Here is a 57,671-nt window from a genome sequence, read left to right on the forward strand (position 1 = left end):
GGCATTTAGGAGGAATCTTTGCGTGGATAACGTTATCGGCCTAGAGATCATTGAGGTGGTTGAACAAGCAGCCATTGCCTCAGCTCGATGGATGGGAAAAGGTGAAAAAGATACTGCAGACCATGTTGCAGTGGAAGCCATGCGCGATCGCATGAACAAAATCCATATGCGAGGCCGCATCGTTATTGGTGAAGGGGAAAGAGATGATGCCCCCATGCTCTATATCGGCGAAGAATTGGGGATTTGCACCCAACCCGATGCAGCTCAATTCTGTAATCCCGATGAATTATTAGAGATTGATATCGCGGTTGACCCCTGTGAAGGCACCAACCTGGTGGCCTACGGTCAGAATGGCTCTATGGCAGTCTTGGCCATTTCTGAGAAGGGAGGGTTGTTTGAAGCGCCTGACTTCTATATGAAGAAATTAGCAGCGCCCCCTGCCGCTAAAGGCAAAGTGGATATTAATAAATCTGCCACTGAAAATCTCCAAATTTTGGCTCAAGCGCTGGATCGCTCCATCGAAGAACTGGTCGTGGTGGTAATGAAGCGCGAACGCCACAATGATCTGATTAAGGAAATTCGAGAGGCAGGGGCACGAGTCGCTCTGATTACCGATGGAGATGTCTCAGCTGCTCTGTCCTGTGCCTTCTCCGGTACTAATATTCATGCACTGATGGGCATTGGTGCTGCTCCTGAAGGCGTGATTTCAGCTGCCGCGATGCGCGCGCTGGGTGGGCATTTCCAGGGCCAGCTGGTTTATGACCCCGACATCGTTAAGACCGGACTGATTGGTGAGAGCAAGGAAAGCAACCTCGCTCGACTCAAGGAAATGGGTATTACCGATCCAGATAAGGTGTATACCGCTGAAGAATTGGCCTGTGGTGAAACCGTCCTGTTTGCCGCCTGTGGCATTACCCCCGGAACCTTAATGAAAGGGGTCCGCTTCTTTGGTGGAGGGGCTAGAACGCAATCCCTGGTTATTTCCACCCAGTCTAAGACTGCCCGGTTTGTTGACACCGTTCATATGTTTGAAACGCCTAAACGTCCGAAAGCACTTCAATTACACTAGGCGATAGCCTCTCAATTCTGAAGTTTGTATCTCTCTAACGACGCGGCTAATTAAACAGAGCAGGAGGACACATGAATATTGCGGTTGTCGGTTTAAGCCATAAAACAGCACCAGTGGATGTACGAGAAAAACTCAGCATTCCTGATGATGTTAAAGAAAAAGCCACCTCTCAATTGAGGAGTTATCCCCATTTAGAGGAAGTGGCCATTTTAAGTACCTGTAATCGCATGGAAGTCTATGTGGTTGCACAGGAAACCGACGACGGTATTCGTGAGCTGACGCAGTTCTTATCAGAGTGGAGTCAAATTCCCCTGTTAGAACTGCGTCAGCATTTGTTCATCCTTCTGCATCAAGATGCTGTGATGCATTTGATGCGCGTGTCTGCCGGATTAGACAGTCTAGTGTTGGGAGAAGGACAAATTCTGGCTCAAGTGAAGCAAACTCATAAATTGAGTCAGAAGTATAGTGGTGCTGGTCCGATTCTTAATCGCTTATTCAAACAGGCGATTTCTGCGGGTAAGCGGGTCCGCACTGAAACGAGTATTGGCACAGGGGCAGTCTCTATCAGCTCAGCAGCGGTTGAACTGGCCCAAATGAAAACCGAAGACTTATCTGCCCATCGGGTGGCTATTATCGGCGCAGGCAAGATGTCTCGCTTGTTGGTCCAGCACCTTCTGAGTAAAGGGGCCAATCAAATTGCTATCTTAAATCGGTCCTTGAAGCGCGCCGAACAGCTGGCAGGTCAATTTCAAGATGCGGATCTTAAACTGCATACCTTAGCGGACATGCAGGATGTCTTATCTGATGCTGATTTGATTTTCACGAGTACTGCTTCGACGGAACCCTTGTTGGATCGCGATATTTTAGAGCCGATTGTCGGCGATCGCCAATCTTGCATGATCTTTGATATTTCCGTGCCTCGAAATGTTCACAGCAATGTGAATGAATTAACACAAGTCCATGCCTTTAATGTGGATGACCTGAAGGCGGTTGTCGCCCAAAATCAAGAGAGTCGACGACAGATGGCGCTGGAAGCAGAATCTCTGTTGGAAGAAGAAGTCGCTAGTTTTGATGTTTGGTGGCGGTCCTTGGAGACTGTTCCCACCATTAGCAGCTTAAGGACGAAGGTGGAATCTATTCGGGAGCAAGAGTTAGAAAAAGCTTTATCCCGCCTCGGAACCGAATTTGCAGAAAAGCATCAAGAAGTGATTGAAGCGTTAACCCGAGGCATCGTCAACAAGATTTTGCACGATCCCATGGTGCAGTTGCGGGCTCAGCAAGATATTGAAGTGCGACGTAAGGCTATGCAATCCCTGAATATACTCTTTAACTTGAGTGCTTCGGCTCAAGAAGTGGCGAAACGCAATACTTAAGCGGTTATCGACTGCGTTTGCAGGCCTGCTGAAGCATCTGTTGACTGACTAAAAGGATAAACAGGGGGTTGTTGATCAAGTATCGACGCCACAGTCTCCGTGGTTCAGTCAACAATCGATACAGCCATTCTAGGCCCAGCCGCATCATCCAACGAGGCGCCTGTTGAACGTCGCCACTATGAAAACTAAAGGCGGCCCCAACACCAATCATCACGGCTTTGATTTTGCTCTGTTGGCGGGCCATCCATTGTTCTTGCTTGGGACAGCCAAGGGCCACGAAAACGACCGCAGCGCCTGATGTCTGGATGCGATCGCAATCCATCTTTTCCTCGGCTAGTGTTAAAGCTCGAAAGGGAGGGGCATAGTGTCCTGCAATTTTGAGCTGAGGGTACTGCTGGGTGAGCTTGGTGATCAATTTCTCAAGCATGGTTTCCGTTCCCCCATACAGATAAATCGGAAGACCCACCTCAGCTGCTCGCTCACACCAAGCCAACATTAAGTCTGGACCATAGACTCTCGTTTGTTGTTTACGCCCCAATTGCCGCATTACCCAAACTAAAGGCATACCGTCGGGCGTCACTAAGGCCGCCTCGTTAATAATGGTTTGGTAATCCGGTTGCCAGTAGCCAGTCATCATCACATGGACGTTGGCGGCAATGATATAGCAAGAGGTCTGAGATTCAGCCCAGGTTTGGATGCGATCGCAAGCATCTTCATAGCTTGTCACATCCACTCGACTGCCTAAAACCCATGTGGCGTCTCCAGTTGTATTCATGGTGGATAAAATTGTAAGCCTAGCCTAGCCGTTACTAGAATAACAACTGCCCAGATAGCCTTCGTGGGACTTTGATAGAAAAGTACTAGGGATGGGTACATTAGGGTGAGAAACCCACCATTCCTGGGTTTTAACTGCAGAGACAAGCAATGCTTCTATCGGTTAGGAGAAGATCTGAACAGGTTGTTTTGGGTAGGTCTTAGAGATGTTTACTCAGTAATTATCTGTCTAATATTTCTTCTTAGGGTTCACAAATATAGAAAGAAAATCGTTGATTTTTTAGGTATCTTCTGATGGTTCAGGCTCCTTTAACTGAAATGGGGAATTCTGAGAAATTCAACCACTTTTCTCAACTTAAAGACTGTATTCTCACACGAAAAGCCAAGGTATGTGTGATCGGCCTAGGCTATGTTGGTCTCCCGTTTGCAGTAGAGAAAGCTAAAGCAGGATTCGATGTCGTTGGCGTTGAACAGAATCCAGCCAGAGCAGGACAAGTGAATCAATCGAAGAGTTACATTGATGATGTCAGTTCTGCTGAACTTGAAGCTGCTGTGAGTGCCGGTAAGCTCAGGGCTACAACTGATTTTGATGAGATCCGAAATGCTGATGTGATCGTCATTTGTGTCCCGACTCCGTTAACAAAGAATCTAACCCCTGATTTAAGTTATATCGAAAGTGTCACCACAGAAATTTCACATCGGCTGAAACCTGGACAATTAATTGCCTTGGAGTCTACGACGTATCCAGGCACAACTGATGAGGTTATGCGACCTATTCTGAAAAAGAATAGTGGATTAGTTCAGGGAAAAGATTTCTTGCTAGCTCATTCCCCAGAACGGGTTGATCCTGGTAACCAGCGTTACACCACTCAGAATACAAATAAGGTTGTGGGCGCATCAGATGCGCAATCCTTGGAAATAGCATTGTGTTTTTATCAACAAACCATTCAACATGTTGTCCCAGTGAGCAGTGCGAAGGCTGCAGAACTGGTAAAGGTATTTGAGAATACTTTTCGTGCGGTCAATATTGCCCTAGTGAATGAGTTGGCATTGTTGTGCGATCGCATTGACCTAGATGTCTGGGAAGTTTTGGATGCCGCCAATACCAAACCTTTTGGGATTATGCCTTTTTACCCTGGACCTGGTGTTGGCGGTCACTGTATTCCCATTGATCCTCACTATTTAGAGTGGAAGGCCAAAGAAGTTAACTTCAACACTCGTTTTATTGCCTTAGCAGGTGAGATTAACCGGCGGATGCCGTCTTTTGTCAGGAGTAAAGCCTTTAAGGTTCTCAACCAGTTGGGGATTGCCCCTTCAAGGGCCAATGTCTTAGTGCTAGGTGCAACTTACAAAAAGGACTTGGCAGACTGGAGAGAATCTCCAGCAATTGATGTTATGGAGGCGTTATTGCAGGATCAAGTCAATCTTTCTTATCACGATCCTTATATCCCAGAGATCCAAGTCAGTGGTCAAGTACTGAGCAGCATAGAGCTGACGCCAGAGACGATAGCGGCAGCAGATTTAGTCCTCATTGCAACAGATCATAGTGGCCTGGATTATCCTCAAGTGGTGCAGTGGGCTAAAGCTGTGTTGGATACCCGCGGTATTACGCGTAAATTTGAATGCGAACGTTCCAAGGTGACTCTACTATAAATTCTTCATAGAGATAAGCTGGGGAAAAATTTAAGCCACTATGTACATACATTTTGGAAGTTAGTAGATTTACACGAAGTTTTCTAATCTTCTCGCAAAATTAAAGAGGTGTTGTATTAAGTTCTAACCCTATCTCCAAGATGTATTTGAGCATTAACTTATGAATCTAATAACAAATCAGCATATTATACAAACTTTTTAACTACTTATTCACCTTTCTTAAAAGTTAGAAGAGCAATTAACAGATGCTATCTAGCTAAAATTTCAACTCAACCCTAGAGCTTGGACGTTGCCAATTATAGAAATTTCAAGACTTGATTTCTAGAGGCTTTATTACCTTAAAAAATTTAATTTTAGACAACCTAGATTAGCAAAATCATTATATGTTTCTGTTTAACAAAACGAGTTTTACTAGAGACGTATTGAAACTTGTTTCTGGAACAGTCCTTTCACAGATTTTAAATATTGCAACAATCCCTGTCCTAACTAGAATTTATGAACCACAAGCATTTGGAATACTAAGTTTATTTACATCTATTACTGGAATTATTGGCGTTTTTACATGTATGCGCTATGAATTCTCGATCATGCTACCAGAGAGTGACCAAGAAGCTGCAAATTTATTTGCCACTAGCTTAGGATTTACTACTTTAATATCTTTATTGACATTATTAATAACTTTTTTTATTGATCATTTTTGGCATCTAAACCAAAATTTTCAATCTCTTAATGAATATCTATTTCTTTTGCCCATAGCAGTCTTTTTTGCAGGCACAGCAACTGCTTTGAGTCATTGGAATTCTAGAGCTAAAAACTTTTCGAGGTTATCTATTTATCAGATTATCAATGCGGTAACAACTATCCTTATTACAATTATTCTTGGATTTTTTGGATATGCTAATGGTAAGACCATGATAGCTTCAAGTATTATTGGTCAGGGCTTAGCAGTTCTTTTTGTAAGCTATTTCACATGGTTAGAAAGTAAGCAGCTATTATTGAAGGTTCGTTGGCAAGAAGCAAGAATATTAGCTTTCCGATATCGTAATTTCCCAATTTATGGGATTTGGTCTGCCCTGCTTAATACAGTTTCCTGGAAGCTTCCAGTATTCATCTTAGCTGCATATTTTTCTCCTATAGTAGCTGGTTATTATGCATTAGGATTCCGACTATTAAAGATGCCGATGAGTTTAATAGGCAAGTCGATTAGTCATGTTTTTTTCCAAAGAGCTGCTGATGCCAAGATTAATGGAAATTTATCAATCCTTGTTGAAAATACTTTTTTAGCATTAATTAAAGTTGGCCTTTTTCCTATATTTTTGCTTTCACTAATAGGCAAAGATCTTTATATAGTATGTTTTGGTAACGAATGGGCAGAAGCAGGAGTTTATACTCAAATACTAAGTATTTGGGCATTTTTCTGGTTTATTTCTGGTCCTTTTAGTACACTGTATAGTGTGCTAGAAAAGCAAAATATTCAATTCAAATGGAATATATTTAACTTTATTACACGTGTGCTTTCTTTGGGTATCGGAGTTTCCCTGCAATCACCAAGATTCACATTATTGATGTTTTCTTTAACTGGTATATTTGTTTATAGTAGAAAAACTTTAATAAATCTAGAACTTTCAGGTGTATCTATTCGAAAAAGCTTACACATCTTGATGAATGATGTTGTTAGATTTATTCCAGTTGCTTGTATTTTTCTCACTTTAGCATATTTTGATATAGAAATATATATAAGACTTGTCATAGCAATGATTTTTGTTATACTAAATTTTGTTTTTTCATTAGATAAAATAAAGCATGCTATTGATATTATATAAACTCAAGTTTCCAAGTTTATTTTTGAACTATATTTTATAGGACTTCTTATATGCTTAGCAATAAATCAAGAGGAAAGATTAATTCTTTGCTAAACAGAAACAATCAAAAAATATTCATATTAAAAACTATTAATACTGTCGCTAAAATAGTAAATAAATCTCCGAAATACTCAGCAAGAACAATCAAGCTTCTAATTCCAAAGCCAATATTTTCTGTACTCAAAGAAATATATGCGCCAGTTGATAACAGGCAAAAAGTTAGAAGGCATCTGAGAGAAGATATAACTTTAGAAGATTTCTTTAAAGCGCTAAAAGAAAGAAATATTAATTATGTCATTCTAAGATGGTTTGAAAGTATGCCTGTGATTGAGACAGGAGAAGATATCGATCTTTTAGTTGATGACAGAGATATTCCTAGAATTGCAGATCTTTTTTCTACTACATTAAAAACCATAGCTTTTGATGTGTACTCTGTATCAGGAATCCCTGGAGCGGACTATCAGGGAATGTCATATTATCCTGCTCATCTAGCTCGAAAAATTCTAGTGTCACGTATCTGGTTTCAAGAAATATATGCAGTTCCCAACCCTGAACTTCATTTCCTAAGCCTCGCTTATCATGCTATTTACCATAAAGGCGAGAAATCAGGGCTATCTCACCATCAATATAAAAGTTTCAATGGAGCAGATCATGATTACTATTGGTACTTACAGAAAATAGCCAAGGTCGCTAATTTCGCAGAAATTTCTAATGATTTTACTGAAATTCATCGTTTTCTAAAATCTCAAGGGTGGTCACCAAGGCTTGATACCTTAAGAAGGCTTGCAGTTAAGGACCAGTGGCTCCTTGATCTTCTACCTACTCTCGATAGAGATATAGAGGACTCGGATGGAGAACTAATGGTTTTTATTACCAGGGATTGGATAGTCAAAAACAATAAAGAAGATATTGTCTTGCAAGAGTTAATTAATGCAAAAATTGAAGTTATAGATGTTTTTAACCTTTCTGAAACTGAAATAGAGACTGCTACTCAAGAATTGCGTGGAGGTCAATGGGATCAAGGACCTTATCCGGTGAGTGGTGGTAAACCATCGCAGTTTATCATTTGTTATGATTATCATCCTGAAGCATCATTAGCAACTGATAGAAAAACTCATCCTTTCGTTAGAAATCGGCATGTGTTTATCAAAAACAAAATTCGCAACTACTTTAATAATGAAATGTTTTGGTGGTTGCATATGAATTGTATTCATGCAGCTGATGATGAATTAGAGTCTTGGGAATATATAAAACTAGTAATTCCACAACATTTGGAAACTATTAATAAAAAAATAGAGAAACGGCGAAGCCTATATCAAACTAGCTATCCTATTCTTCACCTCTATGAATCCAATAAAACACGTTCTAAGGTTGAACTGATTCTATATAAGGAGAGGAAGTCTATAAAGAAAACCTTTAAATATGGATTAGAAAGATTTTGTGAACGAGAAATTCTGGGATATGAACTAATCGGGAAAGAAATAGAAGTTGTTCCACCATTGCTAGAAAAAAACGATAATTACATCATTATTCCATGGTACGAAAATATCTTAGAAAATTGCTCATCTTTAGAAAAGAAACAACTACTTAAGCCGCATGCAGAAAGTATTATAAACATGCTGAAGACTTGTTATGACTTAGGATATGCTCTTATTGGGTGTTATCCTGGTAATCTTATATTAACTCCCAGTCAGAAACTTATAGTCGTTGATTTTGAATTTCTTTATAAGTATAAGAAAAAGCCTGAAAATTTCTTGTTGTCATATGATGTTGTCGGAATTCCCAAAGATTTTGATGGTGATTTACCTCGAGGAACAAAGGGCAAAGGGCATACATATGCAAATACATGGCAACCTTTATTTGGGCCTATATCTGAGTATATTCAGTAGCTATTTTATACTTCCTATCTCTAGTAAAATAGACTAACTTTAAAGACGCTAATTATCAGGGCGTTTCCTTTTGAAAGTTTGTCAAAAATGTTAAACTAGATATTTATAACTTTCTAAAAGTTATGTGTTCATCCCTTCTGTTTTTATGGTTTATATCTAAATATTCATGTTTGCTAGCGAAATTAAGCTAAACCAATGATTTCTGTTGAAGTTCCCCAGTCCTATGAACCAGAACGTCGTTATATACTAGCTATAATATTTTGTGAGTTGTTAGGCTTAGAATTAAATGTAAAACTATCTGATAGAGTAGATACTTTAATTACTATTGATGGCGAAAATGAACTAATAGTAGCTGATAAATTATTTTCTACCCCCTTGAATTACTGGCTAAGTCTACAATCTCTACCATTTCAGCCATTAGAAGTTTGGGATGTTAGTACTATACAGATATCACCTACTCTTGTTGATCCAAAGATCCCAATTATTTATGGATCAAAATCTAGTTCAGAGAATTTCTTCAAGATTGTAGAGAATAAAATATTTCTGGGATTAGATATTTTTGGTTCTACTTTTTTTATGCTTACCCGACTTGAAGAAGCCATAAGAAAAAGTGCTGATCAATTTAGCCGCTTTCCTGCTAAGGCATCTTTGGCATATCAAGAAAATTTTATAGATCGTCCGATTGTCGATGAGTATGTTGAGATTTTATGGGCATGTCTTCAACAACTTTGGCCTAAGCTAAAGCGCAAGCCCAGAAACTTTAAAATGCACGTTAGTCATGATGTAGACAAACCATACCAATACATTTTCACAAATGTTCAAAAACTAATCCATAATGCTGTGGGCGATATAGTTAAGCGAAATAACCTTCGTCAGAGTCTGTATCGAGTTCGCGACTGGACTTATGTTAAATATTTTGGGCATATGCGGGATGCCTTTAATACCTTTGAATGGCTGATGACTCTGAATGAGTCATATGGATTGACTGGTGCTTTCTACTTCATTGCTGATCATACTGATTCTGACAAAGATGGGGATTATTGCATTCAGCATCCTCTGATTCGATCTCTTTTACGCCAGATATATCAGAGAGGTCATGAAATTGGTTTACACCCAAGTTTTAACACTTATTTAGATCCCTCCCAAACTCTCCATGAGTTTGAAGTTCTTCGTAAAGTCTGTTCCGAAGAAAACATTCAGCAAGAATATTGGGGAGGAAGGCAGCATTATCTAAGATGGCAAACCCCGCATACATTCCAAAATTGTTTTGATGCAGGGCTTTCCTATGACTCAACCTTGGGCTTTGCTGATTGGCCAGGATTCCGCTGCGGTACTTGTTATGAATATTCCGTATTTAATTTGGTGACTAGACAAGCGTTAAATCTTGTTGAGCGTCCTCTCATAGTAATGGAATGTACTGTGCTTGATAATCGGTATATGGGGCTTAGCCGTAATATTGAAGAAGCTTATAATTACATCTGTGCTTTAAAAAATACATGCCGATTATTTAACGGAGACTTTAATCTGCTCTGGCATAATCACCGCTTTAAGGATCTTATCGAACGCGATCTCTACCAACAAATCCTTGCTGCATGAAATGCTTAACTATTATTGGAGCTAGACCTCAATTTATAAAAGCTTCTGCTGTTTCTCGTGTGCTATCAGGAATTGATTACAGGGAAATTTTTCTACATACAGGTCAACATTATGATCAAGGAATGTCGGAAATTTTCTTTACCGAACTTGAGATTAAGAAGCCAGATGATAATCTTGGGATTGGATCAGGCACTCATGGCCAGCAAACAGGCAAGATGATTGATGGAATAGAAGAGATGCTGATAAAAGAACAGCCAAATATATTTGTGGTTTATGGAGATACTAACTCTACATTAGCAAGTGCAATAGCGGCAGCTAAACTACATATTCCTATTGCTCATATTGAAGCTGGCCTTCGTTCTCTTAATCGCCAAATGCCTGAAGAAATTAATCGGGTTTTAACTGACCATGCTTCAGATATTCTTTTAATACCTACGAAATTAGCTAGTGCTAATCTAATTGGTGAGGGTATTAATCAGACTCAGATTTTTGAGGTGGGTGATGTTATGTATAATGTTGCTCTTGCCTTTGCCCAAAAAGCAGATCAGAAAAGCACAATCTTGAATGATCTGAAGCTTCAATCTAATGAATTCATCTTAGCTACTATTCATAGAGCTGAGAATGCTGATGATAGTAAACGGCTTGAATATATATTTAATGCACTTTGTAAAATTTCAGAGAAAACTGAGATCATCTTACCTCTTCATCCCAGAAGGAAGAAGGCGTTACAGTCTTGTGGTCTTTTAAAGTAAGATTTCCAAATCTTTGAGAGTGATTAGTCCAGTGGGTTATCTCGATATGGTTGCTTTAGAGAAAAATGCACGACTGATTTTAACTGATTCCGGTGGTGTTCAAAAAGAAGCGTATTTTTATCAGGTGCCTTGCGTTGTTCTAAGAGATGAGACTGAATGGCAAGAACTAATTGAGTTAGGTTGGAACAAATTGGTCCCTCCTGAAAGTACAGAAGATATACAGATAGGTATTTTGCAGCATCTTTCTCTGAATAGTGATCAGCTTCCTTTCCCAACAGTGTATGGTGATGGCCATAGTGCAGAAAAGATTGTAGATATTCTCTCCAAGTTAGCCTGATGAAGATTCTAATTGTTGCCTTTTACTATCCACCAGAAGATAGTTGGGCAAAAGTTGCATCTCTTAGACCTTACTCCTGGAAAAAATACTGGTCCAAGCTAGGACATCAGGTTTACGTTGTGACTGACTTCAAGGATCACTCTGAGCAGAGTGATCCTTATGTTTTTCCTATTAACTATTGGCCTTCTCGGCCTCAGTGGAAAAACTCAAAGTCATCAGGAACTCAGGCAAAGAGCTTGAACACTATTTTTCAGAAACTGAATTTATATAACAAGCTGCGGATGTTATTCCGAAGTATTAGAAGTTTTGTAGGGATTGGCAGCTTGATCCAGATTAGTAATTTTTGGATATATCCAGCCCTGAGAAAAGTCTTTCTACTTGCTGATGAAGTTGATTTTGACTTAATTGTTAGTACCTACGGTCCCCCAGCTAACCATATTATTTCTTCTCTTGTGCAGAGAAAAAAACAGTGCTTTTGGGTAGCTGATTACCGTGATCTTTGGTATGGGAATGATTTTGTTTTGTCTAGTGGACTTTTTGCTGTTCTGGAGAAAAAAATTGAAGATTTGTGTGTTTCTCAAGCAAATCTGATCACAACTGTTTCTCAAGGTCTAACCGAAGAACTCAAGGATAGATTTCAACCAGCAATTATTACTATTGAGAATGGCTTTGATCCAGACGATTTAGAAGAGACGCAAATTAGGTCTTGGTCCGACAACAAAATCCGTTTAATGTATGCGGGACAGATTTATGCGGGAAAAAGAGATCCAATGCCCTTGTTTAAGTCTCTTGTACTCCTGAAAAATAGTTATCGTGACCTATCCCATAAAATAGAAATACTTTTTTATGGCTGGAATCTTGATACGTTAAATCATTTGGTTGATGCTATGGATTTGCATGATGTGGTTTCTGTTAATACAGCTAAGCCACGTCGGGAAATTCTGGGTTTACAACAAAGTGTAGATGCTCTGATTTTCCTAGACTGGAATGATACGAGTGTGAAGGGTATTTTAACTGGGAAGTTATTTGAGTATTTTTTCTCTGGTAAACCTATTGTTGGGATTGGTTCAACGCCAGACTCTGCGGCAGGAGAATTGATGACAGAACTAGGAGTAGGTTATCCGTTAGGTTCTTCGCCTCAGAACATTGCAGACTGTATAGAAAGAATGCTGAATGGGCAATCTATAGGTTATTCGCCACAACATGAAAAAATTCAGCAATATACGCGTGAACATTTGGCGAATAAGATGCTAGACGCAATTATTGGACAGATAAAAGAGCAAGACTGCTCTGGTAAATCAAGTTATGAAGATTAGTCTTAGTGTGGTGATCACCTGTTACCGTGAAGGACCATTGATATTAGAAGCAATCGAAAGCATTCGGCAACAAACTCACCCACCGCTCGAAATTATTATTGTTAATGACGCTTCTCCCGAAGAAATCACAAATTCCATATGTCATCAGCTAGAGGTTGAACCAGATATTCAGGTAGTTTGGCAACATATTAATGGTGGCCCTTCCTTGGCTCGCAATGCAGGTTTTAAAGCTGCTCAAGGAGATGTTTTAGTTCCCTTAGATGCAGATGATCTGCTTCCTGAGAATGCCTTGTCTTTAATTAGCAAGGCTTTTGAAAACTCTCCAGATGCTGGTTTTGTTTATGGTCCATACTACCGACAGGATGATGTAGAGCAGATAGGTCAATTAGTCTGCTCTACAGACATTAGCTTAAGCACTCAGCTGGCACCTAAGCCTTGGTCATTAAGTACAAACTGGAAACTGTTGGGTACAACCCCTTTAAGAAAATCCATATGGACTGATGTAGGAGGCTACGATCCGACCTTCGAAACTGATGACTTGCACGACGTTGAATTTTGGATTCGTGTGCTTGCTTCAGGCTGTGGTTATAGTGCTGTAGATGATCCTATTTATGTGTGGCGTAAATACTTAGGGAGCAATAGCAGTAAGGTCACCCCCTATGCCTGGTATCGTATTGTGGAAAAATATTTTGACGTTTATCAGAAGTGTGGGCTTACCTATCGTGCCCATGAACTGCTGTTATTAGGGAGCAAATGGCTCAACCGCCCTAAAGACGTGACGCAGCATTCTCGTGTACTTGTGGGCATGATAAGAAAAGAACGAGTTCGGCTATCTACTATCGTAAGTTTAGTCATGCCATCCATGCTATTACGATGGCTCGTAACTCGAGCCCAGGAAAAACGGTAGTGGGTAAACAGACACAATGAATCAACTCCATATGCAAAGTTTTTTACATGCTGTTGATACTACGAACTTCATGAGCCATATTCCTTTTTTCCGTTGTCTTGCGCTCTAGTTAGAATTCAGACTATGACTATTGCTGACAGTCCCCTTGATCAAACTGCCCAAGCCTTTTACCAAGAAAATGGCTACTTCCTTTTTAGGAAACTCATTCCCTCAGACCTAATTGATGTCTTACTAACACACTTTCAGCAGAGCATCCTACCGTCTCGGCAGCCCTTTTTTAGACAAAATACAGGGTACTACGAGCGGCACATCATCAATGAACATGGCTATATGACTAAGCCGTTGCTAGATATTCACGGATACCTCACCTATCCTGAATTCAGCCAGTGTGCTCTCACCATTTTCTGTGGAGGCGAACTACAAACAGCACTGAAGAGTATTACTGGTGTTGAAATTCACAAACTAGTGCAGACAATGCTCTTTGATTCGAATACTGCTACACCGCCCCATCAAGACTGGTGGTATACCGACTCGATTCCAAACGGCCATCTAGTTGGGGCTTGGATTGCTTTAGAGGAAATTGCTGAAGCTGCTGGACGATTTTATGTTATGCCTAAAACCATGACAATTGACTTGCACAGTCATTTATCTGGGGAAAACCACGCTGTTTGGATGGCAGCAATGAATGATTATTTTTTGGCCCATCGCGACGAAATCTTCGTGCCTGCGCTTAAACCAGGTGATGTCTTAATGTGGAATTCAAGAACTATTCATGGTGCATTGCCCAATCAAGATCCCCGTTGCTCTCGTAAATCAATTACAGCCCACTACTTACCAGCAGGTTATCAGTATGGCAGTCTATTTACGGTACGTAAGTTTGCTGAAGCTCAGTACAAAACTTTTAAAGACGTCCCTTATTTCGTCAGCCATCCCGATTATTCATACTTCAATGATTTGAAGTACCGTACAAAAAGAAAGTTGATGGAATTTCCCGTAGGACTCAAACTTTTGCGTAGAATACGCTCGATCGTCTAAAATTTGGCAGATTTTATCTACTGGCTTTCCAAAATCCATGTGTACGATTTTCACTTGGCAATACTCAGATAGGCATCCCAGAAACCTATCAACCAATAGACTTAAGGAAGTTAGTCCAATAGAATACTGCTGAACCTAGCGCAAATAAAGAGAGTGCAATCACTATTGAAATTCCTAACCCATGAAAATGCACTTTCCCTTAATCTATACTTTCGCAGCACAATATTTAATATTGGTCCCTTGCCATTCGTTTCAGTGATGTTAGGCGACAATTAGACCCAGATGATAAGGTATAGAACACTAATTTGTAGTTATAAATTTTGTACTCTTTTTAAACTGCGTCTGGATCAACTCCTAACTCCCGCAGTCGAGCCGCCAACCGCTGAGTTTTGGCTTCCGCCGACTCAGCCCGCTCTCGTTCCTGCTCCGCCCGGTCATATAATTCAACGGGAGTTAAAAATTTCTCTCCATCAGGGCGGTAAATCACTAAATCAGTATTCTCTATCTCAAATCGAATGTTTAACCGAGGACTGATCCAACCTTCCAGGTTAGGAATTTCCACCAAGGCATCCTGATCGTTTCGCATAAATCCGCCCAGACTGACCTGGTCAGGATCATATAGGTAATATTCTGAAACACCATAATGCTCATAAAATAGTAGTTTTCGGCTTATTTCGATCACGGTATTGCCAGGAGACAGGATTTCAAACACAACCTGAGGGGTAATATTGTCCTCTTCCCACTGCTTGTAGGAACCACGATCGCCTTTGGGCCGCTCAAACACCACCATAATGTCGGGAGCCACGCAAATGTCTGAGCGTCCTTGCACGGGATACCATAACAAATCACCGGCAATAAAAACCTGAGGATTGTCAGTGAACAAAATTTCTAAATTTTCTTTGATGGTGACAATCCAGCGAAATTGTTTCGTATGGTCTGCCATCGGTTGACCATCGCTGTCAGGATAAATTTGAGCAGAATCCGTGGGGATGAGAGTTGTCATGAAAAACCTCTGCTTCTGCAACGCTTAGGTACTTTCTACTGTAACAGCGACGCCTAGAGAGTTAACTACACAACAAACCTGTGATAGAACTCTGAATTGAAACGATATACCGTCTAGTAAGTTCATCAATGCTGTGATAGTTATGCCTGTTGCTGCAGTGAACAAAAAATAGTATTTACAAGTCTTTTGGGGTATCTTCTTAAAGGTTCAGGCGCTTGCGGGTGATATGGAACATTCTGACCAGACTAACAGCTTTACACATCTCCAAGCCTGCATTATCAATCGCACAGCCCAAGTTTGTGTGGTGGGTTTAGGCTATGTTGGGCTTCCCTTTGCTGTTGAGAAAGCAAAAGCAGGATTCAACGTTATTGGCATCGAGCAAAATCCTGCCAGAGCTGAGCGTGTAAATCAGGCTGATAGCTATATTGATGATGTGAGTTCGGCTGAACTCCAAGCAGCAGTTAACAGTGGTCAATTGCGGGCCTCGACCGATTTTGACAATATTCAAACAGCCGATGTCATTGTTATCTGTGTGCCGACACCTTTAACAAAAAACCTAACGCCTGATCTAAGTTACGTCGAAAAGGTCACCACAGAAATTGCCCTGCGGTTGCAGTCGGGCCAATTGATTGCGTTAGAGTCCACGACCTATCCGGGTACCACAGATGAGGTGATGCGCCCCATCCTAGAGAAACACAGTGGGTTAAAACAGGGGACAGACTTTTTTCTAGCTCATTCCCCCGAGCGAGTCGATCCTGGGAATCAGCGTTACACCACTCAGAATACCAATAAGGTGGTGGGGGCCTCCGATCCGCAATCCTTAGAGGTGGCGCTTTGCTTTTATCAACAAACAATTCAGCATGTGGTGCCAGTCAGCAGTGCCAAAGCTGCGGAACTGGTCAAAGTGTTTGAGAATACCTTCCGGGCGGTCAATATTGCCTTAGTCAATGAGTTGGCTTTGTTATGCGATCGCATAGATCTAGACGTCTGGGAAGTGTTGGATGCAGCCAATACAAAGCCCTTTGGAATTATGCCTTTCTATCCTGGCCCTGGTGTAGGAGGGCATTGTATCCCCATCGATCCACACTATTTGGAATGGAAAGCCAAAGAAGTCAACTTTAATACCCGGTTTATCGCTTTGGCCGGTGAGATTAATCGACGCATGCCTTATTTTGTCAGAAGCAAAGCCTTTAGGGTTCTCAATCAATTGGGAATTGCACCGTCCAAAGCCCAGGTTCTCGTTCTAGGAGCCACCTACAAAAAAGACTTAGCAGATTGGCGAGAATCTCCAGCCATCGAAGTCATGACAGTGTTGATGCAAGATCAAGTCACGCTTTCCTATCACGACCCCTATATTCCTGAGATTGAAGTCAATGGACAAACGCTAACCAGTGTGGAGCTAACACCAGACAACATTGCCCAGGCAAATTTAGTGGTCATTGCAACGGATCATAGTAGTGTCGATTATCGGCAAGTGGTGGAGCAGGCTCAAGCCGTTTTAGATACCCGTGGGATTACTCGGAAGCTGGCCTGCGATCAGACGAAGGTGACGTTGTTATAAACTGGCCCAGCGCATCCAGTAGACTGGGGCCATATCATTGCCCCCTCTCAGGTAATCACATGAAATGTTTAACCATTGTTGGGGCCCGCCCTCAGTTTATTAAAGCAGCATCGATCTCAAGAGCGCTATTAGAGGTTCCAGAGATGGAAGAGTATCTGGTGCATACCGGTCAACATTATGACCCGAGCATGTCTGATATCTTTTTTGCCGAACTGGATATTCCCAAACCAGACCGTAACCTGGGTATCGGCTCAGGCCTCCACGGACTACAGACAGGTCGCATGCTGGCTGCCCTTGAGGATGTTTTGCTCCAGCATCCATTTGATGCAGTTATTGTCTATGGTGATACCAATTCAACGTTAGCAGGCGCGCTGGCAGCCACGAAACGCCATGTTCCTGTTATTCATATAGAAGCAGGCTTGCGTTCTTTTAATCGCCAGATGCCAGAAGAAATCAATCGTGTATTGACCGATCATGCGTCTGATCTATTAATGGCCCCCACTCAACTAGCAGTGGATAACCTCAGACATGAAGGCATTGCCCCTGATAAGATTCACCGGGTCGGTGATGTTATGTATGATGTTGCTCTCTACTATGCGGAGAAAGCAGAGCAACAGAGCCAGATTCTCAACCACCTGAACCTACAAGCAAAGCAGTTTATCCTAGCCACCATTCATCGGGCTGAGAATACAGACCATCCTGAGAGGTTAGCAACGATTGTGGCGTTTTTATCAGAGCTGAGCCGAAACATTCCAGTTGTGTTGCCCCTACACCCCCGTACTCGCCAAGCCTTGCAGATTCATAACATCGAATTAGCACCCACGGCTTCATTTCAGATCATTGAACCCGTGGGTTATTTAGATATGATTATGCTCGAAAAGAATGCTTGTCTGATTGCCACTGATTCTGGCGGCGTCCAGAAAGAGGCGTTCTTTTACCAAGTGCCCTGTGTCACACTGAGGGATGAAACAGAATGGCAAGAGCTAGTCGACCTAGGCTGGAATACATTGATTACTGCGCAGGGTGTACCGTCAGACCTTGCCCAAACCGCCTTAAAGTTTATTGGCACATCAGGCACCTTGGGTCAATATCCCTATGGCAATGGCAAGTCCGCACACCATATTGTGAACGTATTGACTAACGCTTTTGCCTAAAACTTGATCTACGACGAAGCATCTCTAAGGATAGCAAGAGACCCACTAAAGAAAATGCCGCTAGTTGTAAACCTGGGCTTAAATAATACCTTGCGCTTCTAAGTACTGAATAACTTGCGCCACACACGCTTCTATAGTCGCTTCGCCAGTATTCACGGTTAATTCAGGAGAGGTAGGTGGCTCATAGGGAGAAGATATCCCGGTGAAGTGAGCAATTTCACCCGACCGCGCTTTCTTATACAGCCCTTTAACATCTCGCCCTTCACAAATATCTAAACTTGCCTGACAGTAAACCTCAATAAACTCACCGTCAGGAACCAAAGCACGGACGCGATCGCGATCGGCTTGAAACGGTGAAATAAAGGCCGTCAAAACAAGCACTCCAGCCTCAGTGAACAGTTTAGCCAGTTCACCGACCCGACGGATATTTTCCACTCTATCGTCACTGGAAAAGCCCAGATCCGCACATAAACCATGGCGAACATTATCACCATCAATCGTAAAGGTCCGACAATGGCGCTGAAAGAGATGCTCCTCTACCGCATGAGCCAGCGTCGATTTGCCGGCACCGGATAATCCAGTAAACCAAAGGATGACGCTACGATGGCCACTCTGTTTTTCTCTATGATCACGGGTGATCGTCGCGGTGTGCCAAACAACATTGGAAGATTTCATAGGAATTTTATTAAATAGGATTTGAGTGAAGTAACATTGGCACTATGAGTTATGAGTTAGCCTTTTTTTTCACTTTCTTTTTAGGGGTAGAAGCTTGCTCAGTCTCATCCTCTCCATAATAATCTTTCGCGTAATAATAATAGTAGCTGTCAGGCTCATTTTCGGGGATCACCCCATTAATGACTAGCCCTAACACCTTCTGACCTGACTTTTCTAAGGTCTCTTTTGAGGATTGAGCAGACCCCGAATCCACCAGGCCAGGGCGAGTGACCAGCAGAATGCCATCCGTCATTTTGCCGAGTAATAGAGCATCTGCAGCGACTGCTAAGGGTGGAGAATCGATCAAGACATAATCGTAAGCCTGATGAAATTCTTCCAACAACACAGCCATATGATGCGAGTCAATCAGAGGGACAGGATTAGGGGGAATTACCCCAGCCGTCAGGATATCTAAATTGTCATCTTCTTCCCGAACCGCATCTAACCAGCCTCGTTTTTCGACAAGGACATTACTCAATCCCACCGTATTTGGCAACTCCCAAACTTGGTGTTGGGAAGGACGACGCAAATCCGCATCAATGACAAGAACTCGATTCCCCAACTCCACAAGCGCCAAGGCCAAATTTGCCACAACCGTTGATTTGCCCTCCTTCGGAATGGAGCTGGTGATGACAAATACCTGGACTTGATGATCAGAACTCAAAAACTTAAGATTCGCTTGCAACATTCGGTAGGATTCACTCACCGATGAGCGAGGATTATCGCGAACAATCAAGTCAGGGGTGGGCCGATCTAAACCTTTGCGCGACACTTTCTCCGCATCTTTGAGAAACGGGATATTCCCCAACACGGTGTACTGAAATGTATCTTTGGCTTCTTGTACCGTTTTAATGGAGGTATCCAAGGCTTCTAATAACAGAGCGGTCCCAATCCCTAGCAGACTGCCAAATAACAACCCCACTGCTAAGTTAAAGGCTTTGCGAGGCGCAATAGGTGTTTTAGGTAATGACGCTGCCGCGACGATGCGAACATTTCCGATATTTTGATTTTCACTAATTTGGATTTGCTGTAAAGCTTTTAAAAGACCTTCATAGGTGGTGTGAGCCACCAGCTGATCCCGTTCGATGGCTACTAACTGTTGTTCTAGCCTAGGCAAAAATTTCTGATTACGCTTATAGGTATTTTGGTTCTTGGTGAGAGCAATGGCCTGTTGCTCTAGCCCTAGACGTTCGACTTCAGCCTCCACCAGAGCGTCTGTCAATTGTTGTGTTGATTGGCCAGCTTGCAGATTGCGCAGGGGTTGGGAGGTCGTGTTGTTAACAACTTGCCCCACCTGTCGGCTGAGTAAAGACTGGAGTTCAGTCTGTCTATCCAAGAGCGTTAAAACGTTAGGGTGGTTGGGGCCGTATAGCGTTCGAGCTTCAGCGAGGAGGACTTCATTGGCTTGGGACTCTTCTAGAAGCTTCTGCACACCTGGAGATTGACTTAAGTCATTGACTTGTCTAGCCTCCTCAGTCGTCATCCCCAGCTTGTCACGGAGTGCCTGCGATCGCGTACTGGCTTTCACCATCTCACTTTGAATCCGAGAGAACTCGGTTTGCTGCTGGCCCGTGACTTCAGCTTGTACTCTCGCTTCTTCTTTTAAATCCGTAATGCCATTCTCTTCTTTAAACCGTCGTAACGCTAAGTCTAAACGACGCAATTTTGCAGTGACGAGAGGAACTTGTTGCTCAATATATTTGCGGGCAGAAGCCGCTTCTGCCCGGTTATTCGTAATGTTGCTAGCTCGATAATCCTGCATCAGTTGGTTAACCACCTCAACTGCTTCTTGAGGATCAAGACTTTTGTAGGCAACGTTTAAGATATCGGTATTTTTAATATTAGTGACCGTTAGTGCTTGGATAAACGTGTCTGGCTCTATAGGTTGGCCATTTGCATCCTGTAGCTTTAAAGTACTGATAGTTTGCTGAACAATGGGTGCAGAACGTAAAATCTCAGCCTCAGTGGCAATGGGATTACTGCTGGCAGATAAGGCTTCTAATCCTCCTATCCCCTTAATGTCTATGTCTGAAGTGGACGCGCCTCCTACCTCTTTCAACTGCAGTGTTCCTTCTGCTTGAAAGACGGACTTCTGCAGGAATGTTGCTAACGCTGTCAAGGTCACAACCGTTGCAAAAACAGCTGTGGCGGGGAGCCATCGACGCCTTAAGATTCGTACATAGCTTTTAATGTCGATGCTTTCGTCATCGTATTCCATAGTCTTCAGCCGCAATGCTGGTCTTTAAATAATTGAAGTTATTGAGGTTAATTTAGCTTCCCACCCTGCAAATAGCAAATCCAGGGAAAGATCAAGATCCTGATAGAGTACCACCGATAAAAATCCTTTTAGGTCGTGACACCATACGTTGCATTTTGTTCCTGGATGAATAGAGATGAATCGATTGGGTGCGGGTGAACTGTCCGCTTGCCTAGCACACCATCCCGCCTGGAAATATCTGCCCCCCATTAGGTTGACCGGTTAAGCCTTGAGGTTGGCACCGTATTTCGCTCCCAAAAGATTCCTTGCGCTAACCCTTGAATTCTAGGGTCGGCATCCGCTAGCTCTAAACGACGCTCCGCCCATAGACAATATTCTAGGTTGATATCAATGCCCCAATACTGCCGACCTAGCTTCTTGGCAACGACAGAGGTGGTTCCACTTCCCAAAAAGGGATCTAGAACCAGATCCCCAGGATTGCTACTGGCCAGCACCAGCTTAGCCAGTAGTTTTTCGCTTTTTTGAGTGGGATGATCGGTGTTTTCCGGCATTGACCAGAACGGAATCGAAATATCTGTCCATAGGTTAGAGGGATAGGTATCTCTAAAGTTGCCTTGAGTGGTCTGCACCCAATCCTTGGGAGAACCATCATGATGTCGATAGGGAGCGAGTACTTTTCTCCGCTGCTTGACTGCCTGACAGTTGAAGGTATAGGTATTGGAGGCCGTGCAAAACCAGATATCTTCACTGGCGTTTTTCCAGTTGGAGCGAGCGCCTCGCCCTTTTTCTCGCTCCCAGGTAATTCGATTGCGAACATGGAAATGCGTATGGGCAACCGTAAAAATTGAGGTTGAGGTAAACCAATCTCCACAAATATAGATGGAGGCGCTCGGTTTCAACAGCGGTTTGAGGGTTGAACAGATGTGGTCTAACCAGTCGGTATAAGCAGAAACAGATTGCTTCACAAAGGTTTGACCATTGAACGTCTTATTGAGGTTATAGGGAGGATCGAGAATCAATAAGTCGATGCTGTCTTGGGGGAGGTGAGGGGCAAAGTCTAGGCAGTTTCCTTGAAGCGTCTGGTTAGGCGGCAATTCTGTCCCGACAATCTCTGTGACGATGTTGGCCTGCAAACGATCGCGATCGGCAGCACTTAGGGTAAGGGTGCGATTCCTGGAGGCTCTTTTTTTGGGAGACTGAGGCGGGTCCGACATGGTGCGCAGCTAGAGCGGTTGATGAGGGGAGCCTAACATCTAAACTAGTAGAAGTTAGTCCCATCTCCACGAATGTTGATGAACAAAGCGGATCTCGCCCAGGCCATCTATGAAACCTCCCACATCACAGGTGAGTTTCGATTGCGCTCAGGCCAAATGAGCCATGAATACTTTGACAAATATTTATTTGAAGCCGATCCGGTGTTACTGAACGCGATCACAGAACATCTAGTAGCCATGATTCCCCAACCCGTTGATGCTTTGGCAGGATTAGAAATGGGAGGGATTCCCATTGTGGCAATGTTGTCTCAACTCAGTCACATCCCTTCCTTATTCGTACGCAAGCAGGCTAAACCCTACGGCACCTGTAAGTTGGCCGAAGGTGGAGAGATCGCCGGGAAACGACTGGTGATTATTGAAGATGTGGTGACCTCAGGGGGACAAATCAAACTATCCGCTCAAGACTTACGAGCTTTGGGCGCAACGGTCACGGATGTGATGTGTGTGATTGATCGGGAGGCTGGTGGACGCGCCAGTCTTGAAGCGGACGGGTTACAGCTTCATCCATTGTTTACGATGTCGGAATTAAAGCAATCCGTGGGTTAAGCCGATGGCTGACCCTCTCTGCCAGCCATCCTTGTCAAGGAGGAACGCTTGAGCAGTCAACCGTTAACTGAAGTCCAGAAGTCAACCCAGGTTGAAATGAAGCACTCGTGAACCCGTTCTTTTTCTTACAACCTTTTCACAAGCTGCCAACAGTGGTGCGTATGACGTTGAGATCGCCTTCCTTGATGGTTGTTTTGCTATGTCTCACCGTATTAACAGGATGTAGTCTGTTCCAGAACGCGATCAAATCTAGCGTTGACCATCTCGCCCTGGGCAATCCGAGTCAAGCCAGAGTGGTCTTGGCGAATGCCAATAACTATCTGATGAAAAAGCCCCAATTTGTTTTGTCTTACAACCGGGCTAAGGGCATTCCCAACTGGGTAAGCTGGCAGCTCGATCAAACTTGGTTAGGCGAGGTTGAGCGTCGCAATAATTTTCGAGCAGATCAAAGTTTGCCGCCGAAGTGGGAAAAGGTAGACGCGCGTGACTATTCTCGCAGTGGCTACGATCGCGGCCATATGGCCCCCTCAGGTGATCGCACCAATACTGAGGCCAATAATGCGGCCACGTTTGTGATGACAAATATCATACCTCAGACCCCTGATAACAATCGGGGGCCTTGGGTTGACCTAGAGAATCACTGCCGGGACTTAGTGGAGGAGGGAAAAGAGCTGTTTATTATGGCCGGAGGATATGGCGAGAAAACTACGATCGCAAATGGAAAAGTAATCCCTCCCCAAAATCTTTGGAAAATCGTAGTGGTGATGGATGAAACAGATTTAGGTGTAAAGGGCATTTCACCAAACACGTCTACTATCGCCGTCGATATTCCCAATCAACAGGGCATCAAACGGCATGAGTGGCAAGACTATCAAGTCACCATCGATAGTTTAGAGAAACAAACAGGATATGATTTTCTGTCTGATGTCCCTAAACCCATCCAAGATGTCCTCGAGAGTCGTCGCCTTCCATAAAAAGACCAGATGCAGTAAGTGAACCATCTGATACCGTTGTATTGGCTCTCGGATGCGTGTGTTGGGTGTGCTAGCACCAGCAGTATAGAAGACTGGATATGATAGACTTCTCGGATGACGTCTATCCAGTTTTATCGGGAGTCGTCATCTATCCTCAGCTTATTTCCATCTACCTATGGTGTCCCTTCAACCAGCCGATATTAATCCAAGCTCAATTGTGGATCGTTCGCCTAATCAACAAATACTGCCATTATCTGCCAAGGTTAGCGATGGAGGACAGCTGGAAGTCGGAGGATGCAGCGTTGTTGAGCTGGTCAAGCAATATGGATCGCCCCTTTATATTGTTGATGAACAAACTGTCAGAGCAGCCTGCCAGCAATATGACCAAGCCTTCAAAAACTTTTATCCAGGTCCTTCTCAAGTATTGTATGCATCCAAAGCCTGGAGCTGTATGGCCATTTGTGCTCTGGTCACCAGTGAAAACTTGGGGTTAGATGTGGTATCAGGCGGTGAACTCTATACGGCCTTGCAGGCAGGAGTTGATCCGAACAACATCTATTTTCATGGTAATAATAAATCGATTGCCGAACTGGAAATGGCCCTTGCCAGTGGTTGCACCATTGTTGCTGATAACTGGCTGGAATTAGAGCAACTGGTTGCTCTGGAGAAAGCCCAAGAAAGCCAGGGTACCGCTCCTCGCGTTATGTTGCGGATCACCCCTGGCATTGAGTGCCATACCCATGAGTATATTCGGACCGGCCATCTCGATAGTAAATTTGGCTTTGATCCCAATCAAATTGATCAAGTTTTAAATTTTGCACAAAATAATCCTCAACTCGATTGGGTCGGATTTCACGCCCATATTGGATCTCAAATTTTTGAACTGCAACCGCATCAAGATTTGACCAGTGTGGTTGTGAGTTGGCTCACTATGGCCCACTCTAGAAACCTCTCCATGACAGAACTTAATATTGGTGGTGGATTGGGGATGCGTTACGTTGAATCGGATGATCCACCCAGCATCACCCAGTGGTCTGAAGTGGTTTGTCAAGGCATTGTCCAAGCCTGCCAAGCTGCTCAAATCCCGCTACCCAAACTGCTCTGTGAACCTGGACGGTCTCTGATTGGTCCTGCTTGTATAACGGCATACACCGTAGGGGCTCACAAAAGTATTCCTGATATTCGCACTTACTTGACCGTAGACGGGGGGATGTCTGACAACCCTCGTCCCATTACCTATCAGTCTGTCTATAGTGCGGCCATCGCTAACCGAATGGAAACGGCTGCCACTGAAGTCGTCACCGTTGCCGGAAAACACTGTGAGTCTGGGGATGTCTTACTCAAAGATATTGCTCTCCCTGCTAGCCAACCACAAGACGTTCTCGTCGTCATGGGAACGGGCGCGTACAATTACAGCATGGCGTCCAATTACAACCGTCTACCACGACCTGCAGCCGTTCTTGTCCGTGATGGGGAGGCTAACCCAATCCTCAAGCGAGAAACGTACTCAGACCTTATTCGTCAAGATTGTCTACCTAGATATTTAGAACAATCTGTGGCTGACGAACATAATGGCAACCAAACTGGCTAAACTAGCGATGTTTCCACTAATATTGAACTCAATATCAGTAAAGCTCAACTGATAACGGTATACGGAAAGGTTAGGCCAAAGGCATGGACTGGGTGAAGGAATGGCTGATAAACCATGACTGGGTTCAAACCTTTCGTTCCCTCGTTGATATCAGTCTCGCCTTAGCCCTGACCTACATGTTACTGCTCGTCATTGCTGAGCGGCGGACATTATGGATGGTCAGAGGGGTTGTTTTTCTGGTCTTAGCCACTGTGATCAGTAAACTGCTCCAGCTGAATTATTTAAATCAACTGCTCACCTTTCTTCTGATTGGCTCATCTGTGGCGATGGCTGTGATCTTGCAATCAGAAGTGCGTCGCTTCCTAGAACAACTGGGACGAGGTGAACTGCTGAGGATGCTGCGGCCAGCTCAGCAAGTGACTCAAAATCCCGATAATATTATTGATGAAATTGTAGATGCCGTCAAAGAACTGTCGCAAAATCGTACAGGCGCCTTACTCATTATTGAAACGCGTAATATTCCCATTGATGAGCGGGACTTTTCGGTCCCCGGTATTAAGTTAAGTGCAGAAATTTCTCGAGAGTTAATTCAAACGATCTTTCAAACGACCACATTGCTCCATGATGGTGCCCTCCTTATCCGTGGGGACAGAATTATATCTGCGGGTGTTATTCTGCCCATTTCAGAGCAGACTGCTTCTCGCCAACTCGGTACACGTCACCGTGCTGCAATGGGCATCACCGAACGCGTTGATAATTGTGTTTGTATTGTTGTTTCTGAAGAGACAGGCTCCATCTCCCTAGCTGAGCAAGGTATTCTTAGACGCCCTTTAACAAGTAGTAAGCTGAGAGAATTGTTAGCTGATCGCTTAATCTTATCTGTGGAGAGAGAAGTGGTGACCCCTAGCTTAAGAAGTTTAGGCAGAAAAATCAGAAAACAAGTCTTTTCATTGCTTTCTCACATCTTTCCATTGCTCAGATCTCGCAAGAATATATGACATTAAATTCAAGTCTTCCCATGCAGCTTCCCTCAGATTTGGATGTTCAGCGACTCCCTAAACATGTAGCCGTGATTATGGATGGTAATGGGCGGTGGGCAAAACAAAGAGGGTTACCCAGAATTGTTGGGCATCGTCGAGGGGTAGACACGCTAAAGTCTCTCCTGCGCTGTTGTAAGGATTGGGGGGTACAAGCCTTAACTGCCTATGCCTTTTCCACCGAAAATTGGGGACGTCCGCTCGATGAAGTGGACTTCTTAATGACGCTGTTTGAAAGAGTTTTGCGTCGTGAATTGCAGGAAATGATTGAGGAAGGTGTGCAAATCCATTTCGTCGGTGATTTAGAGGCTCTACCGCCGACATTGCAAACCGAAATACAGCGAGCCATGATGGCGACGCGAGATAATCACACGATTCAGTTTGTGGTCGCCACGAATTATGGGGGTAGACGAGAAATCATCCAGGCTTGTCGTGACATCGCCACCAAGGTTCAGCACAATCAACTCAGTCTTGATGACATTGATGAAAGCTTATTTGAAAGACATCTATACACAGCAGGTATCATTGATCCCGATTTATTAATCCGGACCAGTGGAGAAATGCGAGTTAGTAACTTCCTCTTGTGGCAGATGGCCTATGCAGAGCTATATGTGACTGAAACCCTGTGGCCTGATTTCGATCAGAAGGAATTTCACCAAGCACTCCAAAATTTTCAAGCCAGACATCGACGGTTTGGCAAAATATCATAGTCGGAGAAGCATTTGAGGGAGCTTATACACCCTATGGTCCAGAAAAGACAGCGTCTTCAATATCTTGGCGACTGAGGGAATACTTAAAGGTTCTTTGGATATCACGCTCAGTAGGCGGCATGGACGTGTATATCACGGATAACTCCTCGATATCCAACCATATCTCTGCTGTCCAATGAGGACGCTCTATACGCCACAAATGTAGTTCCTGTGTATCTTGTTGGCACCCTTGGTTCAACAGCCACTGCTCAATCTGAGGTAGTGGGTGGTTGTACAACGGTGTTTGCGGATCAGGCAAGCACGATTCAGTCATTAGCCCACTCATAAAAATTTAGCGATTGAAAACGTTTTCTTGGCATTTGAGAAGGTTAATAGACAAAGATTAAGCAATCACTTGATGCTGATCACAAGACATGTTGACATGGGGGCTGCAAACGATATGTTTTACGCTCCGACAAAGGCGTGCTAGACTCACAGCCTCAGGTTAAACTTGCAGGTGACCACACATATTAGTGGCGACAGGAGACCCTTGAAGCATCATATCCCCACGGGTAAATCCTAATATTAATGCTAGTGCTAAACATCCTAGAAAAGTAAGACCCAAAATTAAAAGCGCGACAAGCTCTCCAGCAGATAAAGGCCGTTCCTGTATCTCTATCAATGACGAGATGGGTTGGGACTTAAGATGCGTCGCAGCCCGTGGTATACAGCCTTTGCTTGTAGATAGACCGAGCTGATAATCATAATTTTGTCTCAGCTCAGGGTTGCTCAGTGTGTCGTAGGCTTGCTTGAGTAGCTGAAATTTTTGAATCGCAACTTCCTGGGCGAGGGTTGTGGTGTCTGGGTGATAAACTTTGCTCTTCAGACGATATGCACAGCGAATCTCATCACTAGAGGCTTCAGGTTTAAGGTCTAACAACTGATAATAATTGAGATTCGTTGGCATTCGAATTCCTTAATCACTAGTACGTTCTGAGCTACCTCAATCTCAAGGGCGATACATAGCAATATTGTAAACAAGCCCAGTCACTTAGTCGACTGAGCTTGTTGATCGGAAAATGAAAGTTCGGCGATCGCAGGTGCTCACACCACACAAGGCCAGTGCACCAAGCCGGGCACTTATTGGACCAGATCGAAGATCTTAAACATCGGTAAGTACATCGCCACCAGAATCGAACCAACCATCCCTCCTAAAACGACAATCATCAGGGGTTCCATAACGCTAGTCATGGCTTTGACAGCTTGTTCTACCTCATCTTCATAGAAGTCAGCAACCTTCATCAGCATTTTGTCAATCTCGCCTGTTTCTTCGCCAACATTGATCATTTGCGTCGCCAAGACTGGAAAGACCTTTTCCTTTTGTAAGGCCAGGCTCAACATACCACCCCCTTGAATTTCACGTCGCGCTTCATCAATGGCATTTGCCACCACTTGATTACCAGCAGTGTCTCGAACAATTTCCAGGGAATAGAGAATAGGCACCCCTGAACGAGAGAGCGAGCCAAAGGTGCGGCAAAAGCGGGCTACAGCCGTTTTTTGGATCAAATCTCCGAACAAAGGCAGCTTGAGCATGATTCGGTCAATCGTCTCTCGGCCTGCACGGGTTTTATAATACTGCCGAATTGCAAAAGCGGTCCCAATCACCAGCAGAATAGCAGTGATGCCATAGATGGGTGTTCGTAGAAACTCACTCAGATTCACCATCATTTGGGTAAAGGCTGGCAAATCGCCTCCCAACTGTTTGAAGATACCATCAAACACGGGAATAAGGAAAATAACCATTCCCAGAAAGATGGTTACGGCGATAAAACCAACGACTACTGGATAGGCAAGAGCCGATCGAATTTGGTTCCTTAAGCGAGCTTGATCTTCTAGCAGTGTGGCTAGACGGTTGAGGACCTCATCTAGTACACCCCCCGTTTCACCCGCCTGAATCATCGCGACGTATAGCTGATCGAAGGCTGCCGGATGACCTCTCATGGCATCAGACAAGCTGATCCCTTGTTGTACAGCTGCGTTAACGTCCAAAAGAGCTTTTTTCAGCTTGGGGTTTCGGCATTGTTCAGCCATGACGCCCAACCCTCTCACCAATGCAACTCCAGCGTTGACGAGGGCTGAGAACTGTCTAGAAAATAGCGCTTTATCTTTGACAGTAATGGATTGCAAAAAACTGAGGTCCAGATCAGCATTGAGACTGAAACCTTGTGATTCTTTGATATCCAGGATCTGTAATCCCTGGCGCTGTATGTTTGAGCGAGCCTCTTTTGAAGAGGTTGCATTCACCCTTTTTTGGGTAGATTTACCTTGAGGATCTCGCGCACGAACAACGTAAGTTGGCATAACTCAATTCTCGGCAGTGAACGGTGAAAAGAAAAAACGGATTAATGAGATAGCGATGTGAGGTTATTCTATCTTCGATATGAAGCGGCACCCGCTCCTCGCTGGTTGCCCATAGGCGCTGCTCCCATCAGGCGTTGCATTTCGTCAGGTCGGGAGGTCTTCGACACAGCAGATTCAAAGGAAATGGTGCCTGCACGGTACAGTTCTGCTAAAACTTTTTCTAGGGTTACCATACCCAGTTTCCCGCCAGTTTGGATGGCTGAATAGATTTGGGATGTTTTACCTTCTCGGATTAAATTAGCAATAGCAGGCGTTGAGATCATGATTTCCTGGGCCATGACTCGTCCAAATTCACCGGGTTTAGGATTTTTGCGAGGAACCAAAGTTTGGCTAAACACGGCAACCAGTGAGTTTGATAGCTGAACTCTAACTTGCGTTTGTTGTTCTGGAGAGAACACGTCCACCATTCTATCTACGGTTTGAGCCGCAGAACTGGTGTGCAATGTGCCAAAGACTAAGTGACCTGTTTCTGCAGCAGTAATGGCCAGCTGAATCGTTTCTAGATCCCGCATTTCCCCCACTAGGATAACGTCTGGATCTTCACGCAAAGCAGCCCGTAAAGCGTTCGCGAAGCTCTTGGTATCTTCCCCAACTTGACGCTGGTGGATAAGGCTTTTAATCGGTTCATAGACGAATTCAATCGGATCTTCAACCGTCAGAATATGTTCAGCCCGGGTAAGGTTGATATTGTTAATCATGGAGGCTAGGGTGGTTGATTTACCCGAACCCGTTGGCCCAGTGACTAATACCAATCCACGGGGCTTTTCCGACATTTCGCGAACGACGTTGGGTAATCCCAGGGTTTCAATCGAAGGAATCTTAGAGCTGAGGGCTCGGAGTGCAGCTGCATAAGTCCCCCGGTCCTTATAGACATTGACTCGGAAGCGGGCTAGCCCTCGGACCCCGTAAGAGCAATCGAGTTCCCAGGTTTGTTCCAGTTGTTTCCGCTGAGTGTTATTCAGCATGCTAAAGATAAGACGCTGACACTGTTCTTGACTGAGTGGATCATAATCAGTTGGCGTTAACTTCCCGTTGATCCGAATGTAGGGAGGTAAGCCGACAGAAAGGTGTAAATCGGAGCCACCTCGCTCAACCACCTCTTCCATTAGGTCTTCTACCATGTAATCCATAAAGTGCCTCTTGTTATTCCCAGATAGAGTAAACGGATTGATCTAGCCCATAGGACAAATACTAAAACGATTCTTGAGGTTAGTCTTGGAATCTTGGCGTGGTGCAATAGGGACAATCTAACCACTCAGGTTTTAAGTCTGCATCACAAACTCGGCAAGTCAGTGAGGTCTTGCGTTTTGCCTTGAGTTCAGCTTCTAGACCACTGTCGGTAAAGGTGACTCGCTCTACTTCAGCGAGGGTCGTATCTCCTTTTTTGACCAGTTCAAGGCTATAAGCAAGAAGGGTTTTCATTCCCTCTTCCACAGCGACTTCCTTAATGCGTTCAGTTGGAGCACCTTCGGTAATCAGGGCTTGCAGAGTTTCGGTAATTTGCATCACTTCGTAGACACCACAACGCCCTTTGTAGCCGATCCCATTACAGGTTTGACAGACTGCTTGCCCTGTTGCCTGAGCAGTTTGAATTTCATCAGCGGATAAGGAGTTGGCTTTGTAGAAGGTGATCTCTGTGCCAGGAGAAGCGGATAATCCAAATCGTCCGAGTTCAGTGGGCGTTGGCTGATAAGGAATTTTACAGTCTGAGCACACTCGCCGAACCAAGCGCTGAGCAACTACGCCCAGTAAGGATGCGGAGACCATAAAGGGTTCCACATCCATTTCGGCCAGGCGTGCGATCGCACTCGCCGCATCATTCGTGTGCAAGGTGGTTAACACCAAGTGTCCGGTTAACGCTGCTTCAATGGCTGTTTTGGCCGTTTCTTTGTCCCGAGTCTCACCCACCAGAATCACGTCTGGATCTTGTCTCAGGAAGGCTCTCAAGATGGAGGCAAAGTCCATGCCTTTTTCGCGAATCACCTGGACCTGGGTCAACCCCGGCAGGGTATATTCAATCGGATCTTCAGCGGTACTGATATTGACACCGGGATGATTACATTCCGCTAAGGCTGAGTACAGCGTCGTCGTTTTACCAGAACCCGTCGGACCAGTGACCAAGATCAGACCAAAGGGACGACTCACCATTTCTCTGACGATTTCTAGACTGTCCTCATCTGAGATCAGCTTCTCTAGACCCAGTTGGGTGGAGGAATTATCGAGAATTCGCAGAACGATTTTCTCACCATATCGGCTGGGTAAGGTATTGACTCGAAAGTCGATCTTACGGCCTTGGAAGAGTCGGCGGATACGACCGTCTTGAGGCAAACGACGTTCGGCAATATCCAGCTCCGCAATGATTTTGAAGCGGGATATAACCGCAGGAATAATTTTTCTCGGCAGTGGGTCAAAGGCTTGTTGGAGCACACCGTCTTTACGGAAGCGGACGCGAAGGTGATCCTCTTGGGGTTCAATGTGAATATCGGAGACACCACTCTGCAAGGCTTTGGCTAGGATTTTGTTAACCAAGCCAATGATGGGAGCCGTCTCGGCATCTTGAAGGGCTGCACCTAAATCCGTCTCTAGTTCATCGCTGGGTAGATCGTCCAGACCTGCGATCGCATCTAAATCATCGTCTAAATCAAACTCAATCGGTTTCTCATTCGCTTGCTGTTGAGCCGCTTGCTGATCCAGATATTTACTGATCAGCTGCTGATAATCCTCAACCGCAATCACCATACGTTGCAAGGTCAGATTCTGATCTCGCAGGATGCGACCCAAATCATCTAACGCCCCTAAATTATCGGGATCAACCATTGCTACCAAGAGCGTGGCTGGATCGGCTTCCCGATCGAGCGTTAAAGGTACCAGCTGGTACCGTCGACAGAGATCCAGTGGAATCAAGGTCTGAATCAAGTCACCAATTTGTTCAGTCGGAATTTGACTCAGTTCAAGGTCTAAGGAATCAATCCCGTACAGTATCTTTAGCTCAAATAACTGCTGCCGCTTATACTGACGAAGGAGTTCTGGAGGTAGTGACTGTCCAGTCAGTCCTTGCAAAATTTCGACCAAAGAACGCCCTGAGCGTCGGCTTTCAAGCGTCGCTTCCCGCATTTGGTCTTGGTCAACATAACCTGTGGAAATGAGCTTGTTGCCAAAGGGGGAAAAATTGTGCCGAGTAACTAAAGCACGCCGCTGTGAGGAAGAGTGAACCATAGCGTTAAATGCGAGAAACCTAACCGTGGATATATATGCTTAAAATTCGAGTTCCCAGCCAAGTCGAGATACTGGCAAGGCTGTTCTCAGCATGCCCACATTTCCAAAGGTTCTAACAATCGCTCCTGCTGGTCAGCAAGAATATCGAAGTGGATTGCGGCCTCACCGCAGGAAATTTGCTGCCAGAAATTAAGTGGAGAAAATTGCTAAAGTCTACAGAAGATTCTAACTCTCAAAATCTTAAATATTCGCAGCTTTTTCACCATTAACTGCCCCTATCTTCACGTTCTAACTTCGATAATGCAAGTTATCGATCTATGATGAATTTAAAGCCCAGCGGTTGACCCATAAGATGTATCACAATGTTGAAACACGCTAAGTGTAAGATCCCCAGCACAGTTTGTTGGGTACACTAGCATCTCAACGATTCATGCTAACCACAGTGTTTGCATCCATACACAAGTGCGCCCCTAGGCTACCATACGATCAATAGCTTAATGAGACGTCCCTTCGTGTGCGCGACACATTAAACTATGAATCTTAAAAACTAACTGTTTGTTGATGGAAATAAAGCAAAGTAGGAGCATCATGAGCGAAGACGCGAAGCAGCACGAAACCCTTGAGGCTAATGATGTGGATAACTCCAATGAAACTTCGCTCCCTCTTGAGGAACCCGGCTCTGAGTATGAAGAATTACCAGCTGAAGATCTCGATGATTTGTCTTCAGCCTCGATAGAGGAACTGCTCTCCACAGGCAAAACGGATGACGCCGGGGACACTTCACCCTCCGCTTCTGAACCAGAAGCCGCGCAAGGAGAGACTGATGGTTCACCCGTGAGCCCAGAGGGAGCCAGCGCCCTGGCTCAATTAGCAACAGAAGTTGAGACCCTAAGAAGTCAGCTGGATGAGCGTACCAGTCAGTATATGAGAATTGCGGCAGACTTTGAGAACTTTCGCAAGCGGACGGGCCGAGAAAAAACGGATCTAGAGCAGCGGGTTAAACGAGAAACACTCAGTGAACTCTTACCAGTGATTGATAGTTTTGACCGAGCCAGATCCCATATTAATCCTCAAACCGATCAAGAAGAGAATATTCATAACAGCTATCAAGGCGTTTATAAACAGCTAGTGGATTGCCTCAAACGGATTGGTGTTGCACCCATGCGCTCCAAAGGACAGCCCTTTGATCCCAATTTGCATGAAGCCGTGATGAGAGAACCCACCAATGAATTTGAAGAAGGCATGGTGGTCGAAGAATTAGTCAGCGGATATCTATTGGGTGAGCAAGTGTTGCGACATGCAATGGTCAAAGTTGCTGCTCCCTTAGACTCAGAATCTTCAGTGGTTGAAGAAGATGTTGAAGCGACTGAAGATGCTATCTCTGAATGATCTAGCAAGGGTTTGTGCGGACTCCGCCAGACCGATTTTATAGGGAAATTTATCGGAAGTTGATTGAATTCATGTTCAGATGAGGCACCCTACAGTATGAAGAGTATTTTCGATTGCTCAAGATATTTAATCAAGCGTAATTGCCGTTTGCTGTGAAAAAGTTATGGGAAAGGTCATTGGTATTGATCTAGGAACAACGAATAGCTGTGTTGCTGTTCTTGAAGGGGGAAAACCTGTTGTCATCCCGAATACCGAAGGGGGGAGAACAACGCCCAGTATTGTTGGTTTTGCCAAATCTGGGGACCGACTGGTTGGCCAACTGGCGAAACGACAAGCAGTCACCAATGCCGAAAATACGATTTTTAGCATTAAGCGCTTTATTGGCCGTAGATGGCAAGAAACGGAGACTGAGCGTTCTCGAGTTGCCTATACCTGCGTTCCTGGCAGAGATGAGACAGTAGATGTCCAAATCCGAGGGAAAAGCTACACTCCTCAAGAAGTTTCGGCAATGGTTTTGCAGAAGTTGAAGCAAGATGCAGAGGCCTATTTAGGTGAAGCCGTCTCTCAAGCCGTGATCACCGTTCCAGCTTATTTTAGTGATGCCCAACGGCAAGCGACTAAAGATGCAGGAACTATTGCGGGACTGGAAGTTCTGCGAATTATTAATGAACCCACAGCAGCATCGCTGTCCTATGGACTCGATAAACAGGCAGAAGATCACAAAATCTTGGTATTTGACTTAGGGGGAGGCACCTTTGATGTCTCTATTTTGCAACTCGGAGATGGGGTTTTCGAAGTTAAGGCGACCGCTGGGAACAATCACTTGGGGGGAGATGACTTTGACGAATCCATCCTCAGGTGGATGTTAGAAAGCTTTCACCAGACAGAGGGGATTGATCTATCCAAGGATAAAATGGCCCTCCAGCGTCTGAGAGAGGCTGCAGAAAAAGCCAAAATTGAGTTGTCTAGTACCATTACCACTTCCATTAATCTGCCATTTATCACAGCAGATGAGTCTGGACCTAAACACTTGGAGATGGATTTAACCCGTGCCAAGTTTGAGGAACTAGTCACTGAGCTAGTGACAGGGACAATGGAACCTGTTGAACGGGCTTTAAAAGACTCTGATCTACAGGCTGAGGAAATTGACCGAATTATTTTGGTGGGAGGATCGACTCGGATTCCAGCCGTACAAGAAGCAGTCAAACAGTACTTTGGCGGTCAAAGCCCCGATCGATCGGTTAATCCAGATGAATCCATTGCCTTGGGCGCAGCGATTCAAGCAGGGGTATTGGGAGGAGAAGTCAAAGATCTACTCCTATTAGACGTATCGCCCTTATCGATGGGGATTGAAACCTTAGGCGGCGTTTTTACCAAGATTATTGATCGCAATACCACCCTACCCACCAGCCGTTCTCAAAGCTTTTCAACGGCAACTGATGGCCAAACCTGCGTGGAGATCCAGGTTTACCAAGGTGAGCGAGCAATGGTGAAAGACAATAAATGCTTAGGCCGCTTTGAATTAACTGGAATCCCTCCCGCACCACGGGGGGTCCCTCAAATTGAAGTCACGTTTGATATCGATGCGAACGGTATTCTTAACGTCTCTGCTGAAGATAAAGGAACGGGGCGTGAGCAAAGTATCCGCATCTCCAACACAGGAGGGTTGAGTAGCCTGGAAGTGGAGCGCATGCGCCAAGAAGCACAAATTTACGCGGATCAGGATCGTCAACAGCGAGAAGTGGCTCAACAAAAGAATCAGATTGACAGCATGCTCTATAGCTGCAGTGCCACCCTCAAAGAGAATGCACATTCAATTACGCCAGAACTTAAACAACGGGCGGAACAAGCCGCAGCGGAACTAAAAGTCCTCGCCGATCAGCCTGATGTGACTGCAGAAACCTTAACGCTAAGAATAGACACGCTGCAGCAGGTCCTGTTAGATATCGGAGCTGTCGTTTACCAGCAATCGGCACCTCACTCTCCAGCCGCTAATGATGCTTATACTCCAAGTGACGTTTATAATAGTCAACCTAGCACTGTAGTAACTCCTGATCAGTTTTCGGCACCTTCACCTCCATTGGATGATGACTCTACCATTGTTGGAGATTTTGATGATACGGTGATTACTGACTATGAGGCCGTAGATTAGGGGTCTAAGTGCGTTACCAGCTTAGTTAGTGACCTAAAACCATATATGGCCCGCGACTACTACGACATTCTAGGTGTTTCCCGCAGCGCCGATCCCGATGAACTCAAACGTGCCTATCGGCGCTTAGCCCGTAAGTATCATCCTGATGTCAATAAAGAGTCAGGAGCCGAAGAGCAATTTAAGGAAATCAACAAAGCCTACGAAACCTTGTCCGATCCCCAAATGCGGGGTCGATACGATCAGTTTGGGGAAGCAGGCGTTAGCTCGGCTGCCGGGGCTGGTTACCAAGATTTTGGTGACTTTGGCGGCTTTGCGGATATCTTCGAAACCTTCTTTAGTGGTTTCGGCGGCAGTGCACAAACCGGGCGTAGACGCTCAGGCCCAACTCGGGGTGAGGATCTGCGCTTTGACCTCAAATTGAAGTTCAGAGAAGCGGTTTTTGGCGGAGAACAGCAAATTCGCATCTCTCACCTAGAGGGGTGCAAGAAGTGTGACGGGTCAGGGGCAAAACCAGGAACCCGTCCCCAAGCTTGTGGAACCTGTCAGGGAACCGGACAAGTTCGACGCATGACCCGTACTCCCTTAGGGAATTTTACCCAGGTGTCGGTTTGTCCCACGTGTAATGGCCAAGGGCAAACGGTCACCGAAAAGTGTGATAGCTGTGGAGGACGGGGACAAAATCAAGTCAGTAAGAAACTACAAATCAAGATCCCGGCTGGCGTAGATACAGGGACACGACTGCGAGTATCTAATGAGGGAGATGCCGGTCAGCGCGGGGGGCCAGCGGGTGACTTGTATGTGTATTTATTTGTGCAAGAGGATTCTGAGTTCCGCCGAGAGGGCTCAGACATCCTCTCAGAATTTAAGATTAGCTATCTACAGGCCATTCTAGGGGCTCAGTTACCGGTAAAGACGGTCGATGGTGAAGAGACACTCACGATTCCTGCGGGGACACAACCCGGTACGGTCTTAACTCTGGAAAATCATGGTGTTCCTCGTCTAGGAAATCCTGTGAGCCGTGGTGATCATTTAATTACGGTCATTATTGAGATTCCCAGCCGGATTTCCGCTGAGGAACGTGAGCTATTGGTGCAACTTGCCAGTATTCGGGCTGAGCAAACTGGTAAGGGGGGAATCGAGGGCTTCTTAGGGGGTATTTTTGGTCGATGACGGATTCCCAACGGCCTCTATTACCGACTTCAGATGACCAGATCGATTTAAGAGGGACGCCTTGCCCGCTCAACTTTGTGCGCACGAAGCTGCATTTGCAAAAAATGGTACCGGGTGCCCTATTAGAAGTCTGGCTTGATCCAGGAGAACCTATTGAGCAGGTTCCTGATAGCTTGAAGATGGCAGGCTACGAAGTTGAACATCTGCAAGACTGTTCGGGCTTTTATGCCTTACAAGTCCGGTCTGCTGTGGTATGAGTCAACCGTTGTCTGTGGATGTGAATGCTGCTGTCACTGGAACAGTATTAGCGGTTCAGGCCAATTACTATCAGGTGCAGTTGGCAGAAGCACAAGATTATCCCGTCGAACAACTGCTCTGTACCCGCCGATCGCGGTTGAAAAAGCTGGGACAACAAGTGATGGTCGGGGATCAGGTCGTGGTGGAAGAACCGGATTGGTTGGGAGAGCGCGGAGCGATTGCCAGCATCTTACCGCGACAATCCCAATTGGTTCGCCCACCGATTGCCAATGTCAATCAAATTCTGTTGATGTTTGCCCTGACTGAGCCCAAGCTCGATCCGCAACAGCTGACCCGATTTTTGGTGACGGCAGAAAGCACAAACCTGCCGATTGTGCTGTGTTTGAATAAGCGAGACCTGACATCCTATGCGGTCCAAAAAGCTTGGCGCGATCGCATGCAGCAGTGGGGGTATAGTCCCATCCTTATCAGTCTGCGGACAGGGGTAGGCTTAAAAACATTAGAGCGGTCTTTAAAAGGCCATATTACGGTGGTCTCAGGGCTATCTGGGGTGGGTAAATCCAGTCTCATTAACACCTTAATTCCTGAAATCAATTTACGGGTGGGGAAAGTCTCACAGCGATGGGGGCAAGGACGGCATACGACTCGACATGTAGAACTGTTCGAACTGGCGCAGGGAGGATTCCTGGCCGATACGCCTGGTTTTAATCAGCCTGGCTTAGAGCAGATTTTGCCAACTCAGCTAAGGAATTGTTTCCCAGAAATTCGGCAACGCCTCTCGCAGGCTCAATGCCAATTTAAGGACTGCCAGCATGTGGATGAGCCCAACTGTGTCGTCAGAGGGGATTGGGAGCGCTATCCCTATTACTTGAGTTTATTAGCTGAAGTCACCGAACAACAGGCGAAACGCCAAATGACGATGACCGCTGAATCCCGAACCAAACGCAAATCTCGTAAACATGGCAAAATTCATGATGAGCCCAAGTTAGAAACCAAGCGCTATCGCCGCCCATCCCGCCGTCAACTTCAGCAACAACTTCAGGATATCGATTTAGAACATCTGTCGCCGTAATATGGATGATGGTTCTCTGGATGCCTAGGCTGTGTAGAGCTGGTGTAGTCTATGATGAATTGCTCGGAGGTTACGAGGTAAGTCTTGGTTCAGCTGCTGTTCAATGGCCTTTACCGGAATCAGCCGCGTGGGACAGACTTGCAAGGTATAAATCAAGTGGGTACCCAAACGCTCCTCAACAATCGGCTGGATTTCCCATGTCCCAGCGAAGGCTTTAAAGTCGCCTTCAACCATGGCAAAGCGAAGGGTATGGGGAAATTCTTCGACCATATCGAGTACAACCCGAGCGGAGAACTTGAGAAACAAAGCGTTCTTGACCCCCACTTGCTCAATGCGGATTCTGGATTCTGGATGTTGGAGGCGCTGACTGGTCTCTAGATTGGGAATAAAATCTGCTAAGGCTTCATAGTCACTTAAAACTTGCCAAACTTGCTCAGGTGAGAAGGGTAAGAAGATCTGAGCTTGAATTTGACGATGCCGTTTCTCTAATTTTTGGGTTTCTAGAGTGACGGCCACCGACTCTACTGAGTGCTCGTCTGCAGCAGGCTGTTCTACGGTCGTGTCAAGAGAGCTTAAATCAGTTTCCATGCCAAACGTTTTGTTTTATGCGATCGCAGGTTGTAACCATTCCAGTGGGATCCGGGTTTAAATACCTTTTATACCCATAGCCTTGCCTTGTTGCGTCAGGATCCTGCACATACAGTTCCCTATTTTTAACACGATTTGATCATGCCTGACGCTGAAGCGGTCTACGCCCCACTGCCAGCGATGGGCGATGCATCAATCGGGATGCCTCAGTTTCCGACAGATACCGCTTGGCCTGCGATGAAGTGATTAGCAACTCTTATCAGCTTTATTACAATTGTTGATCCCGATGCAGTGGATCAATAGTATGTAGAGAGCGTCTTGCTGGTCAAACTGCTGCATTGTCAGTGGTGTGTAAGCATATATCGATTGAAGGTTATCTAGGATGAAAGTTCAACTCAACCCGCTATGGGACTGGAAACAATCACTCCATCGGTGGTTGGTTGTTGGAGTAATGGCCCTGCTACTGGGGGGGGCGCTGTGGTCTCCTCCTGCATGGGCAACCGTTGCTGAGGACATTCCTAATCTCTCCGCTAGTCAGTCTACCTGGATAGCAGATAAAGCAGAACTACTGAGTGTCATTACCGAACGGTCTGTCAATAAAACCTTACGTCAAGTGTCTCGAGAGACGGGGATGGATGTACGGGTGGTTACCCTTCGGGGACTGAACTATGGGGAAACCACGGACAGTTTCGCCAATACCTTGTTTGAGCAGTGGTTCCCAACACCATCATCCCAGGCCAATCAGGTTTTGCTCGTGTATGATGCTCGCACCAATGCGCCTGCCATTCTGGTCGGTGAAGAAGCACTCAATACCCTACCCGCAGAAACAGCCCAAAGCATTGCCTTTGACAGTCTCCTGATTCCAATTCGTAAAGGGAACTACAATGAGGCCTTTCTAGGGGTAGGCGAACGTTTGTCAGCCGTATTGACCGGTCAAGCGGATCCAGGCCCACCAGAAGTGGAAGCAACGGTTTTTGCCGAAAGTAATTTCCGCACAGCAGAAGAAACAAATGATACTAGTTCTGCAGTGTTAGTCATTGTTTTACTTATTTTGGCTACAGCCATACCGATGCTGACCTATTACTACTATCAGCGTTCTTAAGACCGCTCGGCAAACGTGAATAGATTTCCGTTAGTGCCATTTAGGTGTTGAAATCATAGAAAAAGCCCCTAAGATAGGGGCTTTTTCATGAGTGTTTGGCAGGTACTCAGACCTATTGGAGAATATCCATTCGCACGGGAGCAACACCGCTACTGGTGACACCAATGACCTGGGCAGCACCTTGGGACAAGTCAATTACCCGCCCTGGGATAAAGGGTCCTCGATCGTTAATCCGAACGACCACAGAACGCCCGTTGTAGAGGTTTGTCACTCTGACTCGGGTGCCGAAAGGCAGCGTTTTATGGGCTGCGGTTAGGGCATTTTGATTATAAATTTCTCCATTGGCGGTCTGATTGCCATGGAAACCCGGTCCATACCAGGACGCTTCTCCACTGATTTGATAGCTGACTGGGGCAGCAGCAATCACCGGTTTTGGTCGACCTGGAATATCCGTAAGGGGTTTAGCACTGCCAATCTGACGGCGGAGAAGATTCGTGATTTTGAGCGCATCATCGCCCATATCCTTCGTCGTCTTCGGAAGAATCGTCAGTTTGCTCATCTCCAGCAGGTGATCTTTATCGGTCTTGATCACATAACTTTCCCGGTGTTTATCCCAACTGACTTTAATCGTATCGGCATTGACGCCGTCTCGGTCCAGCTGATTGATTTTGGCAGCGACGGTGGTAGCACGCCAGACTGGGTCTTGTGGATTCGTTCCCTCGGACTTAGCTGTAGCGACTTTGGCCGTTTCGGCGTCTGCCTTTTCAGGTCCTTCTGTCTTTTCAGACTCTAAAAAGGTGACAACGGGAATATTGCGTACATAGAGGGTTGCAGCGGATCGGCCTTCTTTTTCATAGGCATGGATTTTTGCGATCGCATCCTTATCTTGTACCTGAGACTCAGCAGATTGGCTGTTCCCAACTTTAACTGCGTCGGCAGCCTCTGTCTCCGTTGCCGCTGCGTCGTCAGATGCGGTGGTTTCTGGCGCATCATCGGTGGCATTAGCAGGAGTAGACTGATTTGCCGTCAACGGAGTTTGATTGGCCTCACTGATAGACAGTGCACTTACAACAGAAACAGTAAGTGCAGCCGCCAAACCAGTCAAAACTAGTTTATTGCTCATGTCTGTTTAAAAAAAATTGGAGAATACGGGGTAGTGAGATTGGAGAGCGCTAGCAAAAGCAGCAACACCAAGTCACGAGATCATATTGATTGCAGACTTGCTTTACAGAACTTAATCACTTTATCACGAAGGTTTAACCTCTGAAATCAGGGAGATTGCTGAGGGACAAGTCATTGACGACCCATTTTGAATAATAGGGATCCCTGTCTTAAGAATCTCAAACTTGATCAAAGCAAGTAAGGGAAGCCATTTTAGACCTTATGAAATGGAGTCGGAATGATTAAAAAAAACTATTCTTATGGAATGTTTTATTTTAATTTTTAATTAAAGAAGGATACATCCCAGCCGATTTAAATCAGAATTGGTAGTGGAGAAATCGCTAGACAATGCTCATTCAACCCAATATTTTTTTGGATGATTTTAATAGAAATTAGCGCTAAGATCCTTGTAAGAAAAACGTTTGACCTGATTAAATCATCCCTTCCTGGTTTCGATGCATCCAGAAAATAAGAAATAATAATTGATCTGTTTAACTCAGCTAATGATTCAAATTAAATTCCATGGAATTTAATTTGAATCACCTTTTCCCGATGCAAGAACTGAATAGATTTACGCGACGAGTTTGACGAAACAAGAGAAGATTGGCCACCCAAGGGCATGACTTAGGCCGAAAATATTAAGACAGCATTGTATGCTGCTGGAGTGATTCGAAGGGGTTGAAGCTGGGTATGGACTATCGTGATGCCGGTGTTGACATCCAAGCAGGACGAAATCTGGTTAGTAGAATTAAGCAAATGGTAGCTGAAACAGCTCGTCCAGAAGTGTTAGGTGTTCTGGGCGGCTTCAATGGCTTATTTCAACTGCCAGCGGGTTATCTCGAACCTGTGCTAGTGTCGGGGACCGACGGGGTGGGTACTAAGCTGAAGTTGGCTCAAGCGATTAATCAACATCACACGATTGGGATTGATCTCGTGGCCATGTGCGCCAATGATGTGCTGGCCTCTGGTGCAGAACCTTTATTCTTCCTAGATTACCTAGCAACTAGCCGACTTCAGCCCCAGCAGCTTGAAAAGGTGGTGGCCGGAATTGTGCAGGGTTGTAAACTGGCTGGATGTACTCTGTTGGGGGGAGAAACGGCGGAAATGCCGGGATTCTATCAACCCGATGAATACGATTTAGCCGGATTTTGTGTCGGTATTGTGGAAAAGCGCAAGCTGCTCACCAGTGACAAGGTTCAGGTGGGAGATGCAGTGATTGGTTTAGCCAGTCAAGGGGTTCATAGCAATGGGTTTAGCCTCGTTCGCAAAATTGTGGCTGAAGGTAAAAACCCGACGCGCGAACAACCCGGTTGGGATTGGCAGGAGACTCCTGATCTCTTAGGCGGAAGAAGTTTAGGAGAAGTCTTACTGACCCCTACGCAAATTTATGTTCAACCCGTATTATCCGCTCTGCGTTCTGAACTCGATATCCATGGGATTGCTCATATTACCGGTGGCGGGTTGCCAGAAAATGGACCACGATGTTTACAAGCCGATCAATCACTCAGCCTCAATCCTGACCATTGGCCCGTCCCCCCGATCTTTCAATGGCTTGCCCAAGCTGGAGCTGTGAGCCATGCTGATATGTTTGATACCTTTAATATGGGAATTGGGTTGATTGTAATCGTGCCGCCAAGCCAAGCTCAGCAAGCTGTACAGTGGTTGTCTACCCATCATATTGCGGCGTATGAGATTGGATCAGTCATTGCCGGGAATCAATCTGTTGTAGGTCTTCCTGAGTGAGAGCAATGATTGAAATGATTGCAACATGGAAGGCGATTACACCTAATCTGCCCTACTAACAGGACTCCCAGTCAGGGCATGAATCGGCTGGTGCGCCATAGGGATGCATCCCACATACCAGAAAATGCTCTCCGTAGGTTTTGCCATGATAATGGCGACAGCCAATGCAGGCTGGCTGCTGATCAAATAGGGGGGAAAGCCGTTGCGTGAGGGGGGCCGCGAATTCTTCCAGAGCTTGATCAAAGGCCACGATATCAACCATAACAGGCTCAAGCAGATCGTCTAACCCTTTCTCTATCTCTACCACCAGAGGGTCGATCAGATCATCCAGACTTTGGTCAATCTCTAGGGCTGCTTGATCCAGGGTCTTGATGACATCGCTGACGAGCTGATCGGTTTGGAGAGTAACCTCTTCCAGGATATTTTGCAGATCTTTGGGGAACCAATCCATGTTTCGTTTCTGTACAGATACTCAGTGGGCCAGTTTTTAGAAGAAGCTTATGGATCTTGAAGGCGGCGCAGCTCTTCTTCTAATTCTGTCACTTGGGCCTGTAGGTCTGCTGAGGGGGAAGGCTCCTCTTGCTCTTCGCCTGTGACTAGCTCAATGGTCTGGGGTTGTTCAGGATAAGGGACTTCCTCTACAGAAACAGGCGTAGGGTTGGTATTGAGTTGGTTGAGCCACTGGTTGGCTTCTTCAGTACTCATTTCACCCCGGCGGATCATTTCATCCGCAAGCTGTTGAGCCCGTTCTTGGATCTCAGCGACTTTATTCCCAGCTTGCTCACCAGCGTAGGACGCAACACCAACGCCTAGGTAAAAGGCTTTCTTAACAAAATCAGGCAGGTCGTTCATGGCCCTATTTTAAAATCTAAATTGACTGAATGAAGTAAAAATGCGGCGGTGCGATGGTCTCCGACCGGCTTTTGGCCATCGCGATCTCCAAGACGAGACCAGTAATATTGCCATACCCTTAGGCCATTTACATCTAGAGACAAAAGTGACCCGGAGTCCACGCCTATCACAAGCATCCCGTATTGCTGCTACCTTCCGGTCCTGACAAGATTGAGGCGTTGTAATCGCATGGGTCCGAGTCTAGAGATCAGTCTAGCATTGTTATCTCGAATCAGCCTAGTTAAATTCTGAAGAAGGGCATCAACGACTGGCCGTGTTTCGTCTTGATGCCCTTACTTGTGTTCATTCCTCACACGGTCGTGATTATATATAATCTGAGGATACTTGTCATCTTAATAGATCAGATATTTGAGGTAGCTGTCATGAATAGACATCGTGCTAGGCTAATTTGGAAAGTCGCAGAATAACGAATCAATTACGGGATGTAGCGCAGTTTGGTAGCGCACTTCGTTCGGGACGAAGGGGCCGGAGGTTCAAATCCTCTCATCCCGATTTCTTCAAAAGTATTGCTAGTAAAGGATCTTAGGGTTTCAGGCAACGGCTGCTAAGCTTTTTTCTATTGTCACGAAGCCGACGATTTTGGGCGTGTTTGGACACGGTTGAGCGCTAAACTGACAGCGAATAGAATCACTGAAAGTCTTATCATATCTAAACTTTGCAGGAATGAGGGTCAGTAAAACTGGTAGGACGGTAAGTGGTAGGAAACAAAATCGCTAAAACTCTTCGGTGCGCAGTAGGGACTATTGGTTATCGAGGTTATCGACTCGTCTTTTGAAGGCTTGTAATTCTTCGTGCACGGTTTGGATATCACTCTGTTGATTGATGGAGTATCCCACCAGGTCGGAAGTGACTGAACTCAGATTTAAAACCGTTTTCCCCAATGATGATATTTGCTCGGCATTGGCGAGGACGACTTCTTTGAGATCCGAGATATCGGATTTGAGAGATGAACAGAGCAATATGACGCCTGATATAGCCATCCGTTTGTCGACGGTGTTGGGGCGATCACCGCAAAGTTGGCTGTAAATCCAAATAAACTACGATTTCTAGCAAGTTGAATAAGAGCAGCCTCATGAGGATTTACAGATGTTGGAGCTGGTTTAGTTTAGATGAATTAGGACATCCAATAACCCTGGTAACCTCTTTGAGCAAAAGCTATAATTATGTACGGAATTCCGTACGCTCAGATATTGCTGAGCCAAGCAAATATGGCTGACTCTACAATCTTCTCGGTCACTGAAGCTCGACAAACGCTCTTTGGGTTGGTAGATCAGGTGAATGAGTCCCATGAACCCGTGACGATTACGAGTAAGAGGGGGAATGCTGTGTTAGTGAGTGAACAGGATTGGAAGGCATTACAAGAAACGCTGTATCTGAAGTCGATTCCTGGGGTCTGGGATTCGATTGAGGCGGGAATTTGTGAACCTCTTGATGAATGCTCTGATGAGCTGGATTGGTAGTCCTAGATGTGGACACTTAAGTATACGAAGCAGGCTCAGAAGGATGCTTTGAAGCTGGCTGCTGCCAATCTAAAGGGACAAGCGCAACAGCTATTGGATATCTTGGCTGTGAACCCCTATCAATCTCCGCCTTCGTTTGAAAAGCTTAAGGGGACGTCTGAACCGACTTTTTCTCGGCGGATTAACATTCAACACCGATCGGTTTATCAGGTTATCGATGATCAACGGATCGTTAAAGTCCTAAGGATGTGGACCTATCATGGAGATTAGGGTTGAGAATCAATATGAGAACTTAACAGGAGGCTCGGCAGAATGGCGTTGTTAACGATTGAGATTCCTGATAATTTGATGAAAAAACTGTCTCCAATTCAGCATCAGTGACCGAAGCTACTTTATCAATGTTTACGGCCTTCTGCGCTCACAGCACAGGTTGACCACTACCTCTTGAACTTTCTGACGAGCCAGCCAACGCTAGAACAAGGGGCGGCTTTCCGACCGACTCAACAAATGCAAGATCGCCTTCAAATATCTGCTATTGCGGAGTGATGAAAGAGATATTGCATCAGAGGAGGGACGAGAATTAGATGCCTATGAACCAATTGAACATCTTATGGCCTTGCTCAAGTCTGGTTGTCTACCCTATCTTGCTACATTATTTAAAGTATGAGCAAAATTCCTGTCCCACTCCGTCTTCAAGTGGAAGATCGAGCTAATAATTGTTGTGAATACTGTCTGTTGCCGAACACCCTTAGTTTCTATACCCATGAGGTTGATCACGTGATCGCTCAGAAACATAAGGGTACGACATCAGCTGATAATTTAACCTATGCGGCGTTGTAATCTCCATAAAGGCTCCAATCTCAGTTCTTTTTGCCCCAACGCGGAACAAAAATTAGCTTTCGTTAACTTAGGAGGGATAAAACTGGCCAATATGTCCCTTATATAACCCAAGTGTATACTCTACACCGTTTACAATACCTTTCATTTGGCCAACTCCATTTGCTCCGATATCTGCAACTCTCTCTGGATTTTGCTTTAGAACCTCAGTTATCGAATTCGTTATTTCATCAATGGAGGTCTTTTTTGGAAAAAAAGACTGCACCTCACTTTCCGAACCATCATAGTAGGATGGATGGTGTCGTTCGAGAATTTCTTTCATGCGGCTTTTCTCAAGTAGAAGCTGTTGACCATTTATAAAGAAATTTTTAGATTCAAAGTCCGACAAGGCATTTACAACAGCATACGGATCATTTACGGCATTTGGGAACTCTTCATTTCCACAATTGTGAACTAAAATCTCTTGATCAGAAACGAAGTACGTATGGAAGTCATGAACCTCAAAATTGAAGACATCAAAATCACCATCACGTTGACTAACACGATCAATCTCCACAAACGTTTCTTCATCAGTTTGCAACATCATTCCTACTTCTAGGTTTTCAGCTTCAACCCAACCTTCACCTTCAACCCAGAATGGATGTTCAGTCGTCGTAGAAATAATTTCTCCATCAACATTGAGTTCGATGATGGTATCAACCTCACGAGAAAAAGTATTTAGGACTTGACGAGGTTCAACTTCTCCAGGGGTAGTAGGATTATCAGCAATTACCCAATCTCCAATTTGAAGGTCCTCAATATTTTTCTCTCCTTCAGGTGTTAATACTTCCGTGCCTGCAATAAAACTGCTAGTGAAACAACTATGTTGGTTTTTCCCATTATCAGCATCAGAGTTAGAGTTGGAAGCATCATCTGGTTTATTAGAACCAGACGCACCACCTTTTTTCGTGAGATCAATGCCAAGAACAAGACCTATCGCTCCATCAACAACTGCTTCTGCTATAATTTCGCTGGCTTGACTCAAATCCTCCTCACTGTCAGCGTTCTTCACCAAAAAAGCAAAATCATATAATCTCTTTGACGCTTCAGCAAACTCCTTACCTTTGATAAACCAACCGATAGGAGTAGCAGCTACAGCACCCTCAAGAAGAATAAAAGCGATAGTTGTTGGGTCAAATAATTCCCGTAACTGTTCCTTAAATTCTGGTCCGATGTCACCACCAATTTGCTCTAATATTTCTATACCTCTCTCTTTTATACTCATCAGATGCACAGGTTTTTCATCAGTTACTTGTGTAGTAGCACCTGAGCTTTCCTCGTCTCCACCTGCCGATGAAGAGTCACCAGTTAAATCACCTAATAACTCATCGCGGGTAGCATGCAAATCGCGGACTAACCGATCCAACGTTGGATCGTTATCAGTACCCTGCCAATTCTGGACTTTCTGATTCAACTCATCATATTTTTCAAGTACCCGTTCCGCATCCTGCCGATCAGGCGATCTAAACACTATCTCGTCTCGGGTAGTATGCAAATCGCGGACTAATCGATCGAAGATTGGATCATTATCAGTTCCTGGCCAGTTCTGGACCCTCTCCTCTATCTCATCGTATCGATCAATAAGCTGCTCTACACTCAGCGGCAAGCTATATGGTGCCTCCCCAATGTAGACATCGTCATTAGCTTCACCTTCAGCAAGCTCTGTTTCGGTTGCATTCAGCTCATTTTGTAAAGCCTGTGTAACAGAAGGGCTAGATGTTCCCAAGCTCTCAATCGTTTCTTCAAGTTCAATTTTATCAAGCTCTTCTTCTAGAGGAGTCAGCTCATCAAGTAAAGCCTGAGTAACAGATGAGCTAGATGTTCCTAGACCATCAATTTGCTCGCTGAGTGACTCGATTTCATTCCTTAACTGCTCCTCTATCTGGGCAGTCTCGGAAGATTCCTGCTCAGCAGCTGCCTCAGTCCCTGTACTTGTACTAGCTGCTTCTAAAGCAGCTAGAGTTTCTGGTCCAACTATGCCATCAATTTTTGTCAGATTATGATCTTCTTGGAATTGTCGAGTAATCTCATCAGTTTGGGGGCCGAAGTATCCATCTACCTCAATGTCATACCCAAGATCCTTTAAATCCTGTTGCCATTGCTCAACCCTTTCACCAGTGAGCATACTTCCCGAGGAACTATAGCTCAGTAAAACATCAGACTGGTCAGCATTTGAATAGAAATGCGTCTCTTTACGCAGGTCTTTTGCTTCCTCATTTATTGCCTGAGAAGCATAGGGACTTGCAGTTGCTAGTTGCTCTGACGTTTCCTCCAGTTTTGCAATCTTTCGTAAATCCTTTGCTTCCCCATTTATTGCCTGAGAAGCATAGGGACTTACAGTTGCTAGTTGCTCTGCCTCTGCTTTAAGCCTTTCGATTTCTCGATCTCTTTCTTCATCAGACGACTTAGAATTTTCAACAACTATTGTCTTACCATCAATAATTAGCGCAGAGCTATCATCTTCATTTTTTAGGTCTTGTAACTCATTATCAGAAAAGTTTTCTCCCTGAGCTAACCCTGCAAAAATCGCTCCTTCATCACCCGGTGAATCAACATCATTCAACTCCTGATCTAAGTAATGCCCAACTTCTTCCAACAGCACCCTATCAAGGACTTCAGGATTATCTGCACCCTCAGCTAGCGTTTCATCGGAAATAAAGATCCGACCATCACCAAAAGCGCCTAACCCCGCCAACTTCTCTCCATCAATCACTTCAATCTCAGGACCAGCCTCACCCTCAGCAAGCCCCTCAATGAGTTCTTCCACCTCGGTAACATCCACCTGATCCCCAAAAGCCGTTTTAATCGTGGCCTCAAAATCAGGATCCTCAGTCAAATCCATCAGATTATCTGCCAATCTGGAAGTCGCAGCCTCTAAAGCAGCTTCCTCCTTGGCAATATCCGAAGTTGTCGCCCCATATCCTAATGCCTCAGACACCTTTTCGGTAAAGGCACTCATAGAGTCTATGGCTTGGTTATAGCGTTGCTTAAACCTGGCCCAATACTCACTACGACCCACTTCATTTGCCAACTCATGGGCATCCTCCACCGTCTCTGCCAGTTTGCGATCCAGGGTATTATGCAGACTGTTATTGGGATCGTTCCAGTTCTCCCAAGCATCATTAATCGTGCTTTGAACTGTATCAGACAGTGCTTCCAACTGATCCTTCGCAAACAGAGAACCACTTTCTACCGCCTGCTCAACCGCATGGGTGCCTTGATCCAAAAGCCAACTCCCTGATTCCAGAGCAGCTCCTAACCCAGGCAAATGAGCCACCACTTGGTCAGCAGAGAAATTCGTGGGCGCTAAAAATCCTGTGGTTGAGGCTTGCTCACTATTCGCATCGTCTTCAAGGTCACTTCCCTCGGCGTCCTGGCTGCGCTCTTGCACAATAGACTGGAACACATCTTCAAGACTGGGCATCCCTTGGGGCTCAGAACTCAGAGACTCCCCAAAAATACTTTGATTATGTTCCTGAAAACTACCCGCTAGCGATGAATCAAAGGTGTTGGAAGAAGGTGATTTGAAGAATGTTTCCAACTCTCGATCATTCATATTGAATCGTCCTTAAACGCCTACTTTTAAAACAGAAGCTGCTTTGAGAATGCTGCTCTTACCCTATATTCCAGATTTACTGAACAAATTTATGCACCTTCAGCAAACTAAAATTTTTTTGAGAACTGTCAGCATTACGGATACAGTCCCTCGGGATAAATGACCCAGTACCAGTGCAATATTCAGGAGCAGTCATTGAGGAATTTATCTCCATTAGCTCCCATGATTCAAACTACAATGCACTCTCTATAAGCCCCAACCCAAGAGACATGAATGGAACTCACTTGCAAAGATTTGAGGTTAAGTCATTAGTTGGACTTACTCCTTCAACGGCACAGTTGAATGATTAGGGATCGTAACTACTCAGGCTATCCCTAAAACCCCTAAACTCACTTATAGTAAAAACTTACACTCAATTTTTGCTTGGATTTTAATTCTCAATAAAATGGGCAATTCAACTCCTTATTGAGAATTTCGATTATTTTGATGTTTGGAGATTAATAGCAAACACCATATGTAGTGTTTTGAAAAACCAAAATTCTAAATGTAGTGCCTGAGTAGTAACTTGGGATCTTTAAAATTGCCGATGCAGAAGTGCTCTAATTGATGTCATCACTGCTAGAAAACCAACACCACACTGGGTTGCTTTACTATCATCTTGCAAAGCTAGTTTTTGGAGGAGATGAGCAAACCTTTCCAAAAAAAACTGTAGCATACCTAACCAGTTAGATCCGTTAAAATTAGTCAATAAAATTGAATATAATCTTGAAAACTTACTGAAATCGCCTTATTTCAATTGTTTGCATGTTTTCCCCCGTACCTGATTTGAGTGGCAACCCACTGCTTTACATTTTTAGTACTGATGACTATAGGATTACTGGCAGCAGGAAGTGATGGCATTAACCAGATCACCCGAACCTTCAGAAGTCTGGTACTCCTTGTGAAGGGGGCTGCGGATACTGCAGCCAGCGCTTTAATTCGCTTCACCATTAACCGCCCAGACTGCATGGCCCTTGCCTCTGGATTAAGGGGAGAGAGACCGGCTGCGATCGCATCCGCTTTTACATATTCAAATACCCCCAACAAGGTTGGCAGAAGGCTTAAGGCACCGCGTCAAACGTGATCACTCACATCCGGCGTTTTGCCCCAGCCTTTAAGATTCTTGGGCAAACTCTTCTGGATCCGTATCCCAATTGACCCAACGAATGGCTTCCCGTGCTGATTGGATACTGGGGGGAACCCGAGTGGCATGAATATAGCCCGTACTGGGACAGGTCATTTTCAATAAATAAATCGGTTCCACATCAATCGTCGGAGCAACTCGTAACAACGCATATTCTCGCCACGTATCCAGGGATTCGGCCTGCAGTTCCTGACAAAGGCGGTCATAGCCAATGCCCTGCATCAAAACCCGCCGCAATTCAGCATTCTGTTCATGCAACAGCCAGTCTGCTTGCCATCGTTGGGGATGAACGGTTCCATATCGTTCTGGGAGTTGAACGCCATGAAACTGATAACTTTGATACCCATCCGCAAACTGGAGAGCAGGCCCGCCTTCATCATGCAGCCGTCCTTCAGGATCAGCCAGGCACCGTAAGGGGCGATCAAAGACGAAGCAGGATTTTTCACAAGGGAGCAGTAAACCGCAATGGATCGAGAGCGATCGCAACTGCTCCCATGCCTGGACGTCATAATCACAATTCAACACTTCAACACAAAAGTCCAACAGGCAGGGATGAAGGACGTCTGTTGTCCGAGTCAGGGCCTGCCATCCCATTCCGACTAGCCCTACGGTCGCCAACATCTGGTGCATTCCCTGTTCCCAAGTCTGAATATCAGGCTGTTGTCGCACAGGGGAAAAGACATCTTCCAAGGCTTGGCCAACCGGTTCCCCCCATTGCCAAAAGGTATCTCCCAGCTGGAGCAGCAGATCGCCTCCTGGCTGTTGCTGTAATGTTTGCCGCCATTCCGTCTGTTGCTGCTGCCACAGTTGTTCCAGGAGATTAGTGGACCACTCTCGTCCCGGCTCACTTGGCCCTCCAAACTCATGGGTGCCCCAAGGTAATAATTCGGCTATGGGCATCCACGTGGTCAGATGTAAGCTGGCAGATAAAGCGGCCAACTCCGTAATCTTGAGCCGTTCATTAATATCCAACAAGAATTCAGGGGTGAGCTGAGCCTGCACGTGATGGCTTAACTGCATGGCTAAGGGAAGCACCAACATCGGCACACCAAACTGATGGAGGAACTGATCAATACGGTACGTTTGGACAAACGATTGGACTTCTAACGGTCCGGCAAAGAACAAGATCTCCGGTTGGGGTTTACCCATCCATGCATAACACTGCTGGATCGTTGCTTCTGCTTGTTGGCGGTCGACGGGAGTTGTGGAACAAGCAACCGCTCGCCAGCGTTGGGTATAGGTTTGGAGTTGATGATCTTGGTGAGGCGCTAAGGCGCTAATCGGCAACATAGCGCCAACCTTCAGGTTCGTATTCTCGCTGAATCCGAATCTGCCAAGTTCCCTGGGGAATCGCCAGAGCGTGATGCTCTTCGTGGGTGAGTGTGGCTTGAGGAGATAAGACTCTCAGGTAGAGCGTGCCATCTTTTTCAAAGAGTTCGGCTTCACCATTACTAATCCGATGGCTATGACCGGTGACTTCTCCCTCCGCTAACGTTAAGTGTGGAAGGGGACGACCTAAGCTCAGTGTAGCGTTCGACAAAGGTCTGAGTATTACATCACCTTGACGGATCGGTTGCATTTTTTATTCTCTCCACCACATGTTGTTTTTATTGTGGCATAGGTCTTCAGATTCGCCGCAAAACCCATGAATATCTTTATCATGGCTGATAGACAACGTTCATATGAAGAGCCACTGCGGTTGACGAGAGCTAAGGTCTATTAAGACGTCAATGCCAAGGGTAAGGTAAATAGCTCGGCCTCTAGCGCCGTTCGAGTCTGAGATGACACATAGCAGTCCCCATACAGACACTCCACTAAAATTTGGAGGGCCGTATGGTATTGCTGGAAGATATCTTGTTCTTCTAACCCTTCCAGCCATTCTGCTTGGAATCCGCGATGCTCAATCATCAGAGCCTGTAACTCGGCTTGCCATTGTTGCCCCTGTTCCTCACTCCAAGTCTGGAGCTTCTCGCGATTAGTGTCGAATGGGAGTTGGGCTTTGAGCTGTTGGAGAGCTTGCCATAACTGAGAATTAGCGCACATACTTTCTTCAATCGCGCAGAAGGTCGGCAGAAAAGACGTTGAGCGGTCCTGAGTGCCTTGCCGCAGGGTTTTAAGGGTTAGACATAGAGCATAATCCAGGGCGATATCGGTGGGTAGGTTTTGCGTTAACGTCGGATCGATACAGTTGACCCAGTCTAGATCTTGTCGGAGTAACAGGCTGAGGTAGACCGCTGTGGTGGGTAACGGCTGATCACCGATCTCGACGGTACTAGCCTTAGCCCGGATAGCATCTAGAAATGCCCGCAAATCTGGATTCGTTTGAACCAGTAAGGTTAGCTGCTGATGAAGGTGCTGAATAAAGGTATCCGCATTCGGTAATAAGCTGGCCGTTAGTAAGATCACTTCTCGCCATCTCGCATCCGTGATCCGTGTGGTCAATTCTTGGAGTGAGTTCTGCGACTCTGAGGTAGCAGCAATGATTTTACGAGCGGTCAAATATTCCTGAAACGTCAAATGGGAAAAGGAATAAACTTCTTTGGCACGTTGTACTAGAAGGCCTGACTGTAGTTCAATACTTTTCAAAATGACAGTGCTCCGAGACCATAGGGTCTCAAAATCTAAGGCTTCAGTCGCCGTTGATTGCAAATAGTCCACAATCAAATTCAAAACTTGGCGTTGCTCAAAATAGTAGTTTCCTTCAGTAAAGGTCGTGGCGGCAATTTGACAGAGTAAGGTGATGGTCTCTGGTTTCGACAGCGACCACTCATCTGTTTCTCGTTGAATGCCCCGCGCTTGATCCCACCGTTCCAGCAAGATTTCTAGCCCTGCTTGGTACAGTTTGGCGCGCTTGGTGGGGAATGCCATCCGCTGCTGGAAGATGGAGCAAATCAGCCCTAATAGCAGCGGGGAAGCCGTTAAGTTGTGCAGCGCCTGATTTTCAGGCTGCTGAAGCTGTTGCAAAAATTGGGTGGCTTGTGTCAGTCCCGCAGTCTTGGAGTTGCGGGCCGTGGCCACAAAGTAGCGGCGAGCAAAGGATTCGACCTGACTTTGTTGAAAATCAGCCAGTTCGATATAGTGAAAGCCGCGGAAATGATACTGCTGAGCTTCTATTCGGCAGGTAATCAAGATTTGGTTGCGATAATACTCCTCCGAAAACTGTTGAATCTGAGTCAGAATCGTTTGGCTAAGAGAGGCTGGGACTTCATCTAAGCCATCCAGCAGCAGCAAGACGCGACCGCGATCCAACAAATCTTTAACGTGTTGCATCTCTAGACCACAGCGTTGCCAAAGTTGCTGAAGATAGGTAGGTAAGCTAGTCTCTTCTGATTCTTGCAGTTGAGTCGCAAAGGTTCGTAAGGGCAGAAATATGGGGATGCATTCCGGTTTGTATCGACCTTCATTACATTCCAAAGCCATATGGCAAAGAAAGGTGGTTTTACCGGCACCAGGCTTGCCTAAAACAACGACTTTATCTTGGTTTTGGAGAATTTCTAGACTGGTTAGGGTCGGCGGGTGAGAAACAAGGGGGGGCTCACTGTTTTGGGTGCCACTGCGCTGCAAATCGGAGACTTCTAGCCACTGTTGATGGCTGAGTTCGGAGAGGAAGTTCACGCCCGTATAAATGCGGCTCAGTTGAATGGGCTGACTGATATCTAAGGACGATTGCAAGGCACCACATTGAGCTTGGACTTGTCCCCGGAGTTGCGATCGCACTTTTTGCACCCAGGTATCAATCTCCAGATCGGTCTGTTCGGCCGAAACGGTTGTACTGGGGATCTGCAACTGAGGCAAGATCGCAATTTCTTGCCATTCCAAATCCAGCTGAAAGCATAAGTCAATAAAAATATGCCGTTCAATTGGACGCCCTGTAAAGAACTTCCAAACCGACTGTCGAGTTTCTAACCCCACCTGCTCTGCTAAATAAGCTTGGGTCCATCCGGTCCGCTGGAAGGCTTGTTTCGCGATAATTTGTCCCCGTTCTGAGGCATTGAGTGATCGCTTTGCCATCGATTTCGCTGCCTATTCTCTACCTATTACAACAATGCCCACGAGAGTGGGCAAACTAACAAACTGAGTTCTACAGCCCTTCAGTTTGGATGATTTTGGCTGGGAAATGGTGCCAAGGCCCGCCAATTAATCGGAGACCTGATCCTGAGTGAACGGCAGCGGTTGAGCTAGACCCGAGAATCAACGGTTTCCAGCTCACGGAAAAGCGCCGAACTTTCAGGTGTTAAAACAGCCTGTGCATCAGGAATTTGATTGAGCAAAGAGATTTCATCAGTGCAGGCTTCTTTTAGAATTTGCAAGCAACAATCCCGACGCGCACCCGGTTCTAATTTAGACAACATCTGAATTGCCAAACTCAGCTTAGGAATGGATTTTTTTAAATCTTGTTGCAATTGCTCAATGACATGCTCTTTCACCTCAGTACTCGTCTGAATTTTAGAGATTTTCTCCTGTAATTGTTCTGCTCGCTGATACTCGCGATTATATTGGCGGTGGACGATTTCACGCTTCGCTAGGCGAGTATTGACAGCCTCCAGCAGCTCGGCTCTGGAAAAAGGTTTAGTCAGATAATCATCTGCTCCAGAAGTCATCCCTTGACGAATTTCCGACTTATCCGCCATTGCTGTCAGAAAGATAAACGGAATCATGGCTGTATCTGGATTCTCGCTCAGTGTTGCCAGTACTTCATAGCCACTGAGTTCTGGCATCATTACATCACAAATGATCAGATCAGGCAGATGCTCTTGGGCCCACAGTGCTCCTAAAAAGCCATTCTCAGCGGTAACGACCGCATGTTCTTCTGCATCTAAGAGTTCAGCGATATTAGCTCTCACTAACTCTTCATCTTCAATCACTAAGATCTTAGCCATCTTGCTCTACCCTTTGGTTAATTGGAAGTCGCACAGTAAAGGTTGTGCCTACCTTTTCTTGGCTGGTGAGCGAGATTTCACCCCCATGCAAGTCAACAGAACGTTTGACGATGGCCAAACCTAATCCTGTCCCCGAAATATTGCCAACGTTGCTGGCGCGATTAAAGGAATTAAAAACGCGATCGCATTCCATTTGAGGAATCCCTAAACCGTAGTCTTTGACCTGAAAAACGGCATACTCATTTTCAAAGACCAAGTCAAAATTTATGGTTCCCCCTTGAGGAGAGTATTTGATCGCATTCGACAATAAATTTGTAAAGATATGCCGGAGCATTTTCTCGTCCATGCGAGTTTCTGTGGTTTGCTCTTGCAAACGGCACACAATCTCATGGGTGTTGGATGTAATTTGCAGCTCTTCGGCCAGACCTCGGCAAAACTCGGTTAGTTGTATGGGTACGGGCTTGAAGGCGAGGTTCCCCGATTCGGCTTTCCCGAGTAAAAGCACATCATTTAACAAGCCCGTCATATGTTCAACAGATTGTTGAATCTGATATAAATGTTTGAGCTTGCGGGTATCGTCCCATTTGTGACCGTAGTGCTCTAACAACTCTGCAGAGGAGAGAATGGTGGCTAAGGGTGTTCTGAACTCATGGGAGGTCATGGCCACAAATCGAGACTTGAGTTCGTTCAGTTCCCGCTCTTTGGTCAGGGCATTGCGAATATCTTCTTCAGATCGTTTGCGCTCAGTAATATCGCGAATCACTGCCATCACCTCATTTTCATCGCTGACAGCAATCCGGGCTTCAAAGACCAAGCGGCTCCCCTCCTGTTCTAGCTGATATTCGAAGAGCTGCATCTCCTTACTGGCAAGTGCTGTCTTGATGCAGGTCCTAAAAGGCTGTGCGACTTCTTGGGGAAAAACATCCTCTAGGGGCTGATCTAGAAACTCCTTAGTGGGAATAGGCAGCTTGGTATTCGGGGCATCTTTGTAGTTCACAAATATGCCGTCTGCATTTAACCGGAACATCCAGTCCGGCATAGCATTAATTAAGGCTCGATTCGTAGCAATGCTAGAGTACAAAGCTGCTTCAGCACGTTGTCGTTCCGCGATTTCACTTCTAAGTTGTTCGTTACTTTGTTTGAGTTCTGCAGTTCGCTGTTGCACACGTACCTCCAAGTCATTATGGGCTTGCTGCAAGGCGGCTTCA

General features: G+C 45.3%; 49 protein-coding genes, 1 tRNA gene, 1 other RNA gene and 1 pseudogene (1 of these 52 running past the window's edge). 29 read left to right on the forward strand and 23 right to left on the reverse strand.

Going from position 1 to position 57,671, the window contains the following annotated elements; translation table 11 throughout:
- Positions 1–22 precede the first annotated feature (22 nt).
- Both glpX and Q0986_RS03030 read left to right on the forward strand, forming a co-directional pair.
- Positions 23–1,069, forward strand: a complete 1,047-nt coding sequence (glpX, locus tag Q0986_RS03025; protein ID WP_299403706.1) for a class II fructose-bisphosphatase — start codon at positions 23–25, stop codon at positions 1,067–1,069.
- A 71-nt stretch (positions 1,070–1,140) separates the two neighbouring features.
- Complete coding sequence (locus tag Q0986_RS03030; RefSeq protein ID WP_299403521.1) at positions 1,141–2,442, forward strand: glutamyl-tRNA reductase; 1,302 nt, start codon at positions 1,141–1,143, stop codon at positions 2,440–2,442.
- Positions 2,443–2,446: 4 nt separating this feature from the next.
- Here Q0986_RS03030 and Q0986_RS03035 read toward each other — a convergent pair whose 3' ends face one another.
- On the reverse strand, positions 2,447–3,217 hold the full coding sequence (locus Q0986_RS03035) for a WecB/TagA/CpsF family glycosyltransferase (protein ID WP_299403524.1): 771 nt from the start codon (positions 3,215–3,217) through the stop codon (positions 2,447–2,449).
- A 317-nt stretch (positions 3,218–3,534) separates the two neighbouring features.
- Here Q0986_RS03035 and Q0986_RS03040 point away from each other — a divergent pair, with 317 nt between their 5' ends.
- The 9 genes from Q0986_RS03040 to Q0986_RS03080 all read left to right on the forward strand — a co-directional run bounded on the left by Q0986_RS03040 (position 3,535) and on the right by Q0986_RS03080 (position 14,563).
- Positions 3,535–4,869 (forward strand): nucleotide sugar dehydrogenase, encoded by a 1,335-nt coding sequence (locus Q0986_RS03040; protein ID WP_366918500.1) that lies wholly within the window; start codon positions 3,535–3,537, stop codon positions 4,867–4,869.
- 422 nt (positions 4,870–5,291) lie between these two features.
- Entirely contained in the window at positions 5,292–6,692 is a 1,401-nt protein-coding gene (locus Q0986_RS03045; RefSeq protein ID WP_299403532.1) for an oligosaccharide flippase family protein, read from the forward strand.
- Positions 6,693–6,742: 50 nt separating this feature from the next.
- A complete protein-coding gene (locus Q0986_RS03050) occupies positions 6,743–8,620 on the forward strand; it encodes a hypothetical protein (RefSeq protein ID WP_299403535.1) in 1,878 nt (625 codons plus the stop codon).
- A 195-nt stretch (positions 8,621–8,815) separates the two neighbouring features.
- On the forward strand, positions 8,816–10,216 hold the full coding sequence (locus Q0986_RS03055) for a polysaccharide deacetylase family protein (RefSeq protein WP_299403540.1): 1,401 nt from the start codon (positions 8,816–8,818) through the stop codon (positions 10,214–10,216).
- The gene (wecB, locus tag Q0986_RS03060) at positions 10,213–10,968 is read left to right on the forward strand and encodes a non-hydrolyzing UDP-N-acetylglucosamine 2-epimerase (protein WP_299403544.1); all 756 of its coding nucleotides are present in this window, start codon (positions 10,213–10,215) and stop codon (positions 10,966–10,968) included. The genes Q0986_RS03055 and wecB (Q0986_RS03060) overlap by 4 nt, the downstream gene beginning before the upstream one ends.
- A 46-nt stretch (positions 10,969–11,014) precedes the next feature.
- On the forward strand, positions 11,015–11,305 hold the full coding sequence (locus Q0986_RS03065) for a UDP-N-acetylglucosamine 2-epimerase (protein ID WP_366918498.1): 291 nt from the start codon (positions 11,015–11,017) through the stop codon (positions 11,303–11,305).
- The gene (locus tag Q0986_RS03070; protein ID WP_299403550.1) at positions 11,305–12,621 is read left to right on the forward strand and encodes a hypothetical protein; all 1,317 of its coding nucleotides are present in this window, start codon (positions 11,305–11,307) and stop codon (positions 12,619–12,621) included. The genes Q0986_RS03065 and Q0986_RS03070 overlap by 1 nt, the downstream gene beginning before the upstream one ends.
- Complete coding sequence (locus Q0986_RS03075; protein WP_299403555.1) at positions 12,611–13,528, forward strand: glycosyltransferase family 2 protein; 918 nt, start codon at positions 12,611–12,613, stop codon at positions 13,526–13,528. The genes Q0986_RS03070 and Q0986_RS03075 overlap by 11 nt, the downstream gene beginning before the upstream one ends.
- Positions 13,529–13,651: 123 nt before the next feature.
- Positions 13,652–14,563 (forward strand): phytanoyl-CoA dioxygenase family protein, encoded by a 912-nt coding sequence (locus Q0986_RS03080; protein ID WP_299403559.1) that lies wholly within the window; start codon positions 13,652–13,654, stop codon positions 14,561–14,563.
- Positions 14,564–14,894: 331 nt separating this feature from the next.
- On the opposite strand, the gene Q0986_RS03085 is transcribed toward Q0986_RS03080, so the two are convergent.
- Entirely contained in the window at positions 14,895–15,566 is a 672-nt protein-coding gene (locus tag Q0986_RS03085; protein ID WP_299403562.1) for a Uma2 family endonuclease, read from the reverse strand.
- 226 nt (positions 15,567–15,792) lie between these two features.
- Here Q0986_RS03085 and Q0986_RS03090 point away from each other — a divergent pair, with 226 nt between their 5' ends.
- Positions 15,793–17,127 (forward strand): nucleotide sugar dehydrogenase, encoded by a 1,335-nt coding sequence (locus Q0986_RS03090; RefSeq protein WP_299403567.1) that lies wholly within the window; start codon positions 15,793–15,795, stop codon positions 17,125–17,127.
- 59 nt (positions 17,128–17,186) lie between these two features.
- A complete protein-coding gene (gene wecB, locus Q0986_RS03095; RefSeq protein WP_299403572.1) occupies positions 17,187–18,281 on the forward strand; it encodes a non-hydrolyzing UDP-N-acetylglucosamine 2-epimerase in 1,095 nt (364 codons plus the stop codon).
- Between the two features lie 78 nt (positions 18,282–18,359).
- Here wecB (Q0986_RS03095) and cysC read toward each other — a convergent pair whose 3' ends face one another.
- From cysC to Q0986_RS03110, 3 genes are all read right to left on the reverse strand, one after another.
- Positions 18,360–18,962: an adenylyl-sulfate kinase gene (gene cysC / locus Q0986_RS03100; protein ID WP_299403709.1), complete on the reverse strand. Its 603-nt coding sequence runs from the start codon at positions 18,960–18,962 to the stop codon at positions 18,360–18,362.
- 43 nt (positions 18,963–19,005) lie between these two features.
- The gene (locus tag Q0986_RS03105) at positions 19,006–21,213 is read right to left on the reverse strand and encodes a polysaccharide biosynthesis tyrosine autokinase (protein ID WP_299403577.1); all 2,208 of its coding nucleotides are present in this window, start codon (positions 21,211–21,213) and stop codon (positions 19,006–19,008) included.
- Positions 21,214–21,461: 248 nt separating this feature from the next.
- The gene (locus Q0986_RS03110) at positions 21,462–22,427 is read right to left on the reverse strand and encodes a site-specific DNA-methyltransferase (RefSeq protein ID WP_299403581.1); all 966 of its coding nucleotides are present in this window, start codon (positions 22,425–22,427) and stop codon (positions 21,462–21,464) included.
- 78 nt (positions 22,428–22,505) lie between these two features.
- Between Q0986_RS03110 and pyrE the strand changes: the two genes are divergently transcribed.
- From pyrE to uppS, 5 genes are all read left to right on the forward strand, one after another.
- Positions 22,506–23,033, forward strand: coding sequence for an orotate phosphoribosyltransferase (gene pyrE, locus Q0986_RS03115; RefSeq protein ID WP_299403586.1), 528 nt, complete (start codon positions 22,506–22,508; stop codon positions 23,031–23,033).
- Positions 23,034–23,140: 107 nt separating this feature from the next.
- A complete protein-coding gene (locus Q0986_RS03120) occupies positions 23,141–24,007 on the forward strand; it encodes a DNA/RNA non-specific endonuclease (protein WP_299403590.1) in 867 nt (288 codons plus the stop codon).
- A gap of 175 nt (positions 24,008–24,182) precedes the next feature.
- Positions 24,183–25,598, forward strand: coding sequence for a diaminopimelate decarboxylase (gene lysA / locus Q0986_RS03125; RefSeq protein ID WP_299403593.1), 1,416 nt, complete (start codon positions 24,183–24,185; stop codon positions 25,596–25,598).
- Between the two features lie 83 nt (positions 25,599–25,681).
- Complete coding sequence (gene cdaA / locus Q0986_RS03130) at positions 25,682–26,596, forward strand: diadenylate cyclase CdaA (RefSeq protein WP_299403597.1); 915 nt, start codon at positions 25,682–25,684, stop codon at positions 26,594–26,596.
- Complete coding sequence (uppS, locus tag Q0986_RS03135; RefSeq protein ID WP_299403602.1) at positions 26,593–27,345, forward strand: polyprenyl diphosphate synthase; 753 nt, start codon at positions 26,593–26,595, stop codon at positions 27,343–27,345. The genes cdaA and uppS overlap by 4 nt, the downstream gene beginning before the upstream one ends.
- A gap of 31 nt (positions 27,346–27,376) precedes the next feature.
- Here uppS and Q0986_RS03140 read toward each other — a convergent pair whose 3' ends face one another.
- The 5 genes from Q0986_RS03140 to Q0986_RS03160 form a co-directional block, all read right to left on the reverse strand.
- Positions 27,377–27,658, reverse strand: a complete 282-nt coding sequence (locus tag Q0986_RS03140; RefSeq protein ID WP_299403606.1) for a DUF3143 domain-containing protein — start codon at positions 27,656–27,658, stop codon at positions 27,377–27,379.
- A gap of 171 nt (positions 27,659–27,829) precedes the next feature.
- Positions 27,830–28,291, reverse strand: a complete 462-nt coding sequence (locus tag Q0986_RS03145; RefSeq protein WP_299403610.1) for a J domain-containing protein — start codon at positions 28,289–28,291, stop codon at positions 27,830–27,832.
- Positions 28,292–28,464: 173 nt separating this feature from the next.
- A complete protein-coding gene (locus Q0986_RS03150; RefSeq protein ID WP_299403614.1) occupies positions 28,465–29,685 on the reverse strand; it encodes a type II secretion system F family protein in 1,221 nt (406 codons plus the stop codon).
- 68 nt (positions 29,686–29,753) lie between these two features.
- Complete coding sequence (locus Q0986_RS03155; protein ID WP_299403617.1) at positions 29,754–30,875, reverse strand: type IV pilus twitching motility protein PilT; 1,122 nt, start codon at positions 30,873–30,875, stop codon at positions 29,754–29,756.
- A gap of 79 nt (positions 30,876–30,954) precedes the next feature.
- On the reverse strand, positions 30,955–32,961 hold the full coding sequence (locus tag Q0986_RS03160) for a GspE/PulE family protein (RefSeq protein WP_299403621.1): 2,007 nt from the start codon (positions 32,959–32,961) through the stop codon (positions 30,955–30,957).
- Between the two features lie 588 nt (positions 32,962–33,549).
- Between Q0986_RS03160 and grpE the strand changes: the two genes are divergently transcribed.
- The 5 genes from grpE to rsgA all read left to right on the forward strand — a co-directional run bounded on the left by grpE (position 33,550) and on the right by rsgA (position 39,002).
- Entirely contained in the window at positions 33,550–34,350 is an 801-nt protein-coding gene (grpE, locus tag Q0986_RS03165; protein WP_299403624.1) for a nucleotide exchange factor GrpE, read from the forward strand.
- A 163-nt stretch (positions 34,351–34,513) separates the two neighbouring features.
- A complete protein-coding gene (gene dnaK / locus Q0986_RS03170; protein ID WP_299403628.1) occupies positions 34,514–36,502 on the forward strand; it encodes a molecular chaperone DnaK in 1,989 nt (662 codons plus the stop codon).
- 45 nt (positions 36,503–36,547) lie between these two features.
- On the forward strand, positions 36,548–37,672 hold the full coding sequence (gene dnaJ / locus Q0986_RS03175) for a molecular chaperone DnaJ (protein WP_299403632.1): 1,125 nt from the start codon (positions 36,548–36,550) through the stop codon (positions 37,670–37,672).
- Entirely contained in the window at positions 37,669–37,929 is a 261-nt protein-coding gene (locus Q0986_RS03180) for a sulfurtransferase TusA family protein (RefSeq protein WP_299403636.1), read from the forward strand. The genes dnaJ and Q0986_RS03180 overlap by 4 nt, the downstream gene beginning before the upstream one ends.
- Positions 37,926–39,002: a small ribosomal subunit biogenesis GTPase RsgA gene (gene rsgA / locus Q0986_RS03185; protein WP_299403640.1), complete on the forward strand. Its 1,077-nt coding sequence runs from the start codon at positions 37,926–37,928 to the stop codon at positions 39,000–39,002. Before Q0986_RS03180 ends, rsgA begins: the two co-directional genes overlap by 4 nt.
- A gap of 24 nt (positions 39,003–39,026) precedes the next feature.
- Here the strand turns inward: rsgA and Q0986_RS03190 are convergent, their stop codons facing one another.
- Positions 39,027–39,590, reverse strand: a complete 564-nt coding sequence (locus Q0986_RS03190) for an SRPBCC family protein (protein ID WP_299403644.1) — start codon at positions 39,588–39,590, stop codon at positions 39,027–39,029.
- A 382-nt stretch (positions 39,591–39,972) separates the two neighbouring features.
- On the opposite strand from Q0986_RS03190, the gene Q0986_RS03195 reads away from it, so the two are divergent.
- Positions 39,973–40,692 (forward strand): TPM domain-containing protein, encoded by a 720-nt coding sequence (locus Q0986_RS03195; RefSeq protein ID WP_299403648.1) that lies wholly within the window; start codon positions 39,973–39,975, stop codon positions 40,690–40,692.
- 112 nt (positions 40,693–40,804) lie between these two features.
- On the opposite strand, the gene Q0986_RS03200 is transcribed toward Q0986_RS03195, so the two are convergent.
- Positions 40,805–41,815 (reverse strand): septal ring lytic transglycosylase RlpA family protein, encoded by a 1,011-nt coding sequence (locus tag Q0986_RS03200; protein WP_299403652.1) that lies wholly within the window; start codon positions 41,813–41,815, stop codon positions 40,805–40,807.
- Between the two features lie 728 nt (positions 41,816–42,543).
- On the opposite strand from Q0986_RS03200, the gene purM reads away from it, so the two are divergent.
- Positions 42,544–43,596 (forward strand): phosphoribosylformylglycinamidine cyclo-ligase, encoded by a 1,053-nt coding sequence (gene purM / locus Q0986_RS03205; RefSeq protein ID WP_299403657.1) that lies wholly within the window; start codon positions 42,544–42,546, stop codon positions 43,594–43,596.
- 55 nt (positions 43,597–43,651) lie between these two features.
- Here the strand turns inward: purM and Q0986_RS03210 are convergent, their stop codons facing one another.
- The 3 genes from Q0986_RS03210 to ffs all read right to left on the reverse strand — a co-directional run bounded on the left by Q0986_RS03210 (position 43,652) and on the right by ffs (position 44,689).
- Positions 43,652–44,047 carry a hypothetical protein gene (locus tag Q0986_RS03210; protein ID WP_299403660.1) on the reverse strand — a complete coding sequence of 132 codons (396 nt, stop codon included), beginning with the start codon at positions 44,045–44,047 and terminating at the stop codon, positions 43,652–43,654.
- 47 nt (positions 44,048–44,094) lie between these two features.
- Positions 44,095–44,448 carry a hypothetical protein gene (locus Q0986_RS03215; protein WP_299403664.1) on the reverse strand — a complete coding sequence of 118 codons (354 nt, stop codon included), beginning with the start codon at positions 44,446–44,448 and terminating at the stop codon, positions 44,095–44,097.
- Between the two features lie 144 nt (positions 44,449–44,592).
- Positions 44,593–44,689, reverse strand: an RNA gene (gene ffs, locus Q0986_RS03220) — signal recognition particle sRNA small type.
- A 237-nt stretch (positions 44,690–44,926) separates the two neighbouring features.
- Between ffs and Q0986_RS03225 the strand changes: the two genes are divergently transcribed.
- Positions 44,927–45,000: transfer RNA gene (locus Q0986_RS03225), tRNA-Pro, on the forward strand.
- Between the two features lie 248 nt (positions 45,001–45,248).
- Here Q0986_RS03225 and Q0986_RS03230 read toward each other — a convergent pair.
- Positions 45,249–45,488, reverse strand: coding sequence for a hypothetical protein (locus Q0986_RS03230; protein ID WP_299403667.1), 240 nt, complete (start codon positions 45,486–45,488; stop codon positions 45,249–45,251).
- 228 nt (positions 45,489–45,716) lie between these two features.
- On the opposite strand from Q0986_RS03230, the gene Q0986_RS03235 reads away from it, so the two are divergent.
- The 3 genes from Q0986_RS03235 to Q0986_RS22855 all read left to right on the forward strand — a co-directional run bounded on the left by Q0986_RS03235 (position 45,717) and on the right by Q0986_RS22855 (position 46,808).
- Positions 45,717–45,968: a type II toxin-antitoxin system Phd/YefM family antitoxin gene (locus tag Q0986_RS03235; protein WP_299403671.1), complete on the forward strand. Its 252-nt coding sequence runs from the start codon at positions 45,717–45,719 to the stop codon at positions 45,966–45,968.
- Positions 45,969–45,974: 6 nt separating this feature from the next.
- Positions 45,975–46,238, forward strand: coding sequence for a Txe/YoeB family addiction module toxin (locus Q0986_RS03240; protein ID WP_299403675.1), 264 nt, complete (start codon positions 45,975–45,977; stop codon positions 46,236–46,238).
- Positions 46,239–46,631: 393 nt separating this feature from the next.
- Positions 46,632–46,808, forward strand: coding sequence for an HNH endonuclease signature motif containing protein (locus Q0986_RS22855; protein WP_366918499.1), 177 nt, complete (start codon positions 46,632–46,634; stop codon positions 46,806–46,808).
- Between the two features lie 67 nt (positions 46,809–46,875).
- Here the strand turns inward: Q0986_RS22855 and Q0986_RS03245 are convergent, their stop codons facing one another.
- The 7 genes and pseudogenes from Q0986_RS03245 to Q0986_RS03275 form a co-directional block, all read right to left on the reverse strand.
- The gene (locus Q0986_RS03245; protein ID WP_299403679.1) at positions 46,876–50,400 is read right to left on the reverse strand and encodes a polymorphic toxin-type HINT domain-containing protein; all 3,525 of its coding nucleotides are present in this window, start codon (positions 50,398–50,400) and stop codon (positions 46,876–46,878) included.
- Between the two features lie 975 nt (positions 50,401–51,375).
- A pseudogene (locus Q0986_RS22860) lies at positions 51,376–51,498 on the reverse strand (Zeta toxin family protein); the annotation flags it as partial.
- Between the two features lie 55 nt (positions 51,499–51,553).
- On the reverse strand, positions 51,554–52,873 hold the full coding sequence (locus Q0986_RS03255; RefSeq protein ID WP_299403687.1) for a DUF6745 domain-containing protein: 1,320 nt from the start codon (positions 52,871–52,873) through the stop codon (positions 51,554–51,556).
- Complete coding sequence (locus Q0986_RS03260) at positions 52,860–53,162, reverse strand: hypothetical protein (RefSeq protein WP_299403690.1); 303 nt, start codon at positions 53,160–53,162, stop codon at positions 52,860–52,862. The genes Q0986_RS03255 and Q0986_RS03260 overlap by 14 nt, the downstream gene beginning before the upstream one ends.
- A 140-nt stretch (positions 53,163–53,302) precedes the next feature.
- Entirely contained in the window at positions 53,303–55,594 is a 2,292-nt protein-coding gene (locus Q0986_RS03265; protein WP_299403694.1) for an NACHT domain-containing NTPase, read from the reverse strand.
- A gap of 167 nt (positions 55,595–55,761) precedes the next feature.
- Positions 55,762–56,463 carry a response regulator gene (locus tag Q0986_RS03270; protein ID WP_299403698.1) on the reverse strand — a complete coding sequence of 234 codons (702 nt, stop codon included), beginning with the start codon at positions 56,461–56,463 and terminating at the stop codon, positions 55,762–55,764.
- Positions 56,456–57,671, reverse strand: the 3' portion of a protein-coding gene (locus Q0986_RS03275; RefSeq protein ID WP_299403702.1) for an ATP-binding protein. Its footprint extends 1,169 nt past the window's final position; only the last 1,216 of its 2,385 coding nucleotides appear in the window; the start codon falls outside the window, past its right edge; its stop codon occupies positions 56,456–56,458. The genes Q0986_RS03270 and Q0986_RS03275 overlap by 8 nt, the downstream gene beginning before the upstream one ends.

Origin of the sequence: Acaryochloris sp. IP29b_bin.148 (assembly GCF_028285565.1) — a bacterium.
Classification (GTDB): Bacteria; Cyanobacteriota; Cyanobacteriia; order Thermosynechococcales; family Thermosynechococcaceae; genus Acaryochloris.

Coding starts and splice junctions, on each gene's coding strand:
- purM (WP_299403657.1), top strand. CDS start 42,544: ATGGACTATCGTGATGCCGGTGTTGACATCCAAGCAGGACGAAATCTG.
- Q0986_RS03150 (WP_299403614.1), bottom strand. CDS start 29,685: ATGCCAACTTACGTTGTTCGTGCGCGAGATCCTCAAGGTAAATCTACC.
- Q0986_RS03260 (WP_299403690.1), bottom strand. CDS start 53,162: ATGCAACCGATCCGTCAAGGTGATGTAATACTCAGACCTTTGTCGAAC.
- Q0986_RS03090 (WP_299403567.1), top strand. CDS start 15,793: ATGGAACATTCTGACCAGACTAACAGCTTTACACATCTCCAAGCCTGC.
- rsgA (WP_299403640.1), top strand. CDS start 37,926: ATGAGTCAACCGTTGTCTGTGGATGTGAATGCTGCTGTCACTGGAACA.
- Q0986_RS22855 (WP_366918499.1), top strand. CDS start 46,632: ATGAGCAAAATTCCTGTCCCACTCCGTCTTCAAGTGGAAGATCGAGCT.
- cdaA (WP_299403597.1), top strand. CDS start 25,682: ATGGACTGGGTGAAGGAATGGCTGATAAACCATGACTGGGTTCAAACC.
- Q0986_RS03265 (WP_299403694.1), bottom strand. CDS start 55,594: ATGGCAAAGCGATCACTCAATGCCTCAGAACGGGGACAAATTATCGCG.
- Q0986_RS03230 (WP_299403667.1), bottom strand. CDS start 45,488: ATGGCTATATCAGGCGTCATATTGCTCTGTTCATCTCTCAAATCCGAT.
- Q0986_RS03140 (WP_299403606.1), bottom strand. CDS start 27,658: ATGACTGAATCGTGCTTGCCTGATCCGCAAACACCGTTGTACAACCAC.
- Q0986_RS03075 (WP_299403555.1), top strand. CDS start 12,611: ATGAAGATTAGTCTTAGTGTGGTGATCACCTGTTACCGTGAAGGACCA.
- Q0986_RS03195 (WP_299403648.1), top strand. CDS start 39,973: ATGAAAGTTCAACTCAACCCGCTATGGGACTGGAAACAATCACTCCAT.
- dnaK (WP_299403628.1), top strand. CDS start 34,514: ATGGGAAAGGTCATTGGTATTGATCTAGGAACAACGAATAGCTGTGTT.
- Q0986_RS03180 (WP_299403636.1), top strand. CDS start 37,669: ATGACGGATTCCCAACGGCCTCTATTACCGACTTCAGATGACCAGATC.
- lysA (WP_299403593.1), top strand. CDS start 24,183: ATGGTGTCCCTTCAACCAGCCGATATTAATCCAAGCTCAATTGTGGAT.
- Q0986_RS03035 (WP_299403524.1), bottom strand. CDS start 3,217: ATGAATACAACTGGAGACGCCACATGGGTTTTAGGCAGTCGAGTGGAT.
- Q0986_RS03050 (WP_299403535.1), top strand. CDS start 6,743: ATGCTTAGCAATAAATCAAGAGGAAAGATTAATTCTTTGCTAAACAGA.
- Q0986_RS03040 (WP_366918500.1), top strand. CDS start 3,535: ATGGGGAATTCTGAGAAATTCAACCACTTTTCTCAACTTAAAGACTGT.
- Q0986_RS03080 (WP_299403559.1), top strand. CDS start 13,652: ATGACTATTGCTGACAGTCCCCTTGATCAAACTGCCCAAGCCTTTTAC.
- wecB (WP_299403544.1), top strand. CDS start 10,213: ATGAAATGCTTAACTATTATTGGAGCTAGACCTCAATTTATAAAAGCT.
- Q0986_RS03065 (WP_366918498.1), top strand. CDS start 11,015: ATGGTTGCTTTAGAGAAAAATGCACGACTGATTTTAACTGATTCCGGT.
- Q0986_RS03240 (WP_299403675.1), top strand. CDS start 45,975: ATGTGGACACTTAAGTATACGAAGCAGGCTCAGAAGGATGCTTTGAAG.
- Q0986_RS03085 (WP_299403562.1), bottom strand. CDS start 15,566: ATGACAACTCTCATCCCCACGGATTCTGCTCAAATTTATCCTGACAGC.
- Q0986_RS03030 (WP_299403521.1), top strand. CDS start 1,141: ATGAATATTGCGGTTGTCGGTTTAAGCCATAAAACAGCACCAGTGGAT.
- Q0986_RS03155 (WP_299403617.1), bottom strand. CDS start 30,875: ATGGATTACATGGTAGAAGACCTAATGGAAGAGGTGGTTGAGCGAGGT.
- Q0986_RS03160 (WP_299403621.1), bottom strand. CDS start 32,961: ATGGTTCACTCTTCCTCACAGCGGCGTGCTTTAGTTACTCGGCACAAT.
- Q0986_RS03255 (WP_299403687.1), bottom strand. CDS start 52,873: ATGTTGCCGATTAGCGCCTTAGCGCCTCACCAAGATCATCAACTCCAA.
- Q0986_RS03110 (WP_299403581.1), bottom strand. CDS start 22,427: ATGTCGGACCCGCCTCAGTCTCCCAAAAAAAGAGCCTCCAGGAATCGC.
- Q0986_RS03245 (WP_299403679.1), bottom strand. CDS start 50,400: ATGAATGATCGAGAGTTGGAAACATTCTTCAAATCACCTTCTTCCAAC.
- Q0986_RS03145 (WP_299403610.1), bottom strand. CDS start 28,291: ATGCCAACGAATCTCAATTATTATCAGTTGTTAGACCTTAAACCTGAA.
- uppS (WP_299403602.1), top strand. CDS start 26,593: ATGACATTAAATTCAAGTCTTCCCATGCAGCTTCCCTCAGATTTGGAT.
- Q0986_RS03200 (WP_299403652.1), bottom strand. CDS start 41,815: ATGAGCAATAAACTAGTTTTGACTGGTTTGGCGGCTGCACTTACTGTT.
- Q0986_RS03215 (WP_299403664.1), bottom strand. CDS start 44,448: ATGAACGACCTGCCTGATTTTGTTAAGAAAGCCTTTTACCTAGGCGTT.
- Q0986_RS03190 (WP_299403644.1), bottom strand. CDS start 39,590: ATGGAAACTGATTTAAGCTCTCTTGACACGACCGTAGAACAGCCTGCT.
- Q0986_RS03055 (WP_299403540.1), top strand. CDS start 8,816: ATGATTTCTGTTGAAGTTCCCCAGTCCTATGAACCAGAACGTCGTTAT.
- Q0986_RS03070 (WP_299403550.1), top strand. CDS start 11,305: ATGAAGATTCTAATTGTTGCCTTTTACTATCCACCAGAAGATAGTTGG.
- grpE (WP_299403624.1), top strand. CDS start 33,550: ATGAGCGAAGACGCGAAGCAGCACGAAACCCTTGAGGCTAATGATGTG.
- Q0986_RS03235 (WP_299403671.1), top strand. CDS start 45,717: ATGGCTGACTCTACAATCTTCTCGGTCACTGAAGCTCGACAAACGCTC.
- pyrE (WP_299403586.1), top strand. CDS start 22,506: ATGAACAAAGCGGATCTCGCCCAGGCCATCTATGAAACCTCCCACATC.
- wecB (WP_299403572.1), top strand. CDS start 17,187: ATGAAATGTTTAACCATTGTTGGGGCCCGCCCTCAGTTTATTAAAGCA.
- Q0986_RS03210 (WP_299403660.1), bottom strand. CDS start 44,047: ATGGATTGGTTCCCCAAAGATCTGCAAAATATCCTGGAAGAGGTTACT.
- Q0986_RS03270 (WP_299403698.1), bottom strand. CDS start 56,463: ATGGCTAAGATCTTAGTGATTGAAGATGAAGAGTTAGTGAGAGCTAAT.
- Q0986_RS03105 (WP_299403577.1), bottom strand. CDS start 21,213: ATGGAATACGATGACGAAAGCATCGACATTAAAAGCTATGTACGAATC.
- dnaJ (WP_299403632.1), top strand. CDS start 36,548: ATGGCCCGCGACTACTACGACATTCTAGGTGTTTCCCGCAGCGCCGAT.